Source organism: Mangrovibacter yixingensis, from assembly GCF_020523985.1.
GTDB lineage: Bacteria > Pseudomonadota > Gammaproteobacteria > Enterobacterales > Enterobacteriaceae > Mangrovibacter > Mangrovibacter yixingensis.
Window position 1 is genome coordinate 114,100 of sequence record NZ_JAIVKM010000001.1, and the last position, 57,671, is coordinate 171,770.

Genomic DNA, 57,671 nt, shown 5'->3' on the forward strand with positions numbered 1-57,671 from the left:
GCTGAGTAGTGCCTGGCAAAGCGTGCCGGAAACAATCAGGGCGATTGGAACAATAATCAACCCGCCAATGGTTAATGCGTGGGGGGGTGGTAAACGGGTTTGCTGCGCACTGAGTGATAACTCCGGTACCTCAGCCGTTTGCTGTTGTTCAAATACATTGATGGACAGATGATAGTTGCGCTGATTCATCGCACGGGCGACAAAATACCCCACGATGCCGACCAGAATGGAAACACAAATCCCGGTCAGCATCAGCCAGCCCACATCACTGTGCAGGATCCCGGCCGCAGCGGCAGGGCCGGGGTGAGTGGGTAATGAGACGTGTACTGTTAACATAACACCTGCCATCGGCAGGCCATATTTTAGTGGAGAAACTTTGGCAACTTTACTGAATCCATAAATCAGTGGAATGATGATGATAAAGCCCACTTCAAAAAATACCGGGGTGCCGAGGATAAATGCAACAATCGTCAGTGCTGCAATGGCATGTTTTGTCCCCAGTTTATCAGTAAAGGCTTTCGCCAGTGACTCAGCCCCGCCGGACATCTCAATTAACACACCCAGCATCGAGCCAAGAATAATAATACTGGCAATATGGCCTAGCAAACCGCCCATGCCTTTTTCGATTGTGGCAACAATTTTATCTGCCGGGATGCCGGTGGTAAATGCCACTAATAAACTAACAATTAATAAAGCAACAAATGGATGTGTTTTGGCTTTAATCACCAGTAGTAATAAGAGTATTACACTGGCCAGAGCAATGAGTAACAGCGCCGATGTGGACATAATTTTGCCTCGGTGTCGATAGGGGACAGATTTTTATTTAATAATAATTACCAGCTTAATATCTTTGCTTAATTAAGAAGCTTGTGGATAGCATAAGCCCTGTACCTCAATAACGGTATAGTTGGTGTGCCCAGAGGTACAGGGTTGTAACACTGGTTTACTACTGATTTAATAACAGATTAGTGTTTTCTTCTAAACTCGGAAAACCATGTTAACCCGGAAATGGTGTCCGCTCTTGGAATATATTCACAGCCGATCCATCCGGAATAATTGATTTTATCCAGTAAACGATATATCCAGTCATAATTAATCTCACCTTCATCAGGTTCATGCCTGTCGGGTAGTGAAGCTATCTGGATATGGCGGTATTTACCTGCGTAATCAGTTATTATTTTACTCAAATTACCATCCACTTTTTGTGCATGATAAAGATCCAGTTGAGTAAATATATTGGGACGGTTGATTCGTTTTACCATATCCAGAGTCTGGTACTGGCTGGAGTATAGATAATTAGGTTTCGTTTCTGGGTTTAGTGCTTCAATTAAAACGCATTTATCTTTTTTAGCAAATAAGTCAGCTGCATAGCGCATATTCTCAACAAATACGCTTTCGCATTCGGCTTTGTCCATGCCAGGTTGAACAACACCCGCCATGATATGCACCTGTGGGCAATCCAGTGCGCAGGCATAATCCAGAGCCATATGAAAATGTTCCCGGGCCAGTGCTTCCTGGCCGGTCATTGCAGCAACGCCCCATTCACCCGCTTCTGTGTTACCAGGTGCTGTGTTAAATAAAACCAGGGATAACTGATTGTCATCGAGACGTTGTTTAATGTCTGACGCCGGGTAGTCATAAGGAAATAAAAACTCCACCGCGTCAAAACCTGCCCGGGCCGCTGCAGCAAAACGGTCCAGAAAGGGTAATTCTGTGAACATCATTGATAAATTGGCAGCGAATTTTGGCATGATGATTATCTCAGTTCGTCAACTTCTTCAGGTGTCAGGTAGCGAATAGCGCGGTCACCCAGCGTAAAAATAAGCCGCGCTGTTTCTTCCAGCTCTTCGGTGTTATAGGTGGCTTCTCGTAAGGAACTGCCTGTTACGACCGGGCCATGATTAGCCAGTAAAAAAGCTTTAAAGCTGGAGGCCATACGACCCAGGTCTTCAGCTATCCGGTTGTCGCCCGGGCGGTAGTAAGGCACCACCGGAACATCGCCCACCCGCATAACGACATATGGCGTAAACGGCCGAATGCAATTCACCGGATCAAGCCCTTCCAGGCAGGAAAGAGCCGTCAGATAGTGGCTGTGCAGGTGGACTATCGCCTGGCACTCCGGGTTATTGAGGTAAATTGCCCGGTGGAATGTCACTTCTTTAGAGGGCTTATTACCCGACAACCATTTGCCTTCGGGTGTCACTACTGACAGGGTGTCGGCATCCAGTTCCCCCAGGCAGGAGCCGGTGGGTGTCGCCAGTACGTTGCCGTCTGGCAGTAACACTGACAGGTTACCTGCTGAACCGGTGGCATAACCTCGGGCAAACAGCGAAGCGCCAATATGCACCATCTCATCACGCAGTTGTTGTTCAGTCATACGGGGAACTCCTGTTGTGCCCGGGCAAAAAAGTGCTCATCGCCAAAATTACCGGATTTAAGTGCCAGGGAGAGTGTTTGCCGGGTATCACGTACCCATGGCACACCCGGAGAAATCACCGGACCAATATGAAAGGCTTGCACACCCAGGGTTTGCGCCACAATGCTCGACGTTTCACCGCCCGCTACAATAAAGCGGGTAAATCCTCGTTCCAGCAAGCGGGCTGCCAACTGAGCAAAAAACTGCTCCACTTTGGCGCTGCTGGCACTGTTGCCGTATTTTTCCTGAATCTGTTTCAGTTCATCTGGTTGCGCTGTGGCATACACCATCGGTGCCAGACCTGTGGCTGTCTGGCTGCATACCCAGTCGCATTGCATGTCAACATAGTCATCAAGATTTTCGAAACAGGCAGTTAAATCTACCGCTCTTGCCGGGGCTACAGCCTGATAGGCCGCGACCTGGCGGTTGGTCATAACAGAGCAGGAACCGGACAATACAACGCCACGACCAGCGACAGGCATACCGGCCTGAGCACCATCCTGCTGTGAACCGTGGCGCGAGGCCCAGTCGCGCGCCAACCCAATAGCCAGACCAGAGCCGCCAGAAACCAGCTTCATCTCGCGCAGGGCAATGCCCTGGGTTAACAGGTGCTGTTCATTCAGTGCATCCAGCACCACATAGCGCACATCAGTGTGGCGCAGTGCTTCCAGCGCTTCAGCCACAGCTTGTGGGCCTGCATCAATTACCGACCAGGGGATCAAACCTGCTTTTCCCTGTGCCTGGCGTTCGGTAAGGCGGCCAAGGTGTGCATCGTCCATGGGTGTCACCGGGTGATGACGCATCCCAGACTCATTGAGCAACTGTTCGCCGACAAACAAATACCCCTGGTAGACGGTGCGCCCATTGACTGGCAGTGCCGGCGATATGACAGTCTGTTTTTCTCCAAGCGCCGTGAGCAGGGCATCCAGAACCGGGCCAATATTGCCTTTAGCGGTGCTGTCAAAGGTTGAACAGTATTTAAAATAAATTTGCTGGCAACCCTGTTCCTGCAACCAGCGTAATGCGCTAAGCGCCTGGTCGACGGCCAGTTCTGCCGGGCAGGAGCGGCTTTTCAGGCTAATGACGACGGCATCGCTGCTAATCGGGGTATCGCCTGTGGGGACACCATTGAGTTGTATTGTCGGCATCCCGTTTTTGACCAGAAAACTGGCAATATCGGTGGCACCGGTAAAGTCATCCGCTATAACACCAAGTTGCATATTGCCTCCCTTTACTGTTTTTTCTCTGGCAGCGTAATACCGCTAAAAATTTTAATGACGGCACTGTCATCTTCGCGCCCAAAACCGGCATTACTGGCAGAGGTGAACATATTCAGCGCTGTGCTGGCGAGAGGGAGCGGGAACTTCAGTGACCTGGCTGTATCGCTCACCAGACCTAAGTCTTTCACAAAGATATCTACGGCGGATTTTGGCGAGAAATCACCATCCAGCACATGCTGCATCCGGTTTTCGAACATCCATGAATTGCCTGCTGCGTGGGTGACAACGTCATACATTGTGTCTAAAGGGATACCCGCTTTGGCGGCCAGCGCCATGGCTTCTGCGGCTACAGCTATATGTACCCCGGCCAGCAGTTGGTGAACAATTTTAACGGTAGAGCCCAGGCCAATTGCCTCGCCAATGCGGTACACTTTTCCGGCGACTGCATCCAGTATGGGGGCCAGTTGTTCAAAGGCTGTTACGCTTCCCGACGCCATGACAGTCATCTCACCAGCGGCGGCTTTAATTGCGCCACCAGAAACAGGGGCATCGAGCATCAACAGGTGGTACTCAGCCAGTTTCTCGGCAATCTGGCAGGCGTCCGCTGATGAAATAGTGGAAGAGACCATCACAGCGGTACCGGGGTTGAGGTGAGGGGCGAGCGCATCTTCGCCAAATAAAATCGCATTGACTTGTGCTGCATTGACGACCAGTAACACAACGGCATCGAGTTGCTGTGCAAACGGGATAGCGCTGTGCCCCGCGTCTTTTGCTCCTGCCTGTTTCAGCGCGTTGCAGGATTGTGGATTGATATCAACTCCCCAGGTATTCAGCCCTGCGTTGATACAGGATTGTGCTGCCCCCATGCCCATCGATCCCAGCCCGATAACACAGACATTGTATTGTGCAGACATGCTGCCTCCTTGTGAATTTAAGTTAACTTGTGTTATTTAATGATAACTTATAATGGCTTGGTGTGAAAATATGTGATGAATTTCACGATTTACACAGCAAAATATAAAATATTCACATGCAAGGTGAGCGGGATTAACATGCCTGGCATCATAGTAAAGGGATTAACCCCGTAGGTTATGCCATCTGTGGCACTGTTATCCTGCGTCAGAAAGCGTAGTATGCATTGTCAGAATGTTAAAAAATGATAAGAGGGCTGGCTTTTGATTCCGGTAGAACGACATCAGCGAATTTTGGCGCTGCTTGAACAACGCGGCGTGGTCAGTATCAGCGAGTTAACGGAAACTCTGGGTGTTTCCCATATGACTATCCGGCGGGATGTCAGTAAGCTGGAAGAGGAAGGGCTGTTGGTTAGCGTATCTGGCGGTGTCCGTTCTGTCAGCCGTCTGGCGACAGAGCCCAGCCACTTGATTAAAAGCACATTGTACAGTGAAGAGAAAAAAGAAATTGGCAGGCTGGCTGCCAGTAAAATTGCGCGTAACAGCTGTATTTACCTTGATGCAGGAACCACGACGCTGGCGCTGGCACGGGAAATCCTCGACCGCGATGATTTGCAGATAGTCACTAACGATTTTGAAATAACCCAATTACTGATTGAATCCAGCCAGTGTGAAGTGATACATACTGGTGGATCATTATGCCGGGAAAACCGCTCTTGTGTTGGTGAATCCGCTGCGCGGACATTACGCCACCTGGCTATTGATACCGCCTTTATTTCTGCCAGTGGCTGGGATGCCAGAGGGATTTTTACTCCTGATGAAAACAAAGTCCCCGTCAAAGAGACGGTGAGCCAGGTCAGCAGCAGAAATATTCTGTTGTGTGACAGCTCTAAATTTAATCAGTTAGCAACTTTTATGGCCCTGCCACTGACTCGCTTTACTACAGTCATTACTGACCGCCACTTATCAGACTCTGTGTGTGCGCACATTACCAAACATGCTTGTGAAGTCATCAGAGCCTGAGTTGGCGTACAGTATCAATGGTGTGCTCTCAGGCCCGGAAAAGCTGTGCGTTGTTACTTGCTTGTCGTGGGGAGTTTCGTTCTGATCATATCCAGAACCTGCAGGTTACGGATACTTTCTTCCAGCGACAGACAGTGGGCAGGTTGCTTCAGCACAGCGGCGGAAAACTGGCTGACTTCCGCCAGATAACGGTCAGATTCCTCAACGGGGATTGCGCGGCTACCTTCACTGGTGTGCAGCCAAATATCCCCGGCATTGTCCTGGAATGTGTCTTCAATGCGCAGTAAACCTTTAGTGCCGATAATTTCGGCAAAATTGCTGCCAAAACTGTTAAACCCGCAATCAATATTGGCTATCAGCCCATCGTCATATTGCAAAAGCGCCGACAGTTGCGTGTCCACACCGTTGTCCATCTCACATAACACTTCACAACGAACCGGCACCCGTTGGGTGACCATGCCAACAAAATTTACCGGGTAACAACCCACATCGTACAGGGCTCCGCCACCTAAAGCGGGCTGCATTTTTATAGTGCCAGGGCGGTTTAACAGGAAACGGAAAGTGGCATTGATATGGCGAATATCGCCGAGCACACCGCTTTCCAGCACGGATTTTACTGCCTGCATTCGCTGGGTGTAGCGGTACATAAAGGCTTCCATCAGGATGCGCCCATGTTGCTGCGCTGCCTTGTGCATCGCGATACCTTCTTCGGCGGTCAGGCCTAACGGTTTTTCACACAGAACGTGCTTCCCGGCTTCCAGGGCGCGTATCACCCAGGTTTTATGCAGTGAATTGGGCAGGGGAATGTATACGGCATCAATTGCTTCATCTGCCAGCAGGCTGGCGTAATCCGGGTAGCTTTTATCCCACTCGCCAACGGGAAGTTGCGTACTGTTACGCGAAGCGACGCCGTACAAATGTGCATGAGTGGCGCGGCTGATAGCCGGAATAAGTGAATTTCTTGCGATGCGGGCATAACCCAGTATGCCCCAGTTAACCAAACCAGACATGAAACAGACTCCTGTGCCAGTGAGCGTGACAAGATTTGGCGTTAGTTTAGCGGTCTGGAGAGAAAAGCTATGTGACAGCTTAAGCAAAATTACAAAAGCTGTCATACAGGTTTGTGCTTTGGTTAAGCGTTTGCGTCCGGGGCCTTCATCCAGGCGCACAGATTATTCAGCATGAGCATACAGTTATCGAGTTGTTCAATAGCGATAAATTCATCGGCTTTGTGGCCCTGCGCCATACTGCCCGGCCCACAAATCAAGGTGGAGATACCCACTTCATGAAATAAACCCGCTTCTGTACCAAAAGCGACAGTAGAGAAAGACTCACTGCCGCACCAGCCAGACAGCAGGCGGGCAAATTCAGACTGGGTCTCTGCCAACAGGCCGGGGTAATGGCTCAGGGTGTGAAACGTTATCGCACTTTCGTGGGCAACTTGCTTCATTTCCGGAACCAGTGTGCGTTCTGTCCATGCCTGTAACTTCTCCGCAACTGTCTGCACCTGAACGCCGGGTAAATAGCGTACTTCAAAATCAAAAGAGCAGTTTGCCGGCACGATATTTAGCGCGCTACCACCCTGAATAGTGCCTACCTGCACGGTACTGAATGCCGGGGAAAAACGGGGGTCCTGGTGTAATGCCAGTTGCTCACCCAGCTCACCCAGTTGCGTCATGACTTTCGCAGCGTAACTAATGGCATTCACCCCATCGGGGGCCTGTGCGGAGTGGCAGGCGTGGCCGTGCACCTGGCAACGCATCGCCAGTTTTCCCTTATGCCCGTATACCGGTTGCATTTCTGTAGGCTCGCCAATAATACACATTGCGGGGCGATCCTCTGCATTGCGCAGCCAGTCCACCAGGCTGCGAACGCCCAGGCATCCCACTTCTTCATCGTAGGAAAAGGCAAGGTGCAAAGGCATGCGTAATGGCGAAGATAAAAAGGTCTCAACAGAGGCCAGCATACAGGCGAGAAAACCTTTCATATCCGCACTACCACGCCCGTAGTAGCGGCCATTTTTCTCCGTCAGCATAAAAGGCGGAACCGACCAGTTCTGCCCATCTACCGGTACGGTATCGGTATGGCCGGAGAGCATGACACCGCCAGGGCCTTGCGGGCCAATACGGGCATACAAGTTGGCTTTGCTCCCGCTTTCATTGGTGAACTGCTCGGCAGAAACCCCGCGGGCCGCCAAAAACTCACGAATCATGCCAATTAATGCGAGGTTGGATTCCCGGCTGGTGGTATCGAAGGCCAGCAGTTGGGCCAGAATATCCCGTACCTGATTACTCATCGCCTGGAACACCGTAGCTGGGGGCTTCCCGTGGGTCGAGTGCTCGGGTGAGATAGGCATCCATTTGCGGCTCCCAGGCTTGCCACAGCGCCAGTAATTCATCTGCCGGTGCCTGCTCTGCCCAGTCCACCCGCAAATCGACAACGGGCCAGGTGTAATCATCCACCACTTTAACTGCCGCAGAGTGCTCGCTTCCTGCTTCCCCGCCTTGGGCAATACCTGCCTGAAGTGCGGTAATCAGGCGGGTTGCCAGTTCCCCGGTGGAAGATTCAAATGCATCTACCATGGCATTGATAACCTGTGGGTTAGCCAGCAAATTGCCCGCTGCAACACAGTTGTTTCCCTGAACTGTATGGTGGATACCCAGTGTTTGCTCACCACTAAATACGCTTGTTGTACCGCTGGCATCGATAACGGCGACCTGGCGATATTCGCGAAAACGGTCTTCAGCCAGGGTTTGCCGCATGGCTTGTTCTGGTGCCAGGCCTTCTGCCAGTTTTGCCAGGATCTGTTGCCCCAAAGAGGGCAGGGTGATGTTTTGGCTGGATACCGCCCCCACACCAGACAGCAACCACGGGCAACGGGAGCCAACAGCAATGCTTGATGAGCTAATGGCAATGCCCAGTTGCCCGGTTTCCGGGCAACGCGCACTAATAGAGAGTGTCATTTCGCCTCCTGCGCTATTTCATCTTCAGGAATAACGGCAATCACATCTATCTCCATCAACCACTGTGGCTGGGCAAGCCCGGCAACCACTAAGCCGGTAGAAATAGGGAACACACCTTTCAGCCATTTGCCCACTTCCTGGTAGACCGCTTCACGGTAACGCGGGTCAGTAATATAAGTGGTGGTTTTTACGATGTGTGTTAAATCGCTGCCTGCTTCTTCCAGCAATTGCTTCACATTTTTCATTGCCTGTTCAGCCTGAGCGCGTGGGTCCCCCAACCCGACCAGGTTACCGGAAAAATCGGTTCCTACCTGGCCGCGAACATAAATGGTGTTGCCCGCGCGTACGGCCTGGCACAGGTCATTATCCAAAACCTGGTTTGGGTAGGTTTCTTTGGTATTAAACATCCGGATTCGTGTATGTGTTGGCATGGTAGTTTCCTGTTCTGAAAGTAAGAGGGCTCAGGCTTCGGTATCATCCGGGCGATAGTGTTGGTACTGGCGCTGAATGGCGATTTGGTCGGCAATGTATTTAGCATCGTGCCATACCCCCCAAATAAAGGTGGAACCGCGGCGGGATAACCAGGGCAGCCCCAGGAAATACACGCCAGGCTCACTGGATACACCCCGGTGGTGTTGGGGTTGGTTTTGTTGGTTAAAGGCACCCACTTTGAGCCAACTAAAATCTGTGGCATAACCTGTTGCCCAAATAATGGTGCGGATACCCGCTTGTTGCAGATTCAGAGTACGGACTGGTGTGGTCATGCAATCCGGGTCTGGCATGAAATAGCGAGCCTCTGGCTCTTCTGGCAATTCAAGACCATGGCGGGAAATATACTGGTCTGCCGCATCCAGCAACGCGAGGTAAGACTCGTCGCCATTGCGGATATGTGCCGCCAAATTATCCTGAAAGGTAACCTCACCTTCGTGGAATCCTTCCGTCTGGCCTGCCAGCGTAATGCCCTGGTGAGCAAGCTGGCGAAAATCAACGGTATGCCCGCCGCGGGCACCACTCACCGCAATGGTGACATGCTCTTTACCTGGCTGGTTTGCCGCTGCATCCCATAAGCCCAACACACCCAGCCACCATACGAAGTCGCGGCCACGGTAAGTGCGTGGCGGCCGGTCATGTGCACCAACAGACAGCCACACTTTTTTCCCGGCACGGTTCAGTTCATCGGCGATTTGCACTCCTGATGAACCGGCACCTACTACCAGCACTCCGCCATCTGGCAGTTGCTCCGGGTTACGGTACTGTGCTGAGTGGAGTTGCAGCAGTGAGCTGTCTTGTGGCGCGATTGCGGGGATAACTGGCCGCTGAAAAGGCCCGGTGGCCGAGACAATACGTTGTGCTTCAATAATCCCTTGCGATGTTTCAACCCGGAATCCAGGACGCCCTTTAAGGCGTGTGGCACTGAACACTTCCACACCAGTGCGAATGGGCGCTTTGAATTTGTCGGCATAAGCGACAAAGTAGTCAGCCACTTGTTCTTTGGCCACAAAGCTGTCCGGGTGGCTGCCGGGGAAAGTCATACCCGGAAAACGGTCATGCCAGGCCGGACCATTGGCAACCAGAGAATCCCAGCGCCCACTGCGCCAGGCTTCTGCAATACGGTTTTTTTCCACAACCAGGTGCGGTATAGCCAGGCGGGTTAAATGTTCACTCATTGCCACGCCAGCCTGGCCTGCGCCTACAACCAGCGTATCTGTTGTTATTACGTTTTCTGTCATCTCTGGGTCCTTCAATTACCATGAATCGGCAACCTGGCCGATGTTGATAAAAACCAGAGTATGTAACTCAGCTGTTACGGTAAATTATTATAAAACGAGTGTCTGAATAGAAAATTATGAGGCAATAAGGTGTAAATAAATACGCCAGTATTGACGTATCTATTTAATAGTGAGTTATTTAGTGGCTGGCAGGCGCAGGTTGTAATTCGGCGTTACGGCAGTAATCCATAAATAACTGTGCCGGGCGTGTGGGCTCATTATTTTGTAACCAGGCCATGATAAGTGTGGATGCCGGCATTTCATCATCAATATCCATTTGTATCAGGCGTTCACCATCATAAGTAATATCTGAACAAGGCCGGGTAACCAGCACAGAAAAGCCCAATCCCTGGGCAACCATACAGCGCACCATTTCAATTGAAGGCGAGCTGTAAGCGACTTCTGGGTTAAATCCTTTTTCTTTGAATATATTGATAAAATAATTTTTACTGGGAACTGCATCCAATAAAATCATGGGTTCACGGCTTAATTCCTGCAAAGTAACGCTTTTGCGGTTTGCCAGACGGTGGTGTTCAGGAAGCAGGGCATAAGGTTTATGCGGCGCATTTAACACTTCTTTGTGAATGGTATTGCCTAATTCAAGATCATATAAAAATGCCATGTCAAACCGACCGCGGTGCAAACCGTGCATCAGTTCATGTTGTTCACCGTCATACAACTGAATGGTGATATCCGGGTAAATTTTAGTGAAGCCAGCCACCAGTTTGGGCATATATAGTGGAGCTGCAGATTCAAAACAACCCACTGAAATAGTACCGGAAACTAGATCCTTATCTGCACGAGAGTTTTGTTCAAACTCGTATGAAAGACGTAATAATTCCTTAGCTTTTTCATAAAAACGCCTGCCACCAGAGGTCAGCGATACCCCCTGAGCATGATGGCGAATAAACAGCTGCTGGTCGAAGGTGTCTTCCAGGTTTTTTATCGCTATCGAAATGGAGGGTTGTGCGATATGTAACTGCCGTGAAGCTTCGGCGATGCTCTCCGTCTCAACGACGGTGACGAAATACTTCAGTTGTTTGAGTGTAAAGCGTGTCATAGCAGGGACCATTTATTAAATATTGTTACTGGCTTAATTGGTATAGTTTCAGGCTAATCAATCTTGCAAGCATCATGCCACTGAATGTGCTACCACCTTTATTCTCTGTCTTATGAATGAATTACTTTCTCTGGCCTTTTTACGTGTTGAACATAATTGAGGAGATAGTTTCTCAGGGGTATTTTTTATTTTGCACCAAAATAATACGCATGCCTTTATTTGATTCATTAATTGCACCCTGATCGTGCGTTTTAATGTTTAATTAGGGTGTGCGTTTTTTTATGTGCTCAATTGTTTTTTTATTGTTGTTTATGTGTGGGTGGAAATATTTAAGGTGTTTTTCATGTGTTAACCATCTTGCATAGTTTTTTTAAAGTTAAAGGCAAAAAATTTACTAGTTGCCACTATCGCAGGAGTGCCGACATAGTGTAATTCAGCATTGATTACGGGAAATGCCCCATAGTTGCTCATGGGGAATCGCGTAATTCCATTATTTTAAATGAGCGAAATAGCCCATGACTTTTGACTGGAACTACATGTTGAGTCTGTTTAGTGATACAGACTTTTGGCGGGCCACCTGGACTGTTATTAAGCTCAGTCTTTTGACCTGGGGAATCAGCATTGTTTTTGGTTTTCTCCTTGCCCTGGCGAAACAATCCTCCCATCTATTTTTACGCCTGCCTGCCCGGATGTATATCTGGTTATTTCGCAGTATGCCACTACTGGTGTTGCTGATTTTTGTCTACAACCTGCCTCAGGCATTTCCCAGCGCATCCGTCGTTCTCAGTGACCCATTTTGGGCAGGTCTGATTGCTATGGTCCTGAGTGAGGCCGCCTATGTGGCTGAGATTCATCGTGGTGGGCTGTTATCTATCCCGAAAGGGCAAAGCGAAGCAGCACGGGCTCTGGGGTTGCGCTATGCCGGTATTCAATGGCGGGTGGTTATTCCCCAGGCGTTACGCGTGGCATTACCTGCGCTGGCAAATGAATATATCGCGATTGTTAAGCTCAGTTCGTTGGTGTCTGTTATTTCGCTGACTGAAATTCTGATGGTAGGCCAGCGGCTATATTCACAAAACTTTTTGGTGATGGAAACCATGGCGGCAGTTGCGTTTTATTACGTCCTGGTTGTGACGGTATTTGATTTCCTGCTGAAACAACTGGAGCGTTACCTGGATGTTACCCAGCGTAACACCAGCCGTGAAGTTGATGCTTCCATGCTGGCTTTGGCAACACAGCAGGCGGATGTTGTTAAACGCCCGGTCACTGCAACGAATGGCCCGGCGTTGCAGGCATCCAAACTGCAAAAAGCATACAACAATGTGGAAGTTCTTGGGGCGGTGAGCCTGAACATTCACCCAGGTGAAGTGGTATCGGTCATTGGCCCGTCAGGGTCCGGTAAAACAACACTCATTCGCCTGCTGAACGGCCTGGAACAGATAGATAACGGGGAAATTAAAATCAATGGCCAGCCCTTTATTCATCTGGACCGGAGTAACCGGCAGAAACCGCGTTTTACAGAGCATGCCGAACACCGCCTGAATATCGGTATGGTGTTCCAGAGCTTTAACCTGTTTCCGCATTTATCTGTGATGAACAACCTGTTGCTGGCACCGCGTTATCACCGCCTGGCTTCTGAATCTGAATTAAAACAACGTGCCTGCGAACTGCTGAATAAAGTTGGCTTGCTGGAACATGCCTGGAAATACCCTCATCAACTTTCTGGTGGGCAACAACAGCGTGTGGCTATTGCCCGTGCATTGATGATGCGCCCTCAAATCATGTTGTTTGATGAACCAACATCGGCCCTTGATCCCGAAAAGGTCAACGAAGTTTTGCAGGTGATTGAAGCGTTGGCTCATGAAGGGATAACGATGGTTATCGTGACCCACGAAATGAATTTTGCGTTCAAAGTTTCTGACCGAATTGTCTTTATGGAGAAAGGGCGCGTGGTTTGCGATGACACGCCTGCTGTACTGCGTGAGGGGCAGAACCCACGCGTTGGCGCTTTCCTGAAAGATGTCTCCCTTGCTTAGTAACCCCTGAATTTTGAGAGGAAAACGTTGTGATTGAACAATGGCAAATTGAACAGTTTCATCAACAAGGTTTTCTGGTGGTCGAAAATGTATTAACCGCCAGTGAAATTAGTGCATTGCAACAAGACTTTGATACTTGGGTGGAAGACAGCCGTCATCATGATAATGCCTGGGGCGAAACGGTAGATGGGCGTGCGCGTTTCGATATTGAGAGTGACCATAGCCCGGAACACCCCTCTTTACGCCGGGTAACATCACCTACCGAGATTTCCGCGGCTTACCTGCAAACTGCGTTGAAGTCACGTATGGCAACTATTGCTGCCCAACTAATAGGCCATAGCGGAACACGTTTTCATCACAGCAAAATTAACTCCAAATTGCCGCACACTGCGACACAGGTGAAATGGCATCAGGATTTTTTATTTACGCCGCACAGTAACGACAGCCTGATCACAGCACTTTTGATGGTCAGCGATGTGACGCCAGAAAACGGCCCGCTTAACGTGATCCCTGGCAGCCACAAGGGCCCGCTTTGGTCCCACTGGCAAGAAGGGCGGTTTACCGGAACAGTAGATGACACGGTAGTGGCACAGCATTGCCAGAACCCTGTGGCCTGCTTTGCCCCGTCCGGTTCAGTGTGCTTTATGCACACCCGGTTGTTACATGCATCAAGCCCGAATGAAACGGCATGTCCGCGGACATTATTCATTACGGTATACGCAGCAGAAGATGCGCTGCCTTATGGCGAAAACCCCCTACCGAGCATACACACCGGCACACTGGTTGCGGGTGAAGACAGTGGCCTGATTCGCAGTACCGACAACCAGTTACGTTTGCCGCAAAAACCCCGTGGCGCATCCTTTTTTGTTCAACAGGCCGGAAAAGATCTTGCCAGCGCCTGACATTTTATCTTTGGAGGTTTTATGAAACAGCTACGCACTTCGCTTCGTTCTGTTGTTCTATGCCTGGTCGGCGCGGCTACCGCTACGGCGTCATTCAGTTCACTGGCCTTTATGCAGCCCGGAAAAATCATTGCGGGTTCTGATATGACGTTTTACCCCTATGAATACATGGAAAATAACCACCCGGCAGGGTTTGATATCGAATTTCTTAATGGCCTGGCAAAAGTGATGGGCCGGAAAGCCGAAAACCTGGATACCCGTTTTCCTAACCTGATTCCTGGTTTACAGGGAGGGCGTTTTGATATTACCAACTCGTCAATGTATATCACGGCAGAGCGCGTGAAAGTCATTGATATGGTGCCTTACCTCAAGAGTGGTGAGTCCATTCTGGCGTTGAAGGGCAGCAGTTATCAGCCTAAAAAGCCTGAGGATTTTTGTGGCCATAAAATTGGCTCAATGGGTGCCACTTCCTGGCTTCAGCAATTACACAAGCTGTCTGACGACTATTGCGTGAAAAAAGGGCTGAAGCCCATTGCGCTGAGCGAATTCACCACCGACCCGCAAACCACTCAGGCGTTGTTATCTCACGCTGTTGAAGCACAGATAACGGATGCGGCAGTTGCCCGTGGTGTAACAGCAAAACTGGGCAATCGCATTGTTATCTCATCCGACACACTTATCTACCCAGTGTTGAATGGTTTCGGTGTGAAAAAAGGCAACACGGAAGTCAAACAGGCACTGGAAAAGGCACTGGCGACATATCAAAAAACGCCAGAATACGCTGCATTACTCAAAAAATATAACTTCCAGGCCCCTACGGAAGAAGATTTGAAAACCTTGATGCCACAGGCTCAATAAGCATCCCCCGGTTTTCTTCTTTTCCTGTAATGTGAGGTAATTTATGGCGCTTTCTCATGAAGAACAAACGCGTATTGATCTGGCGGCTACATTCCGCATCATCGCGCACACTGGGATGCATGAAGCGGTTGCTAATCATTTCAGTGCGGCGTTATCGCCAGATGGAAAGCAGTTTTTACTGAACCCAAAGTGGATGCATTTTTCCCGTATCCGGGCCAGTGATTTGTTGTTATTAAATGCTGATGACCCGGAAACGGCACAGCGTGAAGATGTAGATGCAACAGCATGGTCTATTCATGGGCAAATTCACCAGCGTTTACCGGATGTAAAAGTCGTTTTGCATTTGCACCCGGTATACACCACAAGCGTTGCTTGCCTGGCACAACCTCATATCCCGCCAATCGACCAGAATACGGCGCGTTATTTTAACCGTGTATCTTTCGATTCGCTGTATGGTGGTATGGCCGATACGGTGCAGGAAGGTGCGCGTCTGGCCGGGCTTTTAGCGGGCAACAAACGCCTGATGATGGGCAACCATGGTGTTCTGGTAACAGCCCCCAACATTGGCGAAGCATTTGATGATATTTGGACACTGGAGCGTGCCTGCCAGATTCTGGTTACCGCCTGGTCTACCGGGCAACCTCTACGTGTACTTGCAGATGACGTGGCAGAAAAAACAGCGCAGGATTGGGAAAAAATTGCCGATTTTTCACGCCAGCATTTCGAAGAAATGAAACAACTGATGATTCGCCAGGACCCATCTGTGCTTGATTGATTATCGCGGCCCATGGAAGGGCGTGAGATTTTTTTGTATAAAGCGCTTGTCTGTACCGGGGGATTTATGTAGTTTTCACTCTTTCGGAGCTCGAAAATGACGGTCACTGATTCCCTTCTTGCCTATTCCCTTGCCGCTACACTTTTGACAATCACACCAGGTCTTGATACCGCACTGATTTTACGCACCGCAACCCTTGAAGGGGGCCGGAAAGCGTTTATGGCCGCGCTGGGAATTAATACCGGGTGCTTTATTTGGGGGGGCGATGGTCGCATTTGGCCTGGCGGCTTTGCTGGCCGTTTCCGAGTTAGCTTATACGCTGTTGAAATGGGCAGGGGCGGTATATTTATGCTGGCTTGCTTTTCAAATGTTACGAACGCCTGTAACGCCTCAATTAAACGAAAGCGAGGGAACAGCCCGGCACAGTAACTGGTTTATCCGTGGGATGCTGGGCAATGTGTTGAATCCTAAAGTTGGTGTGTTTTATGTCTCGTTTTTGCCGCAATTTATTCCTGTGGGGCACAATCCGGTAGAATGGACTTTCTTGCTGGTATCCATTCATGTGGTGCTGGGGACACTCTGGTCACTCACGCTTATTAATGCATCACGCCGTGTGGCCCATATTCTGAAAAAACCGCTTGTAGCACGCTGGCTTAACCGAATCACCGGTGGTTTGTTTTTGCTGTTTGCTGCGCGTCTCGCTGCATCTTCCTGAAACTGTTTCATTGCGTGGCTTTTTTTCTGCGATGGGAATTGCAGAGTTATTTTAAGCACTATTTTCCCCCAAGAAGAAACAAGGGATAATCCTGCTTAACAGGAAGTGAGTGTTCAAATAAGGATGCGTAACATATGAATGCCCCCAAAATCATCAGCGTACATGGCTGTCGCGCAAAAAATTACGTCGCCTGTGAGCATACACCACAGGGAGCACGGGATTATTTTTTGCAAAATCTCGGTCTGCGGGTAGGAAAACTTGAAGTCGATGTGGCTGATATCCGGGTTAATCTTGCGACATTAACCGCACGAGCTGAACAGTTTGCCACGAAATCTGATGTTGCCGACCTGCGTGTTGAGCTACGCAGTGAAATGGGCGAGTGGCGTGAAGGACTACGCAGTGAAATGGGCGAGTGGCGTGAAGGACTGCGCAGTGAAATGGGCGAGTGGCGTGAAGAACTACGCAGTGAAATGGGCGAGTGGCGTGAAGGACTGCGCAGTGAAATGGGCGAGTTGCGTGAAGAACTGCGTGGTGAAATGGGGAGCTTGCGTGAAGAACTGCGTGGTGAAATGGGGAGCTTGCGTGAAGAACTGCGTGGTGAAATGGGGAGCTTACGTGAAGACCTGCATGGTGATATGGTTGAGTTACGTGCTGAGCTACGCTGTGATATAAATGGTTTTCGTGGTGAGTTTGCCAGCATGTTGCATAAAGCAATGCATAAACAAACCGTGCTGGTATTAACTGTGGTTCCTGCATCTCTGGCAATTATCGCGGGGGTTTCTGCCTGGTTCAATTAACGGGTAAGGCTGCCGAGCCCCTCCTCTGTGTTCCCTGGTAGTTATGAGCTATATCGTTTGTCTTGCCAGGTGAGTGCCATTTCACTACCGCTTCACTCTTCATCATCCAGCCAGAATCATGGCCTTGTTTAGGTTTGCCTGTTTTTTGGTGGTTATTCCAGCGAAAGCATGACGAGAAAGTCAATGTTGCACAGAAAAGTGAAAAGGCGAGACCGTGTCTCGCCTTTAATCACTGTAAGTTGTGCGCGAATATACCTTTATTACAGCGTTTGTTTCTCAATACAGTTACGGCCGTTTTGTTTAGCACGGTAGAGTAACTCGTCCACCTTGCGAAGAAACTCTGTCGGTTTTAATGATTCATCTGGCATAACTGTAAGGCAACCAATGCTGGTGGTAACGTGTTGCTGGTGTGGTGAGCCCTTATGTTCAATGGCTTGTTTGGCAATAAGCCGTTGGCAGCGCTCTGCTATGTTGCTGGCCATTACCGCATCAGCATTGGGTAAGATAATAATAAACTCTTCACCACCATAACGGGCAACCAGGTCGCGAGGCCCTTCTACTGCCAGACTGAGTGTTTGCGCAACACGAATTAAACACTGGTCGCCCTGAATATGGCCATACATATCGTTAAACTGTTTAAAGAAATCGATATCCATCATCAGCAGTGACAAGGGAGTTTTTCCCCGCCGGGCAGTCTCCAGTTCCACAGCAAGCGTGGCATCAAAGCGGCGGCGGTTGGCAATACCGGTCAGGCCATCTTTGTAAGATAAGGCTTCGAGCTCTTTTTGCAGTGCGATGAGTTTTTCTTCTGTTTTTTTCCGTTCACTGATATCAAACATAAAGCCAATCAGGCTGTCTGGTTCACCATTTTCCTTGCGCACTACATGCACAACATCGCGGATCCACACATATCCGCTATCTTTTGTTAGTGCACGGTAATCAGCTTCATGGTCCACGCCTGCCTGAGACTGGGCAATACAGAAGTTGACTACGCGTTCCCTGTCTTCAGGATGAATACGTGTTGCCCAGTCTTCGGCTGAAACCCAACTGGCTTGTTCCCAACCTAACAGCGGTTCGATTTGTGGGCCAATATAGGCGAAGGACATAGTTGACCAGTCTATTTTCCACGGGATAGCCAGCGTTGATTCCAGCAATGTTTTATACACTGCGTTATCACTGGTGAGTTCACTGATGTCTGCCATAAAACAATCTCCAAAAAAATAAATTAACCGGGCATGACCGGACGGTTGTGCACCGTGGCCAGAGCATTCCAGTACCAGTAGAAGTACCCGTTGTTTTGTTGTAATAGCGTGTGGGTTGTTATGCTGTTTTGCTGAATATTACCCCAGCATGCCAGTGCCGAGTTACGGTTATTATGCAAATCAAGACAAACCTGATTTGGCAGTGCTGGCTTGGGAGGAATATACAATGCGTCGCCCTGTTTAACCCACAAGTCGGCAACACGAATAATGGATTGTTCAGGCCAGTAACGGCCTACTGAAACCACCAGCGGTTGTAGCGGGTCCGTAGAGGCAAAGACATGGGGAAAATCATGGTGTTCAAGGTCGGTACAGGAAACAGTGAGTAAGGTATTCCCTGTGCCCTGATACGGCGACCAGTGACCAGCGAATACACCGTAATCATATTCTACATATTGCAATGGGCTTACCGGACTGGAAACCTGAATCGCTTGTCCTGGTTGAATCAGCGTTGCACCAAAAGCAGCCGCAATTGCCGGGGTTGCCCAAAAAGGTTCAAAAACCACTTCTGCTGCACTGAATCCCAACTGTGTTTCTGTTCCATAGGGTGGGTTCGGCGTCACCTTTACAATATCGGCCACAACATAAGGTGTTCCCATGGCAATCTCAGGGTTGGTGGGGGCGGCTTCCACACGTACGATTTCGGGAGGCGGTTCGGCAACCCAGGTTGGCCCATTGAGTGTGTTACAAAACCAGGGCGTCAGGGCGAGGTTGATGTCCTGTTCATTTTTTTCCTGAATAAATAAGGGCGGGGTGAAATATGCGTCAGACATGGTTTGCGTTATCCATTATTGCTGATGTAGCAGGTGAATTGATGAGCAAGCAAATAGTGTTCCAACATATTGTTAGTTTTAGTGAGCAGAACAAGGCGAATTATGCCGTGGCAGCAATGGCTGAGCCATAGGAAGGATGGGTGAATAGTGTTAAATATTGAGAAAAATAAAGGTGTTAGTGGTTCTTGTTGTTTGCCTGATTCCGTGTGGTGAAATAACCTTCCCGCAGGCTTATATTTCCATCCCCCAAAAAATATGGCTCATCGTAGTGAGCCATGAGCCTGATGACAAACCTCAAGCCTGTACGGAACGAGTGGATGTCACCCAATAAAAAACCAGGAAAATCAATTCATTGATTTTCGGTTGTTAACTAAAAAGAAGGAAAAAAAACCACGCTTTTTCCTTCTTTTTCAATAATATTATGGCCCACCGTAGTGAGCCATAAATGTGAAGCTGTATGCAGGGCAGAGCCGTGAGCGGTTTGCCCCGTGGGTTATTTCATCCCACAGTTATCGCATTTGCTGGTGATCTGCTGGAAGAAATCATTACCTTTGTCATCCACCAGGATAAACGCCGGGAAATCTTCCACTTCAATTTTCCAGATAGCTTCCATACCCAGTTCCGGGTAAGCCACGCACTCCAGGCTCTTGATACTCTGTTGTGCCAGCACGGCAGCCGGGCCACCTATGCTGCCCAGGTAAAAACCACCATGTTTCTTACAGGCATCCGTTACCTGCTGGCTGCGGTTACCTTTCGCCAGCATAATCATGCTGCCACCATGGGACTGCAGTAAATCCACGTAGGAATCCATACGCCCGGCAGTGGTCGGGCCCAGAGAGCCCGAGGCATAACCTTCCGGCGTTTTGGCCGGGCCCGCGTAATAAATCGGGTGGTCCTTGATGTACTGCGGCAGTTCTTCACCGCTGTCCAGCAGCTCTTTCAGTTTGGCGTGGGCAATATCGCGCCCGACAATAATGGTGCCATTCAGGGAAAGCCGGGTGGAAACCGGGAACTGAGACAGTTGTTGCAAAATTTCGCTCATCGGGCGGTTCAGGTCCACTTTCACCACTTCGCCTTCATTTTCGCCGCGCAGCGCTGCCGGGATGTACTGGCCGGGGTTATCTTCCAGCTTCTCAATCCAGATACCTTCGCGGTTGATTTTCGCTTTCACGTTACGGTCAGCGGAGCAGGACACGCCCATCCCGACCGGGCAGGATGCCCCGTGGCGCGGCAGGCGAATAACCCGGATATCGTGAGCAAAGTATTTACCGCCAAACTGTGCGCCAAGGCCCAGGTTCTGTGCTTCGGTCATCAGTTCCTGTTCCAGCTGTACATCGCGGAACGCCTGGCCGTGTTCGTTGCCTTCGGTGGGCAGACCATCGTAATAACGGGTGGATGCCAGTTTCACCGTTTTCAGGGTGCTTTCAGCAGAAGTCCCGCCAATCACAAAAGCGATATGGTATGGCGGGCAGGCTGCGGTACCCAGGGTACGCATTTTTTCCACCAGGTAATTTTTCAGTTTGGCCGGGGTGATAAGTGCCTTGGTTTCCTGGTACAGGTAGGTTTTGTTGGCTGAACCGCCGCCTTTGGCGATGCACAGGAATTTGTATTCGTCGCCATCCACGCTGTAGAGGTCAATCTGGGCTGGCAGGTTGGTGCCGGTGTTGACTTCTTTGTACATGTCCAGCGGGGCATTCTGGGAATAACGCAGGTTTTCTTCGGTGTAAGTGTTGTACACCCCCTGAGCCAGGGCCGCTTCATCGCCGCCGCCAGTCCAGACGCGCTGGCCTTTTTTCCCCATGATGATGGCGGTGCCGGTATCCTGGCAGGTGGGCAGCACGCCACGGGCAGCGATTTCTGAGTTACGCAGGAACTGCAGCGCCACATATTTGTCGTTTTCACTGGCCTGCGGGTCGCTGAGAATGGCGGCCACCTGTTTCTGGTGCGACGGGCGCAGCAGGAAAGCGGCATCGCGGAATGCGTGCTGGGCCAGCAGGGTCAGGGCTTTCGGGTCCACTTTCAGGACGCTTTCGCCATCAAACTCACTGACAGAGACATAGTCTTTGGTTAACAGATAGTATTCGGTATCGTCTTTCGCTACAGGAAAAGGATTCTGATAGTAGAAGGGTTTGCTCGACATTTTTTTCCTCACTTCATCCGTTATTGTCGCCGTTCTTCCAGTGAAATAGCTGTTGGCGACGGTCGTTATTGATGCCTTTGCCTGCAATATGGCACGGCAAAGGCTGAGGTGTAGACAGCGTAAAACCGGGGCGTAGCGCCCCGGTTAACATCAGAACATCATGGACATCCATGGGTAGCCAATCACAATCAGTGCTACCAGGAACAGTGCGCCGAAGATGGTTCCCAGACGCCAGTAGTCTTTGGTCGGCAGATAACCACTACCGTAATATATTGGGCTTGGGCCAGTACCATACGGCGTGATAATACCCATCACACCCAGTGAAGTGACCAGCAACAGGCAGAAGACTTGCATGTTGATACCCGGAATAGTGGCACCGATAGTCAGTACTGCTGGCAGCAACGCGGTGGTGTGCGCAGTGGTGCTGGCGAACAGATAGTGCAGCAGGTAAAACGCCAGCAGCAGTACAATTGTTGCGGTGCCAGGAGAGATACCGCTCATCAGTGCGCCACCTTCTTTACCCAGCCAGCTAATAAAGCCAGTTGAAGAGAGGCCTCCGGCCAGCGCAACCAGGGTTGCGAACCACACGAAGGTGTTCCAGGCTGCTTTGTTGCCTGTAATATCGCTCCATTCCAGTACACCGGTCCACAGCATCAGTGTAATAACCAGTAATGCAGCCATTGCCGGTTCAATCCAGCTGGCAGCAAAAATCCACATCATCAGCGCACAGCAGACGAACACCAGCAACAGAATTTCGTTGCGTGACAGGCGACCCAGTTTAGCCAGTTCTTCACTCGCCCAACGCGGTACTTCATCGTTGATTTTGACTTCAGGCGGATACAGCCAGTAAGCCAACAGCGGCATAATGAGAATCAGCAGTACACCCAGTGGCAGGAAAGCCATAAACCAGGTGCCCCAAGAAATAGTAATACCTACGGTGCTTTTTACCAGCGCCAGTGCCAGCAGGTTCGGTGCCAGTGCAGACAGGAACATAGAGCTGGTAATACAGGCGGCAGTAATCGCTACCCACATCAGGTAGGAACCAATTCTGCGTGCGCTCGGATCATTGGGTTTTGAACCATAAAGCGGAGGCAGGTTGGCAATGATGGGGTAAATTGTGCCACCACTACGTGCGGTATTTGACGGGGTAAACGGTGCCAGTAACAGGTCAGCCAGGGTAATGGCGTAACCCAGCGTCAGGCTGCGGCGGCCAAGATATTTCACCAGAATCAGCGCCAGGCGGCGACCAAACTGGGTTTTATCATAGCCTGCGGCAAACATGAATGCGCCGAAGATAAGCCAGACGGTGGAGTTACCGAACCCGCTAACTGCCCATTTAAAGGACGCAGCGGCCATTTTGAACTTCGGTGCGGCCATTTCGTCAGGGCTGAACAGCAACCATTGGCTAAACAGCGCGATGACAACAACACCTGTCAGGCCAATTACCGCACCTGGCAGCGGCTCAAAAATCAGGCCGACAATTACACCAACAAAAATAGCAAAGAAGTGCCATGCATAAGGCTGTAAACCTTCAGGAGTGGGGACCAGCAGTAGTAACACTGCTACCAGGACTGGCAGGAACATAAACAACAAGCGATTTTTTTTACCGCCTGGTGATTTGCTTGCCGGTTTTGTAACCGATGTTTTCGCAGTTTCTTTCATGATGATTTGTCTATAAGTAGTTAAGAATCTTGTGGTGCACAGATAAGACAGCTCTAATTTTTTTAGTTACTTAAGTTTTTTTAGTTATTTAATAGTGACATTTTAATCGACCTCTCTTTGGTATTTACTACGGAGTTGTAGTGAATCTCCTGGCCCGACTAAATGTTTATATAATGCTTTTTTTGTAATTTCCACTGTTGATCAGGATCAATAAATCACAGCGATATTTTCATTTTTGAATAATAACTTTCAATGTAAATAAAATTCATAAAAATAACCTTTAATCTGGTGTGTGAATTATCGGTTTTTTGTCTCTGATTAAGGTAAGTCTTGTCTTTGTATTTTTTTCGCATTTTTTAACGTTACCATGATACTGGTAGGAGTTGTTACATGTCTTTGTTGGTGCGGGCTGCGTGGGGTTTAATTGGGTTTATTAACATTTTTGATGATAGGTGAATAAAAGGTTAAATAAATTTATTGTTATGTAAAATTATAAATTTGAAATTGCTTTTTAATTATTTGATTTGGTTTTAATGTGCTCGGTAAATAGTTATTTAACTAATGTTATTACTTTTGAAACTAAAAATAGATTTATATTATAGGTACGCAATCGGTCACGAATAAAAATTAAAAATAAAACGCCGGCAACAGAATTCATTTTTTAAATTTATGATCTTTGGAGCTGCTAATATGAACAGTAACGATAAAGTATTGAGTCCATTTACGTTACCTAATGGCACCGTATTGAAAAACCGCCTGCTGATGGCGCCGATGACCACCTGTACGGGCTTTTATGATGGTACCGTCAATAGCGAACTGGTGGAGTACTACCGTGAACGTGCCGGTGAAATCGGGACAGTGATTGTTGAGTGCTGTTTTATTGATGACCGTGGCCTGGCGTTCCCAGGGGCTATTGGTATCGATAACGACAACAAAATTGAAGGCCTGGCGAAAATCGCCGACGCTATCAAAGCTAAGGGTTCTAAAGCGGTCCTGCAGATTTACCATGGCGGCCGTATGGTTGAGCCAAAACTGATTGGTGGCCGTGCACCTGTTGGCCCGAGTGCTGTCGCAGCCCCTCGTGATGGTGCTGCTACGCCAGAAGAGCTGACCGCTGAAGAAGTGGACGGTATGATCACCAAATTTGGTGAAGGTGTTCGTCGTGCCATTCAGGCCGGGTTCGATGGTGTAGAAATTCATGGCGCCAACACTTACCTGATTCAGCAGTTCTTTTCTCCTAACTCAAACCTGCGTACAGACAAATGGGGCGGTAACCGTGATAACCGTGCCCGTTTCCCAATGGCTGTTCTGGAAATTACTCACCAGATGGCGCAGCAATACGCCGACTCTTCCTTTATTATCGGCTACCGCTTCTCACCAGAAGAACTGGAAGAACCGGGCATCCGCTTTGATGACACCATGTTCTTGCTGGAAAAACTGGCTGAACGGGGTGTGGATTACCTGCACTTCTCTGTAGGTTATACGCTGCGCCCTTCAATTGTTGAAACCACTGACCCAACTCCGCTTATCAATAAATACGTTGCTATGCGTTCTGAAAAACTGGCGCAAGTTCCGGTTATGGGTGTGGGTGGTGTGGTGAATAAAGCTGATGCGGACCTGGCCCTGGAACATGGCTATGACCTGGTCGCAGTGGGTAAAGCCTGTATTGCTTACCCAGACTGGGCCGACCGCATTGCGAAAGGTGAGAAACTGGAACTGTTTATCGACAGTACCAAACGTGAAGCCTTAACCATCCCAGAACCGTTATGGCGGTTTTCACTGGTTGACGCCATGATTCGCGACATGAGCATGGCTTCCAAAAAATTCAAGCCGGGTATCTTCCAGGAAAAAGTACAGGATGATGCCAATGAATTGCTGATTAATGTCAGCCTGGAAACCGACCGCATTGTTGATATTGCTCTGGCTGATAACCCCGAGCTGGATGTGGAGTTCTCCACCAGTTTTGACATTATCCGTGAGCGTATTCTGGATGCTAACAGCCCACACGTTGACGCGGTTAGCGGTGCAACCACCCAAAGTGAAGCCGTGAAAAAAGCGGTTTCTAAAGCCATTGCAAAATCCTGCAAAGCACAATTGCTGGAAGAGGGCGGCGATATTAACCAGCCTCAGCACTACGATGTTGTGGTGGTAGGCAGTGGCGGTGCTGGTCTTGCAGCGGCTATTCAGGCGTGTGATGAAGGTGCTCGTGTCCTGATCGTGGAAAAAATGTCCAGCATCGGTGGTAACACTATCAAAGCCTCTGTTGGTATGAACGCAGCAGAAACCCGCTACCAGAAATTAAAAGGTATTGAAGACAGTAAAGAGCTGTTCTACCAGGAAAGCCTGAAAGGCGGTCACTTTAAAAATAACCCCGTCTTACTGCGTGAATTTGTGGAACATGCGCCACAGGCGATTGAATGGCTGGCAGAGCGTGGGATTGAACTGAGTGACATCACCATAACCGGTGGGATGAGCATTGACCGTACTCACCGCCCGGCAGATGCGTCTGCAGTCGGTGGCTTCCTGATCAGCGGTTTAGTGAAAAACGTCAACAAACGCAATATTGATGTCATGCTGGACACCTCGGTAACTCAGATTCGTTACGAAAATGGTGCTGTAGCTGGGGTTGAGCTGTTGAATGACGAAAATGAATCGCTGATCATCGACGCAAAAAGCGTAGTGGTTGCAACGGGTGGGTTCAGTGCTAACCGTGACATGGTGGTGAAATATCGCCCTGAACTGGATGGTTTTGTTACCACTAACCATAAAGGCGCAACAGGTTCTGGTATCGCGATTCTGGAAGCGATTGGTGCAGGTACTGTAGATATGGGTGAAATTCAAATCCACCCAACTGTTGAACAAACCACTTCCTACCTGATTTCTGAATCGATTCGTGGTGGTGGGGCAATTCTGGTCAGCCAGGCAGGTAACCGCTTCTTTAATGAAATGGAAACCCGCGATAAAGTCTCTGCACAAATTATCGGGTTACCGGAAAAATACGCTTACGTGGTGTTTGATGAGCAAGTTCGCCTGAAAAACAAAGCTGCAGATGAATACATCGCCCGCGGTTTTGTGGAAAGTGCTGAATCACCGCGTGAGTTGGCCAGTAAACTGGGTATGGATTACCACGCGTTCCTTGCTACGCTGGAGCGTTACAACGTGTTTGTCGATAAGCAGGACGACGAAGATTTTGGCCGCAAAACAGCAATGCGTCACCCGCTGAACCAGGGGCCATTCTATGCGATTCGTATCGCGCCTGGGGTTCACCACACCATGGGTGGTGTAACGATAGATACCAATACCCAAGTGCTTGATGCCAGCAAAACCGCACTTAAAGGTGCTTTTGCAGCCGGTGAAGTGGTTGGGGGTATTCATGGTGGTAACCGTATCGGTGGTAATGCGGTTGCGGATATTATCATCTTCGGTATTCTGGCAGGCCGTAACGCCGCACAAAACGCGTTGCGCTAAACATCACTACGGTGCCTGCTGGCCTGGCAGGCACCGTATCTCTCCCGCAATACTGCAGGTGATGCCCATGCCGCAAGAAGCTCATGTTTATTCTTATTCCGCTGTCCTGATGGGCTCCCCCATCCTGTTAAAACTCTTTCAGCATAACGAACACCTCGCCCACCAGGTTTTCCGCCTGATTAAACACTACGAAAATCTACTTACCGTTAACCGTTCGCCCTCTGAAGTCATGAATATCAACTATGCGGCCGGCCAGCACCCGGTGGTGGTAAACCCGGCGGTATATCAGTTGATAAAGTGCGCTAAAGCGGCAAGTATGCTGCCCAACAGCGCATTTAACCTGGCAATTGGCCCGCTGGTAAAACGCTGGAAAATCGGTTTTCAGGGCAGTAGTGTGCCTCCGGCAGAAGACATTACGGCGTTATTAGCGCTGACTGACCCAGGCCAGGTGATTCTGGATGATGCACAACACAGTGTGTTTCTTACCCGGCCGGGAATGGAAATTGACCTGGGGGCAATTGCGAAAGGGTATATTGCTGACAGAGTGAGGGATTTTCTTCACAGCCAGCAGGTTTTTCAGGGGCTGATTAACCTGGGTGGAAACGTACAAACTTTGGGTGGCGCTTCCCTGGCGAGTGGGGCCGCCTGGTCAGTTGGCCTGAAGAAGCCATTTGCAGGCCCGGATGAGCTGATTGGTGTGATTGAAGTGAATGGTAAGTCAGTAGTAACTTCAGGGACTTATGAGCGTTGGTTTGAGTTTGAAGGGAAACACTATCACCATATTCTTGACCCACGTACCGGGTATCCGCTGGATAACGCGCTGCATAGTGTCACTATTATCTCGCAAGACTCTATCGATGGTGATATCTGGACTACGCTGATTTACGGCATGGGTGTGGAGCAGGGGTGTGCCTGTCTGGCAAATAAACCGGGCATTGAAGCGATTTTTGTCACCAAAGACCGCAAAGTTGTCCTCTCATCACAGCAGTTATTTACATTCACACTACAAGACCCGTCTTACCAATTGTCTCTGGGCTGCCTTTGATACTTATGGCAGTCAACCCCCCGGGGCGCACCAATAAAAAGCACGCACCGGGCAAGTGTGCCCGGGCGAATACTGTTACTGGCAATATTGCTTGAGTAATGCGTAATGCTCAGCCTGCAAACGGTAGCGATAAACCGGGCGGCCGGTTACACCATAGTGAATACTGGTAAACAATATTTCACTTTGCGCCAGCCAGATAAGGTATTTCCGGCACGACACGCGGGAAATATTCACAGCGTTTGCCAGTTCATCGGTGGAGAACTCACTACCCGGATGCGCATCAATCCACAGGCAAATGGTGCGCAGGGTTTGTGGCGTCAGGCCCTTTGGTAACCGTTTTGAGTCACTGTTTTGGTGAAGATTACCGCGAATCAACCTGTCCACATCCGCCTGCTCGTAATACTGCTGGTTATCCATCAGGTTTTTCTTCTGACGCCAACCCGTCAGTGCTTCTTCAAACCGGGAAAACTGAAAGGGCTTGATCAGGTAATCCACCACACCATAATTCAACGATTTTTTGATATTTTCGGCATCGGCTGCGGAAGAGATAACAATGACGTCGATGGGGCGTTGTGCCTGGCGCAACACGGGTAACAGATCCAGACCATTATCCTGCTGCATATAAATATCCAACAAAATGAGGTCGATCGGTTGTTGCTTGTTGAGCACCAATTCGCTTGCTTGTTGTAACGTTGAAGCTGTGGCGCAACAGGTAAAACCGGGTACCTGGGCAACATAACAGCGGTTCAGTTCTGCGACCATCGCATCATCATCGACTATCAACACATTGATCATGTGCTCATCCTCTTACCATCCCAGGGAAGTTGTACATAAAATTGAGTGTAAACACCGGGCTCTGATTCAACCGAAATGGAGCCTCCGAGGTTTTCTGCTTGTTGCTTCGCGAGGAACAGCCCAACACCGCGTTCACTTCCCTTGGAAGAGAACCCTTTTTCAAAAATGGCCTGAACATTTTCAGGTGCAATACCGGGGCCATCATCACTCACTTCACATGACAGCCAGCCTTCCTGGTAATGCAGTAACACACTGACTTCCCCTTCGGGTTGCCCCTGAAGTGCATCAAAGGCATTTTCAATCAGGTTTCCCAAAACAGTGATTAATACCGCAACTTGATCTTCGTTATCGTTATCTGGCATCAGGCAATCTTCTGCCAGAGTAAGACGCAGGCCAGCATCATGAGCGCGGTTAATTTTTCCCAACAGAAACCCGACAATGACGGGCGATTTAATTTTCAACTGCAGGGAGCCAATTTCAGCCTGGTAGTTATTTGCGGTGCTAAGAATATACTCTTCCAGCCGCTCATAACTCTTCATGTGCAGTAACCCCAGAATGACATGTAATTTATTCATGAATTCATGGGAGCGCTCTCGCAACGCATCGACATAGTTTACCATGCCGCTCAGCCGCTGCATTAACTGACTGACTTCGGTTTTATCCCTGAAAGTACAAATAGCGCCAATAATCGTATTGTTACTGCGCACCGGGACGGTATTACTTAACAGAACCCGGCCATTGAGCGTTATCTCCTGGTCCCGCAGTGGTTTGCCTGTTCGTAATACCTCACGTAACTTGGCAATAAGCGGCTGCGAATCATTAATATGGCCGGGCAACGGAGCATCGGCGGTACTGGTATCACGCAAGAGTTGCCGGGCGGTCTGGTTGATCAAATTGACATGGGCCTGGTCATCAACAGCAATAACCCCTTCTTTAATTGACTGCAACATGGCCTGGCGTTGTTCAAACAAGGTAGAAATTTCATAGGGCTCAAGGCCAAACAGAATGCGTTTTAGCATCCGTACCAGGCACCAGATACCAATGGCACTAATTAAAGCACCGAACAGCACGGTCCAAATAATGCTCCAGCGGCTGTGATTAATCTGCGCTTTTACTTTATCAAGAGAGATACCTATCGCTACCACGCCAATTTGTTGGTGCTGGCTATCATAGACCGGGGTATACACCCGAACGGCTTCACCCAGTACACCATGGTTAACCGAGACGTTCTCATTGCCCACTAACGCCGTGTTAATGTCACTGCCAATATAGTGGTGGCCAATAGCATCTTTGTTTGGATGGGAGTAACGAATACCATCCATATTGGTAATCACAACAAATAACAGATCATTGCGCTTGCGGATGGCTTCAGCCAGTGGCTGTATTTGGTAGGTTTGTGGCGGTTGTAATAGCGCCGCTTGAACCTGTGGTGAGTCTGCCAGTGTGCGGGCTACCGCCATTGCTTTATCTTCCAGCCCATCACGCGTGGCATCGCTTATCTGAAAAAAGTAGAGCAGATGAACCACTAACAATAATGGAATAATGACAGCGCTCACCATCAAAATGACGGATGTGCTTAGCTTCATTGGCCGCTTGCGCGTTGTGCGGGGTTGCTGCGAGTCGCTCATAGGCGCCCTTAACACAAAACAATCAGGTGATTATTATCGCTTGCTGAGGTTATTTGTAAATATCCGATTATCTCTGATAACGCTTTTATGATGATAAATCAGATGTTGCCCTGTTCCTTGTTGAACTGCGTTGGAAAATGTGCCTCTCAATGGTTATAAAACTCACAGCTGAAAATGTGGGAAAATACGTTATTCACCTTATTTGAACGCGTAAAAACTACGGGGGTTATTTTCTCGTTGCGTGTTTAAAAAGAAGGGTTCTGGCCTGGAGCCAGTTTTTATGCAGGGCGTTTTTCGCAAAGCTTATAAGTTTATATAGTGGTTAAATATACAAGGTATCGTCCTGGCTAGAAAATATCTCAACCCTCACATTCTCGCGGGTAAATGGTTTGCTGGCTCTGGAAATCTTGCGGGGAATATTCCAATTTTCACAACAGATTATTATTTTGATGGGCGTAATGGTGCTACAGGTGTTATTCTCCCTCTGCTGGTGTGGGTGGCGTTGCCAGACAACATGGCCTGTACATCATGTGTTATCAGACTTGTGCGGTGATGAGCATCGTCGCTTTGCAATGGCCTACTTTGGCAGCTAAGGCACACGCAGTAATCAGCCATCAGGCTGAATTGGGCCAATAACGTAAAGGATTTTCCATGTGGGGCCGGGCTTATATTACCCGCTAACACCCTCAACTTTGCTAAATGCCGGGAAAGAGAACGTTTCTTATCCTTGTGTTTGGTTTCTTTGGGTTAATGATTACTCGGTTGTTTCTCAATGTACATGTGTTTGTCAATTAGTTCAGGTTGCCAGTAGGGAGTTTGGCTGCATCATTTTATTCGCACTGGTTTTAGTATGCACATTAATATTTTTACACTTTACGTAAAGTTAGAAAGTCTTCCCGCCAGGGGGAGTTTATGCAAAGTAGTTAATGGAGTCGTTAATATGCAGGAAGCAGAATGAAAACCGTTCCAGAATTTAGTTTTCAATTAGCAAGTGTTGCTGTTAAAAATAATATTCAACGTAAGTTGCCGCCATTATTGTATGTGCAACAACTATACGGTTCAGCGCCGTGCTTTACACAGTTTGCCACCATGATATTACCTGCAGCCCATACCTGCCTTGTTAAACGGCACCTTGCCATGTTTGAACTGAGCGAAAGCCGTGGGCAGTACCCAGGTAAAATGGGCGCGGTATTAAATGGTAACGCCGGTATTGGGTTGGCACCCACAGTGAGGTGCTCAGGCAATGGTTGGTGACCTCATCTCATTCCCTCTTATTGCCTTGCTGGGAGCCTGTGTTGGCAGCGTGGTTAATGTTTTGCTCTGGCGTATTCCAATCATGCTGGCACAACCCCACAACCGTGATTTCAACCTCTGCTTGCCGCGTTCACACTGCCCGCTGTGCAAAACGCCTATAGCCTGGCATTACAACGTGCCTGTATTGGGCTGGTTATTCCTGAAAGGGCGCACTGCTTGTTGCCAGCAACCCCTGGCCCGGCGCTATGTGCTGATTGAGTTGTTACTGGCTATTTTGGCGTTGTTGCTGTCCTTCCTGCTGGCAAGCCCCGTGTTACTTGCCGCGGGTGTGCTGTTTTCGGCGTTGCTGGTAGCACTGCTGTTGACAGACCTGCAGCATATGTTACTGCCCGATGTGCTTACGCAGCCTTTGTTGTGGAGTGGGTTGTTACTGGCCCTTTCTGGTGCCGGGCCAATAAGCCTGGAATCAGCCTTGTTGGGGGCTGTAACAGGGTATTTAGCATTATGGTTGCTGTACTGGGTTGTGCTGCTGGTGTGCAATAAAGAAGGTATGGGCTATGGGGATTTTAAGTTGATGGCAGCGCTCGGGGCTTGGTGCGGCTGGAAAATGCTGCCATCCATTCTACTACTGGCTGCACTGTTAACCCTGGCGTTTATGCTGGCGGCGCGAGCTGCTCACCGGCGCTCACTCCATGAAGCTATCCCTTTTGGGCCTGGGTTGGCGCTGAGCGGTTGGGTGGGGTGGTTACTTGCCGTTCACCTGCCTTTTATCTGGTAACCCCGAGTTTTGTCACAGCCAGATCTTGTGGTTCAGGCCTTTAATATGCCGTATTCACAGGTTACAACGTGACATTGTCCGTTAATCAATAGCATCTGTCTTAGTGGCGTAATAACGCACAGTGCATTTTGATGGATAATCGGGTAACTGTTGTTTTTTCATGGCCTGTCCGGGTGTTGCTCCGGTCGGTGTCTTTTTCGTTTGTTGCTTTACTTTTATCTGCTGCAACACGCAGATTTGGCAACAGTAGTGGAGACTTTCTGATGTATGACTCAATTGACCAGTTGTTTACCCGAGCTGAAAGTTTACTGGCTGCGGGTATGCACCGCCGTGCCGCACGTTTGCTGCGTGATATTGCAACTTCACCTGAAACGCCAGATTCCGCTCGTAAACGTGCCTGGCATATGATTGGTGAGCCTCAAATATCAGCAGATGAGAAACGCCGACTGGAAAAAGAGAAAGACTTGCTGGCAGCCCAACGGCGGCAACAGTTGATGGATGACCGGCAGCGTGTACTGGCCTATTTTACCCAAGGGTACAGTACGACTGAGGTACAAAGCATGACTGGCCGTTCCAAGGCGTTCGTCGCTGCCTGGCACAAAAAATGGGAAGATATTCAGTAGCGGGAAGGTGGAATGCCAAACATTTGGCGGAACGCATAAGTAAATGATGCAACGCTGGCATAGCCCAAATCCAGCGCGACTTGAGTAACGCTGTGGTTATTTTTCAACAAAATAACCGCATCCAGCAGGCGCATTTTCTGTTTCCATTCACTGAATGTAATTCCGGTTTCTTTTTTGAAACGGCGGGAGAAAGTACGCACAGACATACCACAGTGTGCAGCCCATTCATCAATCGTATGAGCACGCCCAGGTTCAGCCTGAATCGTCCGGCAAACTTGCATAATTGCGGGTGATGCAGGCCAGGCAAGAGAAAAACCTGCATCAGGCAATTGCTCCAGCAAGTGGAGTAGCACAGAAACCAGCATGCCATTAGGCCCATCCTCGTCATAGTGTGCAGGGACATGAATGGTTGCATGGTGAATATATTCCCGCACAAAATGGCTAACCACCACCACATGGCAGGTCGCGTGATTCAGCGTAATTTTACCCGGTGAGATATACAGACTTTCCAGTTGAGTATCACCGCTGGCCTGTACCTGATGAGGTATATTTTGTGGGATCCAGATACCGTGAAAAACGGGTACGAATAAAGTCCTGCCATCCACCTCCACCCGCATTCCGCCTTTCCGGGCATAGAGAAACTCAACAAACTCATGTTGATGCTGAGCAACATAGTGGTTGTTGGGAATGGGGTAACTGCGGAAATACACAGGCCGGGGCAGGTGGGTAATTTCTGCCACACGGGTAGCTGCAGCATCTTCGACTCTGGCAGGGCGTGGCATAGTAGGTTGTCCTTTATTCGATATAAATTGTCTTTGTATGGTAATACCTGCCATAAGGGAATTCCATAAAATAATCAGACGACTAACCTTTCAAACATCTGCAGGAAATCAGAATGAGCCATACCTCTCTCGCGGTGGAGTCTTCCACAGAACATGATGCCTGGTGGCGTATTGCCGAAACACTACTTGATGAAGCCGGTATCACTATTAATGGCTCGGGTGCTGCGGATATTCAGGTGAAACACCCCAACTTCTTTAAACGTGTATTACAACAAGGATCCCTTGGCCTGGGGGAAAGCTATATGGATGGCTGGTGGGAGTGCGAACGGCTTGATCTCTTTTTCACCCGTATTCTTAAGGCCGGTCTGGACACCAAAATCCCTCACCATTTGAAAGATGTATTACGGATTTTATGGGCGCGTACCGTCAATCTTCAGTCACGCAAGCGGGCGTGGATTGTAGGCAAAGAGCACTATGATTTGGGCAATGATCTGTTCACCCGTATGCTGGATCCCTTTATGCAATATTCCTGTGGGTACTGGAAAACAGCCACTGATCTTGCCAGCGCCCAGCAAGCGAAATTGCGCCTGATTGGTGAGAAATTGCAACTTCGCCCTGGAATGAAAGTGTTGGATATTGGTTGTGGTTGGGGCGGGCTGGCAGAATTTCTTGCCCGTGAATATGGCGTGTCGGTGTGTGGCGTCACTATTTCTCGTGAACAACAAGCACTGGCGCAACAGCGTTGTGCCGGGCTGGATGTGACGATTCTGCTCCAGGATTATCGTGACCTGAACGAACAATTCGACCGAATTGTTTCGGTGGGGATGTTTGAGCATGTCGGCCCGAAAAATTACGCCACCTATTTTTCCGTTGTGGCCCGTAATCTGAAACCCGATGGGCTGTTCTTATTACATTCTATTGGCTCCAATAAAACAGATATGAATGTTGACCCATGGATTAATAAATACATTTTCCCCAACGGCTGCCTGCCATCCGTGCGCCAAATAGCCGATGCCAGCGAACCCCATTTTGTGATGGAGGACTGGCATAACTTTGGCCCGGATTATGACAAAACGCTTATGGCCTGGTACCAGCGTTTCCTCACCGCCTGGCCGGATATTGCCAGCAACTACTCTCCACGTTTTAAACGGATGTTTACCTATTACCTTAATGCCTGTGCCGGGGCGTTCCGCTCCCGTGATATTCAGCTATGGCAAGTGGTGTTCTCTCACGGCACCGAAGGCGGGTTGCGCGTACCCCGTTAAGTTAGCGTGAGCAGAAGCCTCAGGGCGTTGTCTGAATTTGTTTGTTGGTTATAATTAGTGACAAATCCATTCACCACAACGCCCTGGCTGCCAATGAACTCAGTGCTGATTATTGTTCCCGATGGGGGCATGTTATTCGAATCCGTCGGGGTAACCGATATCCTGATGCAGGCTAACGAGCGTAATGCCTTTAGCGCTTTCCCACAAAAGTCATATCAAGTCACTATTGCTACTACCCAAATGCATAAAGCCGTGCATGGGCGTTCTGGGCTCACCTTGCTGGCCGATGCTCGCCTGACAGAACTGGACCCACGGGAAGCGCGCGGCACAATAATGGTTACCGGGCGTGGTGTGGATGCGGAGGAAGACGAAGCTGTTGCGAGTTGGTTACGTATGGCAGCACCTCATGCGCAACGCATTGCATCCGTGTGTGGTGGCGCATTACTGCTGGCGATGGCGGGCATACTGAATGGGCGACGGGCAACGACTCACTGGCGCCTGCTGGATCACATGGCACAAACCTGGCCCGGTATCACTGTAGAGCGTGGGCCAATATATGTTCAGGATGGGCCAGTATGGACATCGGCCGGTGTCAGCTCTGGTTTTGATCTCACACTGGGGTTAGTCGAAGCGGATATGGGGCATGCTATTGCCCGCGAAGTGGCGCAGGATATGGTGATGTATTTGCGCCGTCCGGGTGGGCAAAGCCAGTTCAGCCGTTACCTGCCAGCCAGAGCGGCAAAACCGGGGCCGATTCGCGACTTGCAAGACTGGATTCAAGGTAATCTTGCGGAAAACTTGTCGGTAGAAAGGCTGGCGGAAGACCTGGCAATGAGCCCGCGTAACTTCAACAGGGTGTTTTTACGGGAAACAGGCACCAGCCCGGCAAAGTACGTGGAGCACGTCAGGCTCGATGCCGCCCGTGAGTTCCTGGAGCAAACCAGTGACGGGGTTGAGCAAATCGCACTACAGACCGGTTTTGGCTCAGGAATCAATTTGCGGCGCGTTTTTGAACGCCATTTACAGGTTTCCCCCACGACTTACCGCGAGCGTTTTTATGCCCGTTCGATGGCTGAAATTGATCGTTAAATGTCATATTCGCCAGGCACCCTACTCAGTACAGTAGTTAACAGAAACTGACTGAGGAGGTGTTTATGGTGAAGGTAGGCATTAACGGATTTGGGCGTATTGGCCGCAATGTACTGCGCGCTGCTCTTGGCCAGGATGATTTCAATGTCGTCGCGATTAACGATCTGACTGATAGCGCGACACTGGCGCATTTACTTAAATATGACTCCCTGATGGGGAAATTTCCGGTTAGCGTAGAAACCGAAGGGGATAACTTGTTGGTTGGGGGAAGACCTATTCGGGTGTTTGCCCACCGCGACCCGTCAGAGATCCCCTGGCATTCTCTGGATGTGGACATAGTCATTGAAGCAACGGGCTTTTTTACCGAAAAAAGTAAGGCAGAAGTGCATATCACCCGTGGTGGTGCTAAACGCGTCATTATCTCGGCACCGGGCAAAAACGATGACCTCACCATCGTGATGGGGGTGAACCACACGCAGTACAATCCTGAAAAGCATATTGTGGTCAGTAACGGCAGTTGCACCACCAATGGGCTCGCTCCCGCCGTACAGGTACTGAATCAGGCGTTTGGTATTGAACACGGCATGATGAACACCACCCATGCCTACACCAACAGCCAGGCCCTGCACGACCAGCCAGAAAAAGATTTGCGTGGTGCCCGTGCCGCTGCGTTGTCTATCGTGCCGTATTCCAGTGGCGCGGCAAAAGCAATTGGCAGGGTTATTCCTGAGCTTGATGGCCGGCTTACCGGGTATTCTTTGCGAGTACCGGTGCCAGTGGTATCAATTGTGGACTTAAGTGTGAACCTGAAACGGGATGTCACCGTAGAAGACGTGAATGCCGCTTTCCGCGCAGCCGCCAGTGAAGGGCCACTAAAAGGGATCCTTGGCTACAGTGATGAACCGTTGGTGTCCAGTGATTACCGTGGAGACCCGCGTTCTTCCATTATCGACGGGCTGTCTACCTTGGTTATTGGTGGGCGCATGGTGAAAGTGCTTGCCTGGTACGACAACGAATGGGGCTTTTCAAACCGCCTGGTTGACCTGGCCTTAATGATGGCGCGCCTTGGGTTATAACGGGTTTATCCTTACTTTGTCCCGGTGCATTCAGCGCCGGGATTTGCTATTTTTCGCGGAATTTCTTAGCAAATCACGCAGGGTTCGTATCAGCACTTCTTTGCTACGCCCACGGCGGAAAATCAAAGAAAACGGAGCCTGATAACCATAATCGGTGGGTAACAGTGCCCGCAACCGTTGCTGTTTTACCCAGTTCAGCGCGTAATGCTCTGGTAAATACCCAATGTATTTCCCTGAGAGGATAAGCATGAGTTGTGCTTCCATGCTTTCCACACTGGCAAGGCTCTGCTTAAACCCTTTCTTGCCCAAATCCGCCGCACTCCAGTAACTCCGTGTGACCATGCGCATCTGGGAAATATGCGCCACTGTCGGGTGGCGAATGCTGAATAATTCATGTTGATCACTGCAATACAACCAGTGTTGTTCACGGTACAACGGGTGTGATACCACGCTGTTGCCTTGCAGAGAAAAGGTACCAACAGCAATATCGAGTTCATTATTCAGAATACCGTGCAATAGCGCATTCGGGTTTTTGATCTGCAGGTTAAGGTGAACCAGTGGAAACAGCTCGCTGAACTGTGCAATAGCTTTACTGGCCGGGAGCATTGGGTCGGTAATCGTGGAGTCAATAATGCCCAGGTTCAGGGTGCCACTTTGTTCACCGCGTAGTGACGCCGTGTAGCGGTCAAAATTCTCCAGCGTGTTCAGTAACGTCATACTCTGCTGCAAAAAGGCCTCGCCTTTGGTGGTTAGCGCAAACCCGCCTCTCCCCCGGCGGCACAGCACAAACCCCAGCTTTTCTTCCAGCTCACTCATGTAATTACTGATAGCCGATACGGTTAAATTCAGCTCTCCCTGAGCATTGGCAAACCCCTGGTGTTTGGCCACAGTAACAAAAATATGCACCAGCCGAAGATTGGGGAATTTCCCAGCAGCCATAAGTGATTACCTCTGTTTTATTCCATGAATTAGTTTTCCTTTTTCTAAACTAATTTTTTGCTTTTTGCTATTTTTTCATCCTTTCGCCCTGATGCACTATTTCCAGACACACCTGGGGCAGGGTTACCTGCTCCGCTAACCAGGAGAAAGTGCTCATGGAGAAAGTGTATAACCAACCACAGGGCGGCAACGAAATGCCGCGCTTTGCAGGGCGAGGCACTATGCTACGCCTGCCTTTTTGTGACAGCCCGGCAGGCCTGGATGCTGCGTTTGTCGGGATCCCGCTGGACGTGGGAACTTCACAACGTGCCGGAACCCGCTACGGGCCACGTAACATCCGCAATGAATCCGTGATGATTCGCCCATACAACATGGCAACCGGGGCGGCCCCTTTTGATTCCTTGCAAGTTGGTGATATTGGCGATGTGCCGATTAACACCTACAGCCTGCTGAAATCTGTCGACATCATTGAAGATTTTTATACCCGGCTTAATGACTGGCCGCTCATTCCGCTTACCCTGGGCGGTGACCACACATTAACGCTACCCATTCTGCGCGCACTGGCGAAAAAACACGGCCCGGTCGGGCTTATTCATGTCGATGCGCATACCGACACCAACGATGACATGTTCGGCGAAAAAATTGCTCACGGCACCACGTTCCGCCGGGCAGTAGAAGAGGGCTTGTTGGATTGCCAGCGTGTTGTGCAAATCGGCCAGCGCGCACAAGGCTATGCCAGCGGTGATTTCCAGTGGGGAGTAGACCAGGGGTTCCGGCTCATTCCTGTTGAACAGTGCTGGCACAAAAGCCTGGCCCCGCTGATGGCGGAAGTTCGCCAACTGATGGGCGCGGGTCCGGTGTACCTCTCTTACGATATAGACAGCATTGACCCAGCCTGGGCACCTGGCACAGGTACCCCGGAAGTTGGTGGGCTCAGCGCTATTCAGGCTTTAGAAATTGTTCGCGGTTGCCGGGGAATAAATCTGATTGGCTGCGACCTGGTCGAAGTCTCCCCCCCTTACGATATTAGCGGTATGACTGCACAACTTGGCGCCAACTTACTCTACGAAATGCTGTGTGTGTTGCCAGGAGTGCGCTATCAAGGAGAAACACGTCTGTGAATACTTTAACTTCAACGGATTACCCTCAGCCTCAAAGTGGTGATATTCCACGCTACAGTGGGCTGCCAACTTTTTTTCGCCTGCCTTTTGGCGCACAAATTGCAGACTTGAGCATCGGTGTTGTGGGGGTGCCCTGGGATGGGGGAACGACCAACCGGGCGGGAACTCGCCATGGGCCACGTGAGTTACGTAATGCCTCAAGCCTGGTGCGCCGGGTGCATCCGGTGACATATCAGTCACCCTATGACCTGGCAAAAGTAGGTGATTTGGGTGATGTGCAGGTTAACCCGGTAGATGTGCAGGACAGCCTGGCACGGATCGAAAGCTATTACCGCACTCTGTATCAGCAGCAGGTTATGCCTTTGACAGCCGGCGGCGATCACCTGACTACATTGCCCATTTTGCGGGCATTGGGGCGGGAGAAACCGCTGGGCATGATCCATTTTGATGCGCACTCGGATACCAATGATACCTACTTCGGCGGGGAGAAATTTACCCATGGCACGCCATTTCGCCGTGCGGTGGAAGAGGGGGTACTGGACCCAAAACGCACAGTGCAAATTGGTATTCGTGGGGCATTGTTCAGTGAACATGATCACGCCTGGGCCCGTGCCAATGGCATCACCATTATTCCCATGGAACAAGTGGCGCAAGAGGGTATGCAAACCGTGATGGAGCGTGCCCGAGCCATTGTTGGTATGGAACCAACCTATATCAGTTTCGATATTGACGTGCTGGATCCGGTCTATGCACCCGGTACCGGTACGCCAGAAATCGGTGGAATGACCACGCTTCAGGCACAGCAGGGTGTACGCCTGTTGCAGGGGTTGAACTTAGTGGGCGCTGATGTTGTGGAAGTGGCACCGCCTTTTGATCAGGGCAACCTGACCAGCATGACCGGCGCCACCATGATGTTTGAATTACTTTGCCAGCTTGCCGATGCACACCATCGGCGAATGACTTCTACAGGAGCAATGCGATGACTAAAGCTGTTTCTCTGCGTGGTATGTGTGTGGCTCTGGCGCTAATGGCGGGCCTGGGTACGGTTTCCTCTGCGGCCAGTGCGGCCGATGGCACGTTGAAACCGGGGGTGTTAAAAGTCGGGGTGGAAGTGGCTTACCCGCCGTTTGAATCCTGGCAGGATAATAAAATTGTCGGGTTCGATGCTGAACTGGCGCAGTTGCTCAGCCAGCAAATGGGGTTAAAACTGCAACTGGCAGACACCAAATTCAGCGGCCTGATCCTTGGGCTCAATGCAGATCGCCATGACACAGTAATATCCGCTCTGTATATCACACCGGAACGCACCGCTCAGGCGGATGCCATTCCTTATGCCGATACCGGTGCGTACATCATGGTGCGTAATGACAGCGCTATCGAGCCGAAAACAGAAAAAGACTTGTGTGGCCTAACCGTGGGGTTACAACAAGGCACCTCCTGGGTGAAAAAACTGCGTGAGCTTTCAGACAGCTACTGCAAAACCAACGGTAAAGGGGCTATCACGGTAAAAGAGTTCCCCACCGCACCGGAAACTATGCAGGCATTGTTGGCCGGCCATGTTCAGGCTCAAGTGGATATCGCCGGTGCTGTCAGCATGTTTGCCGAGCGCAGCCATGGCCGGGTGAAAATTACCTCCCCCAACACGATTTACCCGCAAACACTGGGTATCTATGTCAAAAAAGGGAACGACGTGTTGAAAACCAGCCTGACCAAGGCGCTGGCAGCTCTGCGCCAGAACGGGGAATACGCCGCGTTACTGAAAAAGTATGCCCGCTATGGCATTACGGATACTCAGGCCCGCTAATGGCGTTAACCAGACAGGAGAGCACAGCATATGACATTTAACTGGGCCTATTTCTTTTCACTCTTTTCAATGAATGCGTTTTGGCAGGCCTGTGTCACCGTGGTCGAACTCAGCGTGCTCTCCTGGTTGGCAGGCCTGGTTTTGGGCTTTCTGATGGCCAGCGCCAGGTTATCTGGCCCGGCCTGGCTGAAAAGTATCAGCCAGGTTTATATCTGGCTATTTCGCAGTGTGCCGCTACTGGTGCTGGTGGTATTTGTGTATAACTTGCCGCAGCTTTTCCCCAGCACTGGCGCTATTTTGGGCAATGCCTTTGTGGCCGGGCTGATAGCGACCGTGCTGGTGGAAACCGCGTATATGGCAGAAATACACCGTGGTGGATTGCTCTCGGTGGCGAAAGGCCAGCACGAAGCGGGCCATGCATTGGGGTTTGGCTATGTTGGTATTCAGCGCCTGGTGGTTATCCCACAGGCACTGCGCATCGCGCTGCCATCCCTTATCAATGAATTTATTACCATTGTGAAGCAAACCTCGCTGGTTTCGGTTATCTCATTGCCAGAATTGTTAATGACCGGCCAGCGGTTATATGCAGAAAACTTCCTGGTGATGGAAACCCTGGCAGCCGTGGCCGTTTACTACGTGTTGATAGTCTCTGCCTTCAGCCTGTTGTTTCAGTTTGTTGAACGCTGGGTTAACGTACAGGCCAAAACACCGCAAACTCTGGCCGATGAACAACTGGTTGCTTTGCGTGAGCAGGCTCAACCCCTGGCACTGCGCCAGCCAACAACACAACACGGCACTCCAGATGCTTTGTTAATGAAGGATATTCATAAAGCCTGGGGCCAGCATGAAGTCTTGAAAGGTGTCGGGTTACGGGTCGCACCAGGTGAAGTGGTTAGCGTAATTGGTCCTTCGGGTTCAGGAAAAACGACATTAATTCGCACCATTAATGGCCTGGAAAATCTGGATAAAGGCGAAGTGGTGTTATTCGGTGAAGGGTTTATTCAGTCTGGTAACGCCCGTAACCGCAAGGCCGAGCAGCAAGGTATTCGGCGCATTGGTATGGTTTTTCAGGGGTTTAACCTGTTTCCCCACTACACCATTTTGCAAAATGTGATGCTGGCTCAGCGTTATCACCACCAACCGGAAAAAGAAACAGTGCGCCGTGCCCAGGCCCTGTGGTTGCTGGATAAAGTGGGCTTGCTGGCTCATGTGCATAAATACCCTCACCAGTTATCTGGTGGGCAACAACAGCGTGTGGCGATTGCCAGAGCACTGGCATTATCGCCAGATATTATGTTGTTTGATGAGCCCACTTCGGCGCTGGATCCGGAGCGAGTCGGAGAAGTGCTAAAAGTTATCAGTGACCTGGCCCGTGAGGGCATGACAATGGTAATTGTGACTCACGAAATGGATTTTGCCCTGGCGATTTCGGACCGGGTGGTACTGATGAACCAGGGAAATATTCAGGCCGATGCCACCCCGGCGAATATTCGTTGCGCCGATAGTAACCCTGCTTTACAGCGCATTCGCCAGTTTATGGGTGTGAATACTGCTGAAGTGGCCTGAAATCTTCTTCATACAGGCGATATTCACAATCATCGTAATAGTGGCCATTCAGTAAATAGCTCTGTTTGGTCACTATTTCACAGCGAAACCCCACCTTTTCCAGTAACTGAATAGAAGCCTGGTTATCCTTGAGTGCCAGCGCACTGATTTTCTTTATACCCGGCAGGTTGAGGGCAAACTGGCATACCGCAGACAAGGCTTCAAAGGCATAGCCTTTCCCGCGAGCGGCTGGCAACAGGCTGTAGCCCACAGCTGCTGTATCAGGCACCAGTCTGTTGATATTCAGGCCAATATCGCCTACTGCTTGTGGGTTGTGCTGCTCACGAATAATAAAGTAGCAGCCCGTTTCCTGATTCAGCAGGCGTTCAAAACTTTGCCGAATACCGTCTTCACTATCAATTTCCGCCATGTATTTCATGACGTCCGGATTTTGGCGCAGAGCCAGGTAAAACGGCCAGTCATCGGCATTAAGCGTAGTCAGTACCAGCCGGGCTGTGGAAAGTTCGTTTTTTATCATGGCAATTAGGTATTGAAAGAGTAATGGAACGCAAAAAATGCGCTGCTACCATACCATGTTTGTTCGGCAGTTGGCCCAATGTTGTTGTGGCTTCTCGGTTTTTTTAGGACACATCGCGAGTTGTAGCTGGCAGCGAAGCCCTGCGTTGGCGCAACCAAACCAGAATGCCAATGACTGCGGCGATGATACCGGCCGCAGCCCCAATTCCCATGGCACACCGTGCGCCATAATGGTCTGCTACCCAACCAACAATGGGTGCCCCGATTGGTGTCCCGCCCATGGCAATACAAATGCGCAATGCCATTACCCGCCCACGCATGCTGGATTCAGTGGTCAGTTGCACCAGGCTGTTAGAGGTGTTCATAAAGGTCAGTGAAGCAACCCCGGTTATGCCTAACATCGCCGCAAACCACCAGTAACCTGGGGAGATAGCTGCCAGGATACAACCTATACCGAAAAAACCGGCTCCCAGAATTAGCGTAGTAAAACGTGGCCGTTCGCGCCCGGCACACATCAGCGCCCCCAGCAATGTTCCGCACGCCATCACGGAGGAAAGCAACCCAAAACCACGGGCATCGGTGTGGAATACGTTAACGGCCATCGTCGAAATATAAATCGGAAAGTTCAGGCCAAATGTGCCAATAAAAAACAGCATCAGCAGGATGGCTTTGAGATCTGGCCGGCCTTTAACATAGCGCAGCCCTTCAACAAAACTGCCTTTTTTACGCGCTGCCCGCACCTGGGGGTAGAGCTTATCTGCCTGCAGAAACAGCAGTGAAATCAGCACGGCGATAAACGACAGCCCGTTAAGTGCAAATGCCCAGCCTGTGCCTACGGCGGCAATTACCAGCCCGGAAACGGCGGGGCCTATCATCCGCGCCGAATTAAACGAGGTAGAGTTAAGTGCCACGGCATTAGGCAAATCGTTATCGCCAACCAGCTCAGCAACGAAGGTTTGCCTTGCCGGGGCATCGAAGGCGTTTGCCGTACCAAATAAAAACGCGAAGACATAAACATGCCATAACTGAACCAGGCCTGTAATAGTCAGCACCCCAAGCCCAAGCGCCAGGATGCCCATAATCGCCTGGGTGGTCAGCAGCAATTTCCGCTGGTTAAAGTAATCTGCGGCAAACCCGGTCCACGGCAGGAATAATAACGGCGGGGCAAACTGCAACGCCATGACCACGCCAACTGCCGATGCATTGTGGTTCGTCAGTTGCGTTAAGACTATCCAGTCTTGTGCCACGCGCTGCACCCAGGTGCCAATATTTGAAACAAAGGCACCGCAGGCCCAAATACGGTAGTTAGTATTGCGAAATGAACGAAAAATCGTGGTAACTGACATAGCGACCTGTGGTTAGCAATCTGTTTCTGGGGAAGAAGTCCGGTTGATTATTTTCCACTACTGGCATCATCGGTTAACCGGTTAATCAGGCTAATGGCCTGGGAAAGCGTTTCCTGTTCCTCCTCGCTGAGGGACGCTGAAATACTGCGGGTTAACCAGTCCTTACGAAGCGCTCTGCGCGGCATAACCCACTCATACCAGGCATCAGTCAGCGAAAGTAATGTTTGGCGCCCGTCATTGGGGTCTGGTTTCCCCGTGACAAACCCGGCTTCCACCAGGCTGTTAACAATGGCTGCCATTGATTGTGGCCGGATACCTTCAGTACGGGCCAGGGCCGAAACGGTTTCCGTACCCTCGTTTTCCAGGTGGTGCAGCACAGCCAGTTGCGAGGCGGAAAGCTCGCTTAGGGTAGATTGCTGGCGTAACCGGCGGCGGAGTTTGCGCATGGCGGTTTGCAGGGCCTGAGCCAGCATGGCGCTTTGTTCAGAAGGTATGGATGTATTCATGTGCAGTTCACTGTTAGTTAGCGGTGTTCTTCATACTTCAAATTGCAGGCCGGGTACGAATACCAGCTAATTCAAATTATCTACAGTCAAACTGTACAGCTAAACTGTAAAGTTTACCTGTATAAAAAAACAAAACCGCACGGAATGCCTCATGCGGTTTCGGGCGTAACAATGTAAAAAGGCCGGGAAACCTGTGATTTTCCCGGCAATGCTCTGCAATATTAACTTGTTATTATTAGAATGTTTCCCAGTTTTCCCCGGTGTTGGCAGTAAGCGCCTTCACGCCCTGGGTCGGTTTTAGCGCCGGCTTTCTCACTTCAGAATTCGCTTTGGCGGTATAGCTGCTGCCAAGGTCAAACACTGCAATCGCACCAGTCAGATGTTCTGCTTCCATCTCCAGTGCCGCGGCACTGGTGGCAGCCTGCTGAACCTGGGCGGCGTTTTGTTGGGTGACGCTATCCATTGAGTTCATCGCCTGGCCGATCTGGTCGATACCGCGGGTTTGTTCATCGGATGCGACAGCAATCTCACCCATCAATTCCCGTACCCGGCTGACAGAAGCAATAATGGTTTCCATCGCTTTGCCTGCTTCCTGTACCTGGCCTGCACCGGTGGTAACCCGGCTGACAGATTCACTGATTAAGCCTTCAATCTCTTTAGCTGCCTGGGCACTGCGCTGTGCCAGGGAGCGAACTTCACTGGCGACGACGGCAAAACCACGCCCTTGTTCGCCTGCTCTGGCTGCTTCAACTGCAGCATTCAGTGCCAGAATATTGGTCTGGAACGATATGCTGTTAATCACACTGGTGATATCCGCGATTTTTTGCGAACTTTCGGAAATCCCTGCCATGGTTTTCACCACAGTATTCGTGATTTCACCACCTTTTTGGGCAATACCCTGAGCTTCATCGGTTAACTGGCGTGCCTGGTGTACGTTTTCCGCATTGTTTTTCACGGTGGAAGTCAGTTCTTCCATACTGGCGGCAGTCTGTTGCAGCGCCGCTGCCTGCTGGTCGGTACGGCCAGAGAGTTCTTCGTTGCCTTTACGAATCTGGCTGGTGCTGGTGTAAATGGTGCCAGAACTGTCGCGGATTACTGTAACCGTATCGCGCAGGCTGTCTTGCATACTGCGAATGTAGGGAATCAGTTGCCCGGCACAGTTGCGGCCAAAGTCATCAATATTATGTTGCAACTGGCCTGCAGTTAAACGCTCCAGGTGCCGTTTGATAATGCCAACCGGGCGTACCAGGTAAGCAACCAGGTAACGGTCAGTCAGAAACAGTGTGACAATCCCCGCCACCAGAGCAGCCAGCAGGATAAAACGGTTACTGGTAATGTGGCTCTGAGCTTCTTTAACCATGTGATCTGATTGAATGGCCTGGGCGTATTTTTCAGCAGTAGCGCCAAACTGCACACTCAACGGTGGGTATACGTGGCGAAATGTCTGGCGGAAACTGTCCAGATTATTCGCCTGGGCATTTTGCAACATAGGGGCGATAGTATTAAGCAGGGTTTCCCAGTCATTAACCATCTGCTGAACCAGTGCGTCATCTATTCCCGGGTGCTGGCTCTGGCGGAACTCTGCCAGCATATCCTGGCTGATTTTCAGTGCCTTGCCTGCGGAAACGAAAGTTTTCTCTGCATTGGCTTCATCGCCAGACTGGCGGAAGTCTACCGCGCGTAACATCCGCGTCATGCTGCGGAAGTACTGGTCATTGCCTTTAACCAGCATGGCATAAGTGTGTTTTTGTTCTGTATTTTGTTCCAGTAAGTGGCTTACATCAGTAAAGTTTCTCAGCGTTAATGTGGTTGCCACACCCCAAATCAAGGTGAACACGGCAAGGATAATCAACAACATTTTTCTGACGGTAATATCTTTTAAGATCTGCATAATTGGCTCCGGATAATCAGTGTGGTTATCCACAGTGGAAAATAAATGGCCAACATGAGACTGGCTTTGCGTTATTTGAAATTCAATTTCAAAAAAATCCTGCCATATGTGTTACGCAGAGTAATTTACTATTAAGCCAGGCACAGGTTTTAGTAATCAAAGTTAGTCGCAATTAAATATATCAAAGGCAACTAAATACAACAGCAAAGTTCTATTTCTGCTCCTTGCTGTATGGAAATTAATATACCCTGGATTTCTTAAATTAGTATTAATTTATTTATTCTGTTTAAATGTGTCGATCACATTTTTTTGCTTATTTTTTAAATAATAACCAATAAAATTAACAGGATCTGTGTAGGTTTATCTGTTGTAAGTAATGGCTTGTACTCCTCCAGAGGTATCTGGTTAATACTTCAGTATATACGTGGTGTTCTTTTTATAATTGTATTAGTACCGGTATTTTTATTGTGGGTTATTTTTTACTTAATGCAAATTGTTGATGTCGGAATGATTAATATAACCAGGGTTTGGAGATATTTCTCATGGCATGGGGCGTTGGGCGTTCGCAGGGAGTGAAAAATAGCACTAACTTGATCGTGTCCGGGCTGTGCTTGCTGCTATTTCTGCTAATTTATCTCCCTTGAGGTATTTCTTGCTTGCAACCTGCCAGGAGAAAGCGTCAGATACCTTAGCCCATTTAGCCGGCGCGGGGCGAGCCTTGTGTTTAACAGGCAACCGGCATTTCCCGGCGGTTCCCTCCCGTACCAGTCACCGCCGCGTATTGAATCTTGAAAAGGTAACAATCATGGCGAAAGTGACATTTCTTGGCACCGGGGCGATGGGAAGCCGAATGGCAATGAACTTACTGAAAGCCGGGCATGATGTTACGGTGTGGAACCGTACCCCGGAAACAGCCGCGCCTTTGGTGGATGCTGGTGCGAGCCAGGCATTTACGCCACGGGAAGCCGTTGAGCAGGCCGGTGTGATAATTTCGGTATTACGTGATGATGACGCTTCACGTGAAGTGTGGCTCAACCCTGAATGGGGCGCACTTGCCGGTATGCCTGCCAGCGCTATTGCTATAGAAAGTAGTACGCTCACAGTCTCTTGGGTACGTGAACTGGCACAGATAATGTCTTCCCGTGACCGGCCATTTTTGGAAGCCCCTGTTTCTGGTTCGCGCCCCCAGGCTGATAACGCCAGCCTTATCTATTTTGTTGGCGGTTATGAAGGCTATGTCGATCATGTCCGTTCTTTATTATTACAAATGGGCTCTGACGTGTTTTATGTTGGGAGCCACGGCGCTGCGGCAATGAGCAAGCTGGCGACCAATACGTTAATGGGCGTGCAGGTCGCGGCCCTGGCCGAAACTATCGCAATTCTGATTCGGGAAGGGGTGGATGTTGTCAGGGTGCTGGATGCCGTTTCAGGTACGGCTTCCTGGAGCCCGATGGCCGGGCGGGTTGCTCAGTCTATGCTGGCCCAGCAGTTTGCACCGCTATTTCCGGTTGAGTTGATAGAAAAAGACCTGGATTACATGCTGCGCTCGGCCGATGAAGCCCCGGCAATGCCTGCTATCACAGGTGCGCGTGATGCTTTTCGCGAAGCCATGGCCCAAGGGCTGGGGCAAGAGGATATGAGCGGTGTGGTGCGTTTATTCGTGAAATAAGCTGTGCCGTTAACCTGATGTCACCAGGCAGCCGGTTGTGGCCTGCCTGGTGAAAATCAATTGTGCGTACGGAATGCCAAAGAAGGGAAACTCGAGCGCGTAACTGCTGGCACGGTACTGTAATTTTCTTGCCCGTTAAGGCCCGGCTCTTCACTGGTAATCAGTGTCCAGGCGTTGGCGGTATCCAGCAGAGTACAAATCAGGGCATTATTCAGTGCATGGCCTGATTTATACGCGCTGAAATGGCCCAGCAGGTTATGCCCACCGGCATAAAGGTCGCCCACTGCATCCAACATTTTATGGCGTACCAGCTCGTTTGGGTAACGCAGGCCTTCCGGGTTTACCACATTGAATTCATCCAGGCCAATGGCATTATCCAGGCTTGCACCCAGGCTCAGGCCTTGTTTCTGTAAGTATTCAATATCTTTGATAAAGCCAAAAGTGCGGGCACGTGATAGCTCGGCGACATAACGTTCCGGAGTCAGTTGTAATGCAAACTGGCAAGTATCTGCAGCAATAGCCGGGTGGTTAAACTCAATAGTGAAATCCAGGCTAAAACCGGTGCCAGGCTCCAGCATTGCCCACTTGTCGCCATCCGTTACCCGTACCGGTTTAGTGATTTTCAGGAAGGATTTTGCTTCCTGTTGGTCCTGAATCCCGGCCTGGAGCAGCAGGTAGACAAACGGGTTGGAACTCCCATCCATAATTGGCACTTCGGCTGCATTAAGTTCGACATACAGGTTATCGATACCTAACCCGGCAATGGCCGACGAAAGGTGTTCGATAGTTGAAATGCGTACCCCGTTTTCATTGAACAAATTGGTTGCGAGAACGGCATCTTTAATACGATGCGCGCGTAACGGAATCTCTTCAACAGGGGAAAGGTCGACACGGCGAAACACAACACCTGTATTAACGGGTGCCGGAGAGAGTTTCATATGCACTTTCTTACCACTGTGCAGACCAATCCCAGTGGTTTCAATATGCTGGCTAATTGTTTTTTGTTTTAACATGGCAGTTTGGTAATGCACGAAAACGTCATTATACGCAATTAAGGATATCCCTGGGAACATCACTTTTTCAGTGGCGCACAATAACCACCAGGCCTGTACAGGGCTACCCGCCTAAGGAAGCAGAATAGGCCAGAATTATGAGGAAAATTTGCAGTGAGCGTGTAGATTATGCTGTTTTTTTGGGGCGAGGGCGGTGGCGTGATTTCATTGGATTCATACAGCCGGTTTTTACATGAACGACATCTGTTCAACTCACTGATATTAAAAATAACGACACCAGGTTAAAACAGGCTGGATGGCAGATGCGCCTGGGTTATGCGCCAGCCAACCTGTTTTCCCCGGTATCGGTATCAATGCGCACGCGGGTTGAATTACTGTGCTTTCATTACAGCTTGCTGGGCAACCACCGCAGCTTTTTGCTGCATACGGTTTTGCATCTGGTCAATGATGACCGCAATAATAATGACCAGGCCCTTAATTACCATTTGCCAGAACTCACTGACGCCCATCATCACCAGCCCATCAGCAAGAAAACCGATAACAAACGCCCCAACCAGTGTCCCTAAAATGGTACCTCGCCCGCCAGCCAGCGATGTCCCCCCAAGTACCACGGCTGCAATAGCATTCATTTCAAATGCGGTGCCGTTTGCCGGGTGGCTGGCCAATAATTGTGCGGAAACTACAATCCCGGCAATGGCGGCACAAAAGCCCGACAAAGTATAAACCCACACTTTTACCTGGCGGACTTTCACGCCAGATAGCTCAGCGGCGCGTTCATTATCGCCAATTGCATAGACATGGCGACCAAAGGGCAGGCGGCGGGCCACGTAAGCAATGGCAACGGCAAGAACAATCATTATCCAGATAGCCCACGGAATACCCAGTAATGTGCCCGAACCAATTTCATCAAACCCGGTGTTACCCAGCAACGGGTTGCCTTCAAGCCCTGGGAATGTTTGCCCGCCAGAAGTTAGCATGGCGGCACCGCGCAGGACATACATGGTGCCCAGCGTGCAAATAAAAGGTGCAACATTATAGCGGGTAATAATCCAGCCATTAATTGCACCAATAAATGCACCAATCAGCAAGACGACAGGGACAATAACCCAGACACTGGGGAAAATGGCGATACCAAACATAGGGAGCACGATGCCTTTGGTTATCATCCAGCCAGCTATCATGCCGCATAAACCCAGCGTGGCGCCTATGGAAAGGTCAATACCAGCCGTGATGATGACAAAAGTAATCCCCAGGGCCAAAAACGCATTGATAGCAATATGCTTAATCATGATGACCAGGCTGCCGGTTGCCAGAAAGCCGGGTACGGTTAACGTAAAAAAGCCGACAATTAAAAACAACGCAATAAACGTGCGCAGTTTCAGTGCCAGTAACAGCAACCCTTCGCGGGAACGGGATGGCGATGCCGCGGCCGTAGCTAATGTTTCGGAAGATGTTGTTTTCATTTCAGAACCCCTGAGCACTTGCGCTAACCAGGGCTGCTTCTTCAGCCTGATTGCGGGGAATGTTGGCAGTGAGCTTGCCACCGGACATAACAAGAATACGGTCAGAAACAGACATAATTTCTTTCAGATCAGAGGTTGAGAAGATGACCGCGATACCCTGTTCAGACAAATTGACCATCATGCGAAAGACATCGGCTTTGGCACCAATATCAATGCCGCGTGTGGGTTCATCCAGTAACAGCACTTTGGGGTTGGTCAACAACGCTCGGCCAATCACTACCTTTTGCTGATTTCCACCGCTCAGTGCCTGAATCTCTACTTCCGGGGAAGAGACTTTGATGGACAAATTGCCAATAGTGCTGGCAACCACTGCTGCTTCTTCTTTTGCGGCAATAGCAAAGTGCTTTTGCAGCCTGCGCCACAAGCTGGCAATCGTCAGGTTGGTGGCTACCGATGACACCGGGAAAATACCGGTCCGTTTTCGGTCTTCAGGAACCATACTCATCCCCATTCGAATACGTTCAGCCGTGCTGAGCCGCTGGGGAACGGGTTTACTGTCCAACCAGATTTTGCCGCTGTATGTGTGCTCGGCACCCAGCAGGCATTCGAACAACTCTGTTCGCCCAGCCCCCATCAGGCCATAAATTCCGACAATTTCACCGGCTTTAATCGCAAGGCTGACGTCATCCACGACTTTATGGCCCAGAGAATTGACGCTGGTAATATGCTCTGCTTCGAGCACCGGTGCGCCAAAGGTTCTTTCTTCCGGTAAAAAGCGTGAAACCGGTTCACTTCCCAGCATTTCGCGCACGATCCACGGTACGTCTATGTCGCAAACTTTCGCTTCTGCCTGAAATTTTCCATCGCGCAGAATTGTTATGACATCGCCAATCGCCATCAACTCTTCAAGGCGGTGAGATATATAGATGATAGAAACGCCCTGGCGAGTCAGTTCCCGGATAACCCGGAACAAAATGCTGACTTCTGTTTTGCTCAACGCTGAGGTGGGTTCATCAAGAATCAAAATATCGGCGTTTTCTGCCAGTGCTTTGGCAATTTCGACCAATTGCTGCTGGCCTACTTTTAGATTTCCAACCAGCTCGCGTGGCGAAATGGGTTGATCAAGGCGCGCAAGCAATTGTTGAGCAATCTCCTCCTGTTCTGCTTCCCGGATAGGGGTGAGCCCGGATTGGTGTTCGCGGCCAAGAAAGATATTCTCAGCTACTGTCAGGTTTTCAAACAGGTTCAACTCCTGGTGAACCATACCAATGCCTTTGGCAGCAGCATCCCTGGTATTTTCGAAGTGGACCTGCTTGTTGTTGAGAAAAATTTCCCCGGCACTGGGGGGCTGAACCCCGGCAAGGATCTTCATCAGCGTTGATTTTCCGGCACCATTTTCACCAATAATCACATTGACCTTACCGCGCCAGACATTGTAATTGACGTTATCCAGCGCAATGGTGCCAGGGAAAACCCGGGATATTCCCCGGGCGCGTAAAATGATGTCGTTCTGAAGTTCGTCGTTCATTGCGCGGCCTCTTCAGTTAAGGTGAGCGCGACTGCATCGGTGACTTTGCCGTGAGCTGTGGTCACTGCCAGCAATGCGCTAACCTGTTTTCCCATCCAGGCTGTATCAACCTTGGGTAAGTGGCTGGCGGCTTCACGGTTATAGGCTTTGGAAAGCTGAGCGAACTGCACCTGATTCGTGAAGTCTTCAAACTGGAACCCTGCCGCATCACGGATACTGTTACCGCGAATAACCGGACCAATTTGCACTGTGAGGGGGTGCGAATCGACCATGATAGTTATCTTCTTTTCCCGTTCATTCTGGGCATCCTCATCCGTCACCGGGCCAGTTATTCGCAGGAAAAAACTCTGCTGGTTACCCGGTGAGGCCGATAAGCTGGAGAGAAATGTTGATGTGTCCATGGCCTTATTCTGTGCCGCCTCAACAACACGGCTTTGCCATGTTTGCTGGGCAATCTGTTTCGGCGTCATGTTGTCATAACCCGGTGTACTGTCTGCAGCTTTTGGCAAAATGGGGTTCCCATTGGCATCCAGACTCACAACATCACAGGCAGTCAGCAACAGGATTGCGCAGGCAGTCAGCACATTTCCCCATCGTTTGAGTGACATAAAACCTCCACCCGGTTATTTGCTCAGGTTAAATAAACTGAGTTTTTTCGCATTTGAGGAATCAATCAGAACGCAATCCATCAATTGTTTTTCTGTTTTTTCCGCTTTGCCGTGAGTGAGGTAATAGTCGGCCTGTGAAACAGCCATTTGCGCTTGTTGCCAGCCGGGTTGCAGCACGGTCGCTTTGATGTTGCTGTTATTGAGGATGGAATCGCGGACATAGTCGCTGCCATCAAACCCAACCACGATGACATTCGTTTTCCCGGCCGCTTTCAGTGCTGCTTCGGCGCCCAGTGCCATGGTATCGTTGCCAGAAATCACGCCCACAATATTGGGGTTGGTTTGCAGAATGGATTCCATACGAGTGAAGGCTTCTGTCTGGCTCCAGTTAGCACTTTGCTGTGCCACCATCTTCATATCCGGGTAATCATCCAGTACGTCGTGGTACCCTTGGGAACGGACGTGGGCATTGGTATCCGATTCGCGGCCGAGCAATTCAACATATTCACCTTTGCCATTAAGCAGTTTCGCGAATTTCTCTGCACCTAACTGCGCACCCTGGTAGTTATTGGAAACGATTTGGGCAACGGCCACGCCAGTTTTATTCACTTCGCGGTCAATAAGAAATGCCGGTACACCCGCTGCTTTTGCTTTCTCAAGTGGCCCAATGGTGGCATCTGCCCCGGCGTTATCCAGAATGATAGCTTTTGCCTTACGGGCAATAGCGGTTTCAATTAACTGGTTTTGTTTATTAACGTCATCATCATGAGAGGCTACCAGAGTGGTATAACCCAGTGCTTTGGCTTTTTCCGCCGCACCATCTGCTTCTGCCTTGAAAAAGGGGTTGTCGTGAGAAGGGGTAATGATGGCGATAAGGCCTTTATCTGCAGCGTGAGCCAGGCCTGAAGCGCCAATCAGAGCCGCCATAATGAGGGTAGTACGTAGGGTCAGTTTCATCTTTATCTCCACATTGAATATATATTCAATAATGATTTATTATTCAAGGTAACCATAAGTCGCCGTTCAAAAACTGTCTACTGACTTACAGCGCGAATTTCTTAAAAAGAGAAAAGGATCACGATCCGGGCGTTACCGGCCGCTGGCATTAATGCCGTTATGGTAGGCAGGTTGTGGTTTTTTTATTAATTAAAACAGAATGATAGAGAGGTTATTGTAGCAGCCTGCCGCCATGGAAAAGGGCAGCAGGCCGGTTATCAAGCCTGGTATAGCGCTCTGGCGGTGGCAAAATCTGTTATCAGTACGTCAATGTACTGCCCGCGTAATGCACCACGAATGGCATGGCATTTTTCTGGCCCACCAGCCAGCGCAATCACATGTTTACAGGCATGTACCTGGTTCAGTTCCATGCCAATCACCGGGTCTTCCTCTGGGGTCAGCACCGGTTTCCCATCGGCATCGTAATAATGCAGGCAGATATCACCCACGGCCCCGCGCGCTGCCAGCAACTGAAGCATTTCCTCGTTGTAATAGTTCCCTGAATTTTTCAATAACTGCGAGGGTTCCAGTTCACCAATGCCAACAATGGCAATGTCCACTGCAGAAAACTTACTGACTGCCGCAGCGACATCGGGGCTGCTCATCAACCGCGCCCGTTCTTCCACGGAATGCTCAATACTTTGGGAAGGTAGCAACCAGGCGGGGCAGGAGAGATGTGCGGCAAGTTGCTGGGTAAGAATCGTTGCCTGAACATTACCATTTGGCCCCACGCCGCCCAGCAGTTGGATAACCCCCTGAGCCCGAACACTTTGTGGGTGCATTTCATCAACCATGCAACGAATGGTGCTGCTCCAGGAAGAAATGCCGACCATATCTTCCGGGCGGATGCGGGTTTCTACATAGTGCGCTGCAGCACTGCCAATGGCGTGTTTAATTTGAGCGGCGGTTGCCTCTTCACCCGCATCAACAATGATGGCCTGGCTCAGTGCGTATTTCTGCTCAAGGGATTTTTCCAGCGCAACAAAAATGTTGGTGGGCTGGACCACAGTAATTTTGACCAGGCCTTCTTTCTGGCAACGTGTCAGGGCGCGAGAGACAAAGGATTGTGACAAATGCAGCAAAGAGGCAATCTCAGATTGCTTTTTATTTTCGCTGTAATAAAGCGTCGCGATTTTTACCAGCAAACGCTGATCATCCTGCTTTGACATGGCATTCCCCTTGATTTACTTGATGGTATTTTTATTCATTGCTGCATAGATAACAAGTTGTTGTCCAAAATGGCTCAATGATCAAATGTGATCATTTTCTCTTTTTACTAACTTTCGCACCTTGCCGGATAGACAAACGCCAACAAGCGGCATACGCTGTTATTGAATATTAAGTCATATATGAATATATATTCAATGGCGTTTTTACTTAGGTTTTACGGATATGTTCAGGCAGTTGGTATTTTTTTATACCTGACTTGAATAAATATTCCAGTAAGACTAAAAATTCACGAGGTACAGATATGAACCCCTTTAAGCTCTCTGTAGATGCGCTAGAGAAAAAGGCCCGGGCGATTCGCCGCCGAATCATTGTGTTGAATGCAGAAAGCCCGGCAGGCGGCCATACAGGTGCAGACCTTTCCCTGGTGGAATTACTGACTGCGCTGTATTTCCGCATTCTTAACTGTTCCCCCTCACAGCAAGACAGCGAGACGCGGGATATTTATATCCAGTCGAAAGGGCATGCGGTTGGCGGCTATTACTGTGTTCTGGCGGAGGCCGGATTTATCCCGGTTGACTGGTTGGCAACTTACCAGCACGCCGATTCACATTTGCCTGGCCACCCGGTGCGCCATAAAACACCAGGCGTGGAACTGAATACTGGTGCGCTGGGCCACGGCTTACCCGTTGCAGTCGGCCTGGCGTTAGCTGCAAAACGGAGCCACAGCCCGCGCCGGGTATTTGTCGTTACCGGTGACGGCGAACTGGCGGAAGGCAGTAACTGGGAAGCGGCGCTGGTGGCAGCACATTATGGGTTGGATAACCTGATTATCATTAATGATAAAAATAACCTGCAACTCGCAGGCCCAACCAAAGAAATTATGAATACTGACCCGCTGGATGAGAAGTGGCGTGCCTTTGGCATGGCAGTGACCACCTGCCAGGGGAATGACATGGCCGATGTCGTCGCAACGCTTGAAGGATTAAAGCCAGAAGGCAAACCCCATGTCGTGATTGCCAATACCACGAAAGGCGCCGGGATTTCTTTTATTCAGGGCCGGGCTGAATGGCACCACCGCGTACCAAAAGGTGAAGAGATCCAACTGGCTCTTGAGGAGTTGAAAGATGAGTAATAGTGAACATTTAGCCACGGTGATGGTGAACGCCTTCATTGATGCCGTTGACCGGGGGGTTGACCTGGTACCGGTGGTGGCAGATTCAACCTCGACGGCAAAAATCGCGCCTTTTATTCAAAAATATCCAGGCCGCCTGGTGAATGTCGGCATCGCTGAACAAACACTGGTGGGGGCCGCTGCTGGGCTGGCGCTGGGCGGTAAAGTAGCCGCTACCTGCAATGCCGCACCATTTCTTATCTCGCGCGCTAACGAACAAATAAAAGTGGATGTTTGTTACAACAACACCAATGTCAAACTGTTCGGCCTGAATGCCGGAGCGAGTTACGGGCCATTAGCCAGCACACATCACAGTATTGATGATATCTCCGTTCTGCGGGGTTTCGGAAATATTGAGATTTATGCACCATCAAGCCCACGGGAATGCAGGCAGATTATCGATTATGCGCTGGCGCACGTGGGGCCGGTTTATATCCGCCTGGATGGTAAAGCATTGCCGGAATTACACGATGAAAGCTACCAGTTCGCGCCAGGACGCATTGATGTACTGCAAGAAGGCACTGATATCGCGCTAGTTGCTATGGGTTCCACAGTCTATGAAATCGTTGAAGCAGCCGCGCACCTGGCAGACCAGGGGATTCATGCAAGTGTTGTCAGTATTCCGTCCATACGCCCTTGCGATACACAACAATTACTCAAGGTACTGCGCCCCTGCAAGGCGGTTATCAGCGCCGAAGAACACAATATAAATGGTGGTGTAGGGAGCCTGGTGGCCGAAGTGCTGGCGGAAGGCGGTTGTGCAATACCGCTGTGTCGCCTCGGCATTAAAGATGGCCAGTACGCGATAGCGGCAGACCGCAAAGCTACGCGTGCCCACCACGAAATTGACGCGGCGGGTATTGTTCGCCATGCCACCGCCATGCTGGCACAACAGCGTTAAAACAATAACAAGTGGGTGTATGCCCCAAACAGAACTCTTACTGGAGAAAGCTATGTCCCGAATTGCACAACAAATTACGATGGGCGTTATCATTGGTAACCGGGGTTTTTTCCCCAGTTACCTGGTGGCTGAAGCCCGTGAACAGGCAGTAGCGTTGTTTGGACGCCTTGGCATAAACACGGTAATGCTGGACGAAACCCAGACTGAGTTAGGTGGTGTCGAAACCCGCCAGGATGCGAAAGTATGTGCTGAATTACTTAAAGTAAATAAAGACGCGATTCAGGGCATTGTTGTGTTACTACCCAACTTCGGCGATGAAAAAGCAATCGCGGAAGCCATTCGTTTATCGGGCCTGACAGTGCCGGTGCTGGTTCAGGCGCA

Annotated in this window: 53 protein-coding genes and 1 pseudogene (2 of these 54 only partly in view); 24 read left to right on the top strand and 30 right to left on the bottom strand. The window is 50.0% G+C overall.

The features are described 5' to 3' along the window. The 5 genes from LC084_RS00610 to ltnD all read right to left on the bottom strand — a co-directional run. Positions 1-786, bottom strand: the 5' portion of a protein-coding gene (locus LC084_RS00610) for a GntP family transporter (RefSeq protein ID WP_226568467.1). The gene continues 579 nt to the left of window position 1, outside the view; the window shows 786 of its 1,365 coding nt (coding positions 1-786); its start codon is at positions 784-786; its stop codon lies off the left edge, out of view. 179 nt (positions 787-965) lie between these two features. After that, positions 966-1,751: a 2-oxo-tetronate isomerase gene (gene otnI, locus LC084_RS00615; protein WP_226568468.1), complete on the bottom strand. Its 786-nt coding sequence runs from the start codon at positions 1,749-1,751 to the stop codon at positions 966-968. A gap of 5 nt (positions 1,752-1,756) precedes the next feature. Beyond that, the gene (gene otnC / locus LC084_RS00620; protein ID WP_226568469.1) at positions 1,757-2,377 is read right to left on the bottom strand and encodes a 3-oxo-tetronate 4-phosphate decarboxylase; all 621 of its coding nucleotides are present in this window, start codon (positions 2,375-2,377) and stop codon (positions 1,757-1,759) included. Continuing rightward, the gene (otnK, locus tag LC084_RS00625) at positions 2,374-3,636 is read right to left on the bottom strand and encodes a 3-oxo-tetronate kinase (protein WP_226568470.1); all 1,263 of its coding nucleotides are present in this window, start codon (positions 3,634-3,636) and stop codon (positions 2,374-2,376) included. Before otnK ends, otnC begins: the two co-directional genes overlap by 4 nt. 11 nt (positions 3,637-3,647) lie before the next feature. Beyond that, on the bottom strand, positions 3,648-4,550 hold the full coding sequence (gene ltnD / locus LC084_RS00630; protein ID WP_226568471.1) for an L-threonate dehydrogenase: 903 nt from the start codon (positions 4,548-4,550) through the stop codon (positions 3,648-3,650). Positions 4,551-4,811: 261 nt separating this feature from the next. Between ltnD and LC084_RS00635 the strand changes: the two genes are divergently transcribed. Beyond that, entirely contained in the window at positions 4,812-5,570 is a 759-nt protein-coding gene (locus LC084_RS00635) for a DeoR/GlpR family DNA-binding transcription regulator (protein WP_226568472.1), read from the top strand. A gap of 53 nt (positions 5,571-5,623) precedes the next feature. On the opposite strand, the gene LC084_RS00640 is transcribed toward LC084_RS00635, so the two are convergent. From LC084_RS00640 to LC084_RS00665, 6 genes are all read right to left on the bottom strand, one after another. Further along, positions 5,624-6,580 (bottom strand): Gfo/Idh/MocA family protein, encoded by a 957-nt coding sequence (locus tag LC084_RS00640; protein ID WP_226568473.1) that lies wholly within the window; start codon positions 6,578-6,580, stop codon positions 5,624-5,626. 122 nt (positions 6,581-6,702) lie between these two features. After that, positions 6,703-7,866: an acetylornithine deacetylase gene (argE, locus tag LC084_RS00645; protein WP_226568475.1), complete on the bottom strand. Its 1,164-nt coding sequence runs from the start codon at positions 7,864-7,866 to the stop codon at positions 6,703-6,705. Further along, the gene (locus tag LC084_RS00650; RefSeq protein ID WP_226568477.1) at positions 7,859-8,533 is read right to left on the bottom strand and encodes a DUF1028 domain-containing protein; all 675 of its coding nucleotides are present in this window, start codon (positions 8,531-8,533) and stop codon (positions 7,859-7,861) included. Before LC084_RS00650 ends, argE begins: the two co-directional genes overlap by 8 nt. Further along, a complete protein-coding gene (locus LC084_RS00655; RefSeq protein WP_226568479.1) occupies positions 8,530-8,964 on the bottom strand; it encodes a RidA family protein in 435 nt (144 codons plus the stop codon). Before LC084_RS00655 ends, LC084_RS00650 begins: the two co-directional genes overlap by 4 nt. 30 nt (positions 8,965-8,994) lie before the next feature. Continuing rightward, the gene (locus tag LC084_RS00660; protein WP_226568481.1) at positions 8,995-10,263 is read right to left on the bottom strand and encodes a flavin-containing monooxygenase; all 1,269 of its coding nucleotides are present in this window, start codon (positions 10,261-10,263) and stop codon (positions 8,995-8,997) included. A gap of 178 nt (positions 10,264-10,441) precedes the next feature. Further along, complete coding sequence (locus tag LC084_RS00665) at positions 10,442-11,362, bottom strand: LysR substrate-binding domain-containing protein (protein WP_226568482.1); 921 nt, start codon at positions 11,360-11,362, stop codon at positions 10,442-10,444. Between the two features lie 515 nt (positions 11,363-11,877). Here LC084_RS00665 and LC084_RS00670 point away from each other — a divergent pair. The 6 genes and pseudogenes from LC084_RS00670 (at position 11,878) to LC084_RS00695 (ending at position 17,445) form a co-directional block, all read left to right on the top strand. Continuing rightward, positions 11,878-13,398 (top strand): amino acid ABC transporter permease/ATP-binding protein, encoded by a 1,521-nt coding sequence (locus LC084_RS00670; RefSeq protein ID WP_226568484.1) that lies wholly within the window; start codon positions 11,878-11,880, stop codon positions 13,396-13,398. A gap of 29 nt (positions 13,399-13,427) precedes the next feature. Then, positions 13,428-14,300: a phytanoyl-CoA dioxygenase family protein gene (locus tag LC084_RS00675; RefSeq protein ID WP_226568486.1), complete on the top strand. Its 873-nt coding sequence runs from the start codon at positions 13,428-13,430 to the stop codon at positions 14,298-14,300. Positions 14,301-14,321: 21 nt separating this feature from the next. Beyond that, positions 14,322-15,158 carry an ABC transporter substrate-binding protein gene (locus LC084_RS00680; RefSeq protein ID WP_226568487.1) on the top strand — a complete coding sequence of 279 codons (837 nt, stop codon included), beginning with the start codon at positions 14,322-14,324 and terminating at the stop codon, positions 15,156-15,158. Between the two features lie 43 nt (positions 15,159-15,201). Next, on the top strand, positions 15,202-15,933 hold the full coding sequence (locus tag LC084_RS00685) for a class II aldolase and adducin N-terminal domain-containing protein (protein ID WP_226568488.1): 732 nt from the start codon (positions 15,202-15,204) through the stop codon (positions 15,931-15,933). A gap of 96 nt (positions 15,934-16,029) precedes the next feature. Next, positions 16,030-16,648: pseudogene (locus LC084_RS00690) on the top strand (LysE family translocator). Positions 16,649-16,782: 134 nt separating this feature from the next. Continuing rightward, entirely contained in the window at positions 16,783-17,445 is a 663-nt protein-coding gene (locus LC084_RS00695) for an apolipoprotein A1/A4/E family protein (protein ID WP_226568489.1), read from the top strand. A 260-nt stretch (positions 17,446-17,705) separates the two neighbouring features. Here the strand turns inward: LC084_RS00695 and LC084_RS00700 are convergent, their stop codons facing one another. After that, positions 17,706-18,647: a GGDEF domain-containing protein gene (locus LC084_RS00700; protein WP_226568490.1), complete on the bottom strand. Its 942-nt coding sequence runs from the start codon at positions 18,645-18,647 to the stop codon at positions 17,706-17,708. A gap of 23 nt (positions 18,648-18,670) precedes the next feature. Continuing rightward, on the bottom strand, positions 18,671-19,477 hold the full coding sequence (locus tag LC084_RS00705; RefSeq protein WP_226568491.1) for a hypothetical protein: 807 nt from the start codon (positions 19,475-19,477) through the stop codon (positions 18,671-18,673). On the opposite strand from LC084_RS00705, the gene LC084_RS00710 reads away from it, so the two are divergent. Beyond that, positions 19,465-19,608 (top strand): hypothetical protein, encoded by a 144-nt coding sequence (locus tag LC084_RS00710; protein WP_226568492.1) that lies wholly within the window; start codon positions 19,465-19,467, stop codon positions 19,606-19,608. The two genes, LC084_RS00705 and LC084_RS00710, sit on opposite strands and share 13 nt — an antisense overlap. Before the next feature lie 362 nt (positions 19,609-19,970). Here LC084_RS00710 and fumA read toward each other — a convergent pair whose 3' ends face one another. The 3 genes from fumA to LC084_RS00725 are packed head-to-tail and all read right to left on the bottom strand — an operon-like array spanning position 19,971 to position 23,279. Then, the gene (fumA, locus tag LC084_RS00715) at positions 19,971-21,617 is read right to left on the bottom strand and encodes a class I fumarate hydratase FumA (RefSeq protein ID WP_226568494.1); all 1,647 of its coding nucleotides are present in this window, start codon (positions 21,615-21,617) and stop codon (positions 19,971-19,973) included. A 13-nt stretch (positions 21,618-21,630) separates the two neighbouring features. Beyond that, entirely contained in the window at positions 21,631-21,768 is a 138-nt protein-coding gene (locus LC084_RS00720; RefSeq protein WP_226568496.1) for a hypothetical protein, read from the bottom strand. Further along, positions 21,768-23,279: an anion permease gene (locus tag LC084_RS00725; RefSeq protein WP_226568498.1), complete on the bottom strand. Its 1,512-nt coding sequence runs from the start codon at positions 23,277-23,279 to the stop codon at positions 21,768-21,770. Before LC084_RS00725 ends, LC084_RS00720 begins: the two co-directional genes overlap by 1 nt. A 690-nt stretch (positions 23,280-23,969) precedes the next feature. Between LC084_RS00725 and LC084_RS00730 the strand changes: the two genes are divergently transcribed. Beyond that, entirely contained in the window at positions 23,970-26,747 is a 2,778-nt protein-coding gene (locus tag LC084_RS00730) for a flavocytochrome c (RefSeq protein ID WP_226568500.1), read from the top strand. 67 nt (positions 26,748-26,814) lie between these two features. Beyond that, complete coding sequence (locus LC084_RS00735) at positions 26,815-27,792, top strand: FAD:protein FMN transferase (RefSeq protein ID WP_226568502.1); 978 nt, start codon at positions 26,815-26,817, stop codon at positions 27,790-27,792. A gap of 75 nt (positions 27,793-27,867) precedes the next feature. Here LC084_RS00735 and dcuR read toward each other — a convergent pair whose 3' ends face one another. Beyond that, complete coding sequence (gene dcuR / locus LC084_RS00740; protein ID WP_226568504.1) at positions 27,868-28,587, bottom strand: two-component system response regulator DcuR; 720 nt, start codon at positions 28,585-28,587, stop codon at positions 27,868-27,870. Continuing rightward, positions 28,584-30,215, bottom strand: a complete 1,632-nt coding sequence (locus tag LC084_RS00745) for a sensor histidine kinase (RefSeq protein ID WP_226568506.1) — start codon at positions 30,213-30,215, stop codon at positions 28,584-28,586. The genes dcuR and LC084_RS00745 overlap by 4 nt, the downstream gene beginning before the upstream one ends. Before the next feature lie 954 nt (positions 30,216-31,169). Here LC084_RS00745 and LC084_RS00750 point away from each other — a divergent pair. The 3 genes from LC084_RS00750 (at position 31,170) to LC084_RS00760 (ending at position 32,870) form a co-directional block, all read left to right on the top strand. Next, positions 31,170-31,469, top strand: coding sequence for a hypothetical protein (locus LC084_RS00750; RefSeq protein WP_226568508.1), 300 nt, complete (start codon positions 31,170-31,172; stop codon positions 31,467-31,469). Further along, positions 31,459-32,247 carry a prepilin peptidase gene (locus LC084_RS00755; RefSeq protein ID WP_226568510.1) on the top strand — a complete coding sequence of 263 codons (789 nt, stop codon included), beginning with the start codon at positions 31,459-31,461 and terminating at the stop codon, positions 32,245-32,247. Before LC084_RS00750 ends, LC084_RS00755 begins: the two co-directional genes overlap by 11 nt. Before the next feature lie 263 nt (positions 32,248-32,510). Continuing rightward, positions 32,511-32,870 carry a hypothetical protein gene (locus tag LC084_RS00760; protein WP_226568512.1) on the top strand — a complete coding sequence of 120 codons (360 nt, stop codon included), beginning with the start codon at positions 32,511-32,513 and terminating at the stop codon, positions 32,868-32,870. On the opposite strand, the gene LC084_RS00765 is transcribed toward LC084_RS00760, so the two are convergent. Beyond that, positions 32,864-33,652 carry a helix-turn-helix transcriptional regulator gene (locus LC084_RS00765; protein ID WP_226568514.1) on the bottom strand — a complete coding sequence of 263 codons (789 nt, stop codon included), beginning with the start codon at positions 33,650-33,652 and terminating at the stop codon, positions 32,864-32,866. The genes LC084_RS00760 and LC084_RS00765 overlap by 7 nt on opposite strands. Positions 33,653-33,765: 113 nt before the next feature. On the opposite strand from LC084_RS00765, the gene cfa reads away from it, so the two are divergent. The 3 genes from cfa to gap all read left to right on the top strand — a co-directional run bounded on the left by cfa (position 33,766) and on the right by gap (position 37,082). Further along, positions 33,766-34,917, top strand: a complete 1,152-nt coding sequence (cfa, locus tag LC084_RS00770) for a cyclopropane fatty acyl phospholipid synthase (protein ID WP_226568516.1) — start codon at positions 33,766-33,768, stop codon at positions 34,915-34,917. Between the two features lie 93 nt (positions 34,918-35,010). After that, positions 35,011-36,006, top strand: a complete 996-nt coding sequence (locus tag LC084_RS00775; RefSeq protein WP_226571095.1) for a GlxA family transcriptional regulator — start codon at positions 35,011-35,013, stop codon at positions 36,004-36,006. Positions 36,007-36,071: 65 nt separating this feature from the next. Continuing rightward, entirely contained in the window at positions 36,072-37,082 is a 1,011-nt protein-coding gene (gap, locus tag LC084_RS00780) for a type I glyceraldehyde-3-phosphate dehydrogenase (protein ID WP_226568518.1), read from the top strand. Between the two features lie 30 nt (positions 37,083-37,112). Here gap and LC084_RS00785 read toward each other — a convergent pair whose 3' ends face one another. Further along, positions 37,113-38,021, bottom strand: a complete 909-nt coding sequence (locus LC084_RS00785; protein ID WP_226568520.1) for a LysR family transcriptional regulator — start codon at positions 38,019-38,021, stop codon at positions 37,113-37,115. A gap of 155 nt (positions 38,022-38,176) precedes the next feature. Between LC084_RS00785 and speB (LC084_RS00790) the strand changes: the two genes are divergently transcribed. The 4 genes from speB (LC084_RS00790) to LC084_RS00805 are packed head-to-tail and all read left to right on the top strand — an operon-like array spanning position 38,177 to position 42,512. Then, positions 38,177-39,142: an agmatinase gene (gene speB / locus LC084_RS00790; protein ID WP_226568521.1), complete on the top strand. Its 966-nt coding sequence runs from the start codon at positions 38,177-38,179 to the stop codon at positions 39,140-39,142. Next, positions 39,139-40,125 (top strand): agmatinase, encoded by a 987-nt coding sequence (gene speB / locus LC084_RS00795; RefSeq protein WP_226568522.1) that lies wholly within the window; start codon positions 39,139-39,141, stop codon positions 40,123-40,125. Before speB (LC084_RS00790) ends, speB (LC084_RS00795) begins: the two co-directional genes overlap by 4 nt. Further along, the gene (locus tag LC084_RS00800; protein WP_226568523.1) at positions 40,122-40,946 is read left to right on the top strand and encodes an ABC transporter substrate-binding protein; all 825 of its coding nucleotides are present in this window, start codon (positions 40,122-40,124) and stop codon (positions 40,944-40,946) included. The genes speB (LC084_RS00795) and LC084_RS00800 overlap by 4 nt, the downstream gene beginning before the upstream one ends. A 30-nt stretch (positions 40,947-40,976) precedes the next feature. Further along, on the top strand, positions 40,977-42,512 hold the full coding sequence (locus LC084_RS00805; RefSeq protein WP_226568524.1) for an amino acid ABC transporter permease/ATP-binding protein: 1,536 nt from the start codon (positions 40,977-40,979) through the stop codon (positions 42,510-42,512). On the opposite strand, the gene LC084_RS00810 is transcribed toward LC084_RS00805, so the two are convergent. The 4 genes from LC084_RS00810 to LC084_RS00825 form a co-directional block, all read right to left on the bottom strand. After that, positions 42,481-43,029 carry a GNAT family N-acetyltransferase gene (locus LC084_RS00810; protein WP_226568525.1) on the bottom strand — a complete coding sequence of 183 codons (549 nt, stop codon included), beginning with the start codon at positions 43,027-43,029 and terminating at the stop codon, positions 42,481-42,483. The genes LC084_RS00805 and LC084_RS00810 overlap by 32 nt on opposite strands. A 103-nt stretch (positions 43,030-43,132) precedes the next feature. After that, a complete protein-coding gene (locus LC084_RS00815) occupies positions 43,133-44,374 on the bottom strand; it encodes an MFS transporter (RefSeq protein ID WP_226568526.1) in 1,242 nt (413 codons plus the stop codon). 47 nt (positions 44,375-44,421) lie between these two features. Next, positions 44,422-44,880, bottom strand: coding sequence for a MarR family winged helix-turn-helix transcriptional regulator (locus tag LC084_RS00820; RefSeq protein ID WP_226568527.1), 459 nt, complete (start codon positions 44,878-44,880; stop codon positions 44,422-44,424). A 235-nt stretch (positions 44,881-45,115) separates the two neighbouring features. Further along, positions 45,116-46,771: a methyl-accepting chemotaxis protein gene (locus LC084_RS00825; protein WP_226568528.1), complete on the bottom strand. Its 1,656-nt coding sequence runs from the start codon at positions 46,769-46,771 to the stop codon at positions 45,116-45,118. Between the two features lie 805 nt (positions 46,772-47,576). Between LC084_RS00825 and LC084_RS00830 the strand changes: the two genes are divergently transcribed. After that, positions 47,577-48,440 (top strand): NAD(P)-dependent oxidoreductase, encoded by an 864-nt coding sequence (locus tag LC084_RS00830; RefSeq protein ID WP_226568529.1) that lies wholly within the window; start codon positions 47,577-47,579, stop codon positions 48,438-48,440. Positions 48,441-48,496: 56 nt separating this feature from the next. Here the strand turns inward: LC084_RS00830 and lpxC are convergent, their stop codons facing one another. The 6 genes from lpxC to LC084_RS00860 all read right to left on the bottom strand — a co-directional run bounded on the left by lpxC (position 48,497) and on the right by LC084_RS00860 (position 55,217). After that, on the bottom strand, positions 48,497-49,453 hold the full coding sequence (gene lpxC, locus LC084_RS00835; RefSeq protein WP_264193432.1) for a UDP-3-O-acyl-N-acetylglucosamine deacetylase: 957 nt from the start codon (positions 49,451-49,453) through the stop codon (positions 48,497-48,499). Positions 49,454-49,824: 371 nt separating this feature from the next. After that, a complete protein-coding gene (locus LC084_RS00840; protein ID WP_226568532.1) occupies positions 49,825-50,916 on the bottom strand; it encodes an ABC transporter permease in 1,092 nt (363 codons plus the stop codon). Between the two features lies 1 nt (position 50,917). Next, entirely contained in the window at positions 50,918-52,444 is a 1,527-nt protein-coding gene (locus tag LC084_RS00845; protein ID WP_226568534.1) for a sugar ABC transporter ATP-binding protein, read from the bottom strand. Then, positions 52,441-53,052 (bottom strand): DUF2291 family protein, encoded by a 612-nt coding sequence (locus LC084_RS00850; protein WP_226568536.1) that lies wholly within the window; start codon positions 53,050-53,052, stop codon positions 52,441-52,443. The genes LC084_RS00845 and LC084_RS00850 overlap by 4 nt, the downstream gene beginning before the upstream one ends. 15 nt (positions 53,053-53,067) lie before the next feature. Beyond that, a complete protein-coding gene (locus tag LC084_RS00855; RefSeq protein ID WP_226568537.1) occupies positions 53,068-54,009 on the bottom strand; it encodes a D-ribose ABC transporter substrate-binding protein in 942 nt (313 codons plus the stop codon). Positions 54,010-54,266: 257 nt separating this feature from the next. Continuing rightward, positions 54,267-55,217 carry a sugar-binding transcriptional regulator gene (locus tag LC084_RS00860; protein ID WP_226568539.1) on the bottom strand — a complete coding sequence of 317 codons (951 nt, stop codon included), beginning with the start codon at positions 55,215-55,217 and terminating at the stop codon, positions 54,267-54,269. A gap of 302 nt (positions 55,218-55,519) precedes the next feature. Here LC084_RS00860 and LC084_RS00865 point away from each other — a divergent pair, with 302 nt between their 5' ends. The 3 genes in view from LC084_RS00865 to LC084_RS00875 are tightly spaced (at most 52 nt apart) and all read left to right on the top strand, a layout consistent with a single transcriptional unit that may run on beyond the window. Continuing rightward, entirely contained in the window at positions 55,520-56,350 is an 831-nt protein-coding gene (locus LC084_RS00865) for a transketolase (RefSeq protein WP_226568541.1), read from the top strand. Beyond that, a complete protein-coding gene (locus LC084_RS00870; RefSeq protein WP_226568542.1) occupies positions 56,343-57,290 on the top strand; it encodes a transketolase family protein in 948 nt (315 codons plus the stop codon). The genes LC084_RS00865 and LC084_RS00870 overlap by 8 nt, the downstream gene beginning before the upstream one ends. 52 nt (positions 57,291-57,342) lie before the next feature. After that, positions 57,343-57,671: the 5' portion of an L-fucose/L-arabinose isomerase family protein gene (locus LC084_RS00875; protein ID WP_226568544.1), read on the top strand. 1,090 nt of this gene lie beyond the right edge of the window; only the first 329 of its 1,419 coding nucleotides appear in the window; the start codon lies at positions 57,343-57,345; its stop codon lies off the right edge, out of view.

Bases quoted from the DNA above. Each gene is read 5' to 3' on its own strand.
- LC084_RS00710 (WP_226568492.1), top strand. From the start codon at position 19,465: ATGCGTCAGACATGGTTTGCGTTATCCATTATTGCTGATGTAGCAGGT.
- ltnD (WP_226568471.1), bottom strand. From the start codon at position 4,550: ATGTCTGCACAATACAATGTCTGTGTTATCGGGCTGGGATCGATGGGC.
- LC084_RS00855 (WP_226568537.1), bottom strand. From the start codon at position 54,009: ATGAAACTGACCCTACGTACTACCCTCATTATGGCGGCTCTGATTGGC.
- LC084_RS00825 (WP_226568528.1), bottom strand. From the start codon at position 46,771: ATGCAGATCTTAAAAGATATTACCGTCAGAAAAATGTTGTTGATTATC.
- LC084_RS00785 (WP_226568520.1), bottom strand. From the start codon at position 38,021: ATGGCTGCTGGGAAATTCCCCAATCTTCGGCTGGTGCATATTTTTGTT.
- LC084_RS00705 (WP_226568491.1), bottom strand. From the start codon at position 19,477: ATGTCTGACGCATATTTCACCCCGCCCTTATTTATTCAGGAAAAAAAT.
- LC084_RS00730 (WP_226568500.1), top strand. From the start codon at position 23,970: ATGAACAGTAACGATAAAGTATTGAGTCCATTTACGTTACCTAATGGC.
- LC084_RS00655 (WP_226568479.1), bottom strand. From the start codon at position 8,964: ATGCCAACACATACACGAATCCGGATGTTTAATACCAAAGAAACCTAC.
- LC084_RS00820 (WP_226568527.1), bottom strand. From the start codon at position 44,880: ATGAATACATCCATACCTTCTGAACAAAGCGCCATGCTGGCTCAGGCC.
- LC084_RS00800 (WP_226568523.1), top strand. From the start codon at position 40,122: ATGACTAAAGCTGTTTCTCTGCGTGGTATGTGTGTGGCTCTGGCGCTA.
- otnI (WP_226568468.1), bottom strand. From the start codon at position 1,751: ATGCCAAAATTCGCTGCCAATTTATCAATGATGTTCACAGAATTACCC.
- LC084_RS00815 (WP_226568526.1), bottom strand. From the start codon at position 44,374: ATGTCAGTTACCACGATTTTTCGTTCATTTCGCAATACTAACTACCGT.
- LC084_RS00830 (WP_226568529.1), top strand. From the start codon at position 47,577: ATGGCGAAAGTGACATTTCTTGGCACCGGGGCGATGGGAAGCCGAATG.
- LC084_RS00860 (WP_226568539.1), bottom strand. From the start codon at position 55,217: ATGTCAAAGCAGGATGATCAGCGTTTGCTGGTAAAAATCGCGACGCTT.
- LC084_RS00865 (WP_226568541.1), top strand. From the start codon at position 55,520: ATGAACCCCTTTAAGCTCTCTGTAGATGCGCTAGAGAAAAAGGCCCGG.
- LC084_RS00765 (WP_226568514.1), bottom strand. From the start codon at position 33,652: ATGCCACGCCCTGCCAGAGTCGAAGATGCTGCAGCTACCCGTGTGGCA.
- otnC (WP_226568469.1), bottom strand. From the start codon at position 2,377: ATGACTGAACAACAACTGCGTGATGAGATGGTGCATATTGGCGCTTCG.
- LC084_RS00735 (WP_226568502.1), top strand. From the start codon at position 26,815: ATGCCGCAAGAAGCTCATGTTTATTCTTATTCCGCTGTCCTGATGGGC.
- LC084_RS00640 (WP_226568473.1), bottom strand. From the start codon at position 6,580: ATGTCTGGTTTGGTTAACTGGGGCATACTGGGTTATGCCCGCATCGCA.
- LC084_RS00660 (WP_226568481.1), bottom strand. From the start codon at position 10,263: ATGACAGAAAACGTAATAACAACAGATACGCTGGTTGTAGGCGCAGGC.
- cfa (WP_226568516.1), top strand. From the start codon at position 33,766: ATGAGCCATACCTCTCTCGCGGTGGAGTCTTCCACAGAACATGATGCC.
- LC084_RS00870 (WP_226568542.1), top strand. From the start codon at position 56,343: ATGAGTAATAGTGAACATTTAGCCACGGTGATGGTGAACGCCTTCATT.
- LC084_RS00725 (WP_226568498.1), bottom strand. From the start codon at position 23,279: ATGAAAGAAACTGCGAAAACATCGGTTACAAAACCGGCAAGCAAATCA.
- LC084_RS00650 (WP_226568477.1), bottom strand. From the start codon at position 8,533: ATGACACTCTCTATTAGTGCGCGTTGCCCGGAAACCGGGCAACTGGGC.
- LC084_RS00775 (WP_226571095.1), top strand. From the start codon at position 35,011: ATGAACTCAGTGCTGATTATTGTTCCCGATGGGGGCATGTTATTCGAA.
- LC084_RS00760 (WP_226568512.1), top strand. From the start codon at position 32,511: ATGTATGACTCAATTGACCAGTTGTTTACCCGAGCTGAAAGTTTACTG.
- LC084_RS00750 (WP_226568508.1), top strand. From the start codon at position 31,170: ATGAAAACCGTTCCAGAATTTAGTTTTCAATTAGCAAGTGTTGCTGTT.
- LC084_RS00850 (WP_226568536.1), bottom strand. From the start codon at position 53,052: ATGTCACTCAAACGATGGGGAAATGTGCTGACTGCCTGCGCAATCCTG.
- LC084_RS00670 (WP_226568484.1), top strand. From the start codon at position 11,878: ATGACTTTTGACTGGAACTACATGTTGAGTCTGTTTAGTGATACAGAC.
- LC084_RS00695 (WP_226568489.1), top strand. From the start codon at position 16,783: ATGAATGCCCCCAAAATCATCAGCGTACATGGCTGTCGCGCAAAAAAT.
- LC084_RS00685 (WP_226568488.1), top strand. From the start codon at position 15,202: ATGGCGCTTTCTCATGAAGAACAAACGCGTATTGATCTGGCGGCTACA.
- LC084_RS00810 (WP_226568525.1), bottom strand. From the start codon at position 43,029: ATGATAAAAAACGAACTTTCCACAGCCCGGCTGGTACTGACTACGCTT.
- argE (WP_226568475.1), bottom strand. From the start codon at position 7,866: ATGAGTAATCAGGTACGGGATATTCTGGCCCAACTGCTGGCCTTCGAT.
- LC084_RS00680 (WP_226568487.1), top strand. From the start codon at position 14,322: ATGAAACAGCTACGCACTTCGCTTCGTTCTGTTGTTCTATGCCTGGTC.
- LC084_RS00840 (WP_226568532.1), bottom strand. From the start codon at position 50,916: ATGAAAACAACATCTTCCGAAACATTAGCTACGGCCGCGGCATCGCCA.
- LC084_RS00755 (WP_226568510.1), top strand. From the start codon at position 31,459: ATGGTTGGTGACCTCATCTCATTCCCTCTTATTGCCTTGCTGGGAGCC.
- otnK (WP_226568470.1), bottom strand. From the start codon at position 3,636: ATGCAACTTGGTGTTATAGCGGATGACTTTACCGGTGCCACCGATATT.
- LC084_RS00720 (WP_226568496.1), bottom strand. From the start codon at position 21,768: ATGTTAACCGGGGCGCTACGCCCCGGTTTTACGCTGTCTACACCTCAG.
- LC084_RS00665 (WP_226568482.1), bottom strand. From the start codon at position 11,362: ATGACACGCTTTACACTCAAACAACTGAAGTATTTCGTCACCGTCGTT.
- speB (WP_226568521.1), top strand. From the start codon at position 38,177: ATGGAGAAAGTGTATAACCAACCACAGGGCGGCAACGAAATGCCGCGC.
- LC084_RS00845 (WP_226568534.1), bottom strand. From the start codon at position 52,444: ATGAACGACGAACTTCAGAACGACATCATTTTACGCGCCCGGGGAATA.
- LC084_RS00700 (WP_226568490.1), bottom strand. From the start codon at position 18,647: ATGGCAGACATCAGTGAACTCACCAGTGATAACGCAGTGTATAAAACA.
- LC084_RS00805 (WP_226568524.1), top strand. From the start codon at position 40,977: ATGACATTTAACTGGGCCTATTTCTTTTCACTCTTTTCAATGAATGCG.
- dcuR (WP_226568504.1), bottom strand. From the start codon at position 28,587: ATGATCAATGTGTTGATAGTCGATGATGATGCGATGGTCGCAGAACTG.
- fumA (WP_226568494.1), bottom strand. From the start codon at position 21,617: ATGTCGAGCAAACCCTTCTACTATCAGAATCCTTTTCCTGTAGCGAAA.
- LC084_RS00745 (WP_226568506.1), bottom strand. From the start codon at position 30,215: ATGAGCGACTCGCAGCAACCCCGCACAACGCGCAAGCGGCCAATGAAG.
- gap (WP_226568518.1), top strand. From the start codon at position 36,072: ATGGTGAAGGTAGGCATTAACGGATTTGGGCGTATTGGCCGCAATGTA.
- lpxC (WP_264193432.1), bottom strand. From the start codon at position 49,453: ATGTTAAAACAAAAAACAATTAGCCAGCATATTGAAACCACTGGGATT.